This is a genomic window from Candidatus Methylobacter favarea (assembly GCF_902806695.1).
Lineage (GTDB): Bacteria > Pseudomonadota > Gammaproteobacteria > Methylococcales > Methylomonadaceae > Methylobacter_B > Methylobacter_B favarea.
This window is the reverse complement of sequence record NZ_CADCXN010000113.1, coordinates 56,958-101,843: the sequence shown is the minus strand read 5'-3', so window position 1 is coordinate 101,843 and position 44,886 is coordinate 56,958. Positions and strand designations below refer to the sequence as shown.

Annotated in this window: 40 protein-coding genes and 2 pseudogenes (1 of these 42 cut by a window edge); 32 read left to right on the top strand and 10 right to left on the bottom strand. The window is 49.1% G+C overall.

The window, feature by feature from the left end; all coding sequences use genetic code 11:
* From HUX64_RS17660 to HUX64_RS17640, 5 genes are all read right to left on the bottom strand, one after another.
* Positions 1 to 289: sensory rhodopsin transducer (locus HUX64_RS17660; RefSeq protein ID WP_174627518.1), on the bottom strand; the 289-nt coding region annotated here is incomplete at its 3' end.
* Positions 290 to 520: 231 nt separating this feature from the next.
* Positions 521 to 1,567, bottom strand: coding sequence for an SDR family oxidoreductase (locus HUX64_RS17655; RefSeq protein ID WP_174627517.1), 1,047 nt, complete (start codon positions 1,565 to 1,567; stop codon positions 521 to 523).
* 140 nt (positions 1,568 to 1,707) lie between these two features.
* A complete protein-coding gene (locus tag HUX64_RS17650) occupies positions 1,708 to 4,596 on the bottom strand; it encodes an FAD-binding and (Fe-S)-binding domain-containing protein (RefSeq protein ID WP_174627516.1) in 2,889 nt (962 codons plus the stop codon).
* Between the two features lie 51 nt (positions 4,597 to 4,647).
* Entirely contained in the window at positions 4,648 to 5,763 is a 1,116-nt protein-coding gene (locus HUX64_RS17645) for an enolase C-terminal domain-like protein (protein WP_174627515.1), read from the bottom strand.
* 9 nt (positions 5,764 to 5,772) lie between these two features.
* The gene (locus tag HUX64_RS17640) at positions 5,773 to 7,536 is read right to left on the bottom strand and encodes a thiamine pyrophosphate-requiring protein (protein WP_174627514.1); all 1,764 of its coding nucleotides are present in this window, start codon (positions 7,534 to 7,536) and stop codon (positions 5,773 to 5,775) included.
* A gap of 32 nt (positions 7,537 to 7,568) precedes the next feature.
* Between HUX64_RS17640 and HUX64_RS17635 the strand changes: the two genes are divergently transcribed.
* From HUX64_RS17635 to rlmD, 14 genes are all read left to right on the top strand, one after another.
* Positions 7,569 to 7,748, top strand: coding sequence for a hypothetical protein (locus HUX64_RS17635; RefSeq protein WP_174627513.1), 180 nt, complete (start codon positions 7,569 to 7,571; stop codon positions 7,746 to 7,748).
* Between the two features lie 745 nt (positions 7,749 to 8,493).
* Positions 8,494 to 9,126 (top strand): hypothetical protein, encoded by a 633-nt coding sequence (locus tag HUX64_RS17630; protein ID WP_246247110.1) that lies wholly within the window; start codon positions 8,494 to 8,496, stop codon positions 9,124 to 9,126.
* A 6-nt stretch (positions 9,127 to 9,132) separates the two neighbouring features.
* Positions 9,133 to 10,251 (top strand): helix-turn-helix domain-containing protein, encoded by a 1,119-nt coding sequence (locus HUX64_RS17625; protein WP_174627512.1) that lies wholly within the window; start codon positions 9,133 to 9,135, stop codon positions 10,249 to 10,251.
* Between the two features lie 342 nt (positions 10,252 to 10,593).
* Positions 10,594 to 11,517 (top strand): malate dehydrogenase, encoded by a 924-nt coding sequence (locus tag HUX64_RS17620; protein WP_174627511.1) that lies wholly within the window; start codon positions 10,594 to 10,596, stop codon positions 11,515 to 11,517.
* Positions 11,518 to 11,894: 377 nt separating this feature from the next.
* Positions 11,895 to 12,554: a peroxiredoxin gene (locus HUX64_RS17615; protein WP_174627510.1), complete on the top strand. Its 660-nt coding sequence runs from the start codon at positions 11,895 to 11,897 to the stop codon at positions 12,552 to 12,554.
* A 517-nt stretch (positions 12,555 to 13,071) separates the two neighbouring features.
* The gene (locus HUX64_RS17610) at positions 13,072 to 15,282 is read left to right on the top strand and encodes an AAA family ATPase (protein WP_174627509.1); all 2,211 of its coding nucleotides are present in this window, start codon (positions 13,072 to 13,074) and stop codon (positions 15,280 to 15,282) included.
* Positions 15,283 to 15,446: 164 nt separating this feature from the next.
* Positions 15,447 to 16,172 carry an endonuclease NucS domain-containing protein gene (locus tag HUX64_RS17605; RefSeq protein WP_174627508.1) on the top strand — a complete coding sequence of 242 codons (726 nt, stop codon included), beginning with the start codon at positions 15,447 to 15,449 and terminating at the stop codon, positions 16,170 to 16,172.
* Positions 16,173 to 16,592: 420 nt separating this feature from the next.
* Positions 16,593 to 17,219: a hypothetical protein gene (locus tag HUX64_RS17600; RefSeq protein ID WP_174627507.1), complete on the top strand. Its 627-nt coding sequence runs from the start codon at positions 16,593 to 16,595 to the stop codon at positions 17,217 to 17,219.
* A 106-nt stretch (positions 17,220 to 17,325) separates the two neighbouring features.
* Complete coding sequence (locus HUX64_RS17595) at positions 17,326 to 17,736, top strand: nucleotidyltransferase substrate binding protein (protein ID WP_174627506.1); 411 nt, start codon at positions 17,326 to 17,328, stop codon at positions 17,734 to 17,736.
* Positions 17,723 to 18,073: a nucleotidyltransferase domain-containing protein gene (locus tag HUX64_RS17590; RefSeq protein ID WP_246247109.1), complete on the top strand. Its 351-nt coding sequence runs from the start codon at positions 17,723 to 17,725 to the stop codon at positions 18,071 to 18,073. Before HUX64_RS17595 ends, HUX64_RS17590 begins: the two co-directional genes overlap by 14 nt.
* Positions 18,074 to 18,100: 27 nt before the next feature.
* Positions 18,101 to 19,093, top strand: coding sequence for a helix-turn-helix transcriptional regulator (locus tag HUX64_RS17585; protein ID WP_174627505.1), 993 nt, complete (start codon positions 18,101 to 18,103; stop codon positions 19,091 to 19,093).
* A gap of 594 nt (positions 19,094 to 19,687) precedes the next feature.
* Positions 19,688 to 21,670, top strand: coding sequence for a YdbH domain-containing protein (locus HUX64_RS17580; RefSeq protein WP_246247108.1), 1,983 nt, complete (start codon positions 19,688 to 19,690; stop codon positions 21,668 to 21,670).
* A 12-nt stretch (positions 21,671 to 21,682) separates the two neighbouring features.
* Positions 21,683 to 22,282 carry a YdbL family probable chaperone protein gene (locus tag HUX64_RS17575; protein ID WP_174627503.1) on the top strand — a complete coding sequence of 200 codons (600 nt, stop codon included), beginning with the start codon at positions 21,683 to 21,685 and terminating at the stop codon, positions 22,280 to 22,282.
* A 2-nt stretch (positions 22,283 to 22,284) separates the two neighbouring features.
* Complete coding sequence (gene rlmD / locus HUX64_RS17570) at positions 22,285 to 23,619, top strand: 23S rRNA (uracil(1939)-C(5))-methyltransferase RlmD (RefSeq protein ID WP_174627522.1); 1,335 nt, start codon at positions 22,285 to 22,287, stop codon at positions 23,617 to 23,619.
* Between the two features lie 246 nt (positions 23,620 to 23,865).
* Here rlmD and HUX64_RS17565 read toward each other — a convergent pair.
* The 4 genes and pseudogenes from HUX64_RS17565 to HUX64_RS17550 all read right to left on the bottom strand — a co-directional run bounded on the left by HUX64_RS17565 (position 23,866) and on the right by HUX64_RS17550 (position 25,713).
* A pseudogene (locus tag HUX64_RS17565) lies at positions 23,866 to 24,395 on the bottom strand (REP-associated tyrosine transposase).
* A gap of 258 nt (positions 24,396 to 24,653) precedes the next feature.
* On the bottom strand, positions 24,654 to 24,896 hold the full coding sequence (locus HUX64_RS17560) for a BrnA antitoxin family protein (protein ID WP_174627502.1): 243 nt from the start codon (positions 24,894 to 24,896) through the stop codon (positions 24,654 to 24,656).
* A complete protein-coding gene (locus HUX64_RS17555) occupies positions 24,893 to 25,180 on the bottom strand; it encodes a BrnT family toxin (RefSeq protein WP_174627501.1) in 288 nt (95 codons plus the stop codon). The genes HUX64_RS17560 and HUX64_RS17555 overlap by 4 nt, the downstream gene beginning before the upstream one ends.
* 122 nt (positions 25,181 to 25,302) lie before the next feature.
* Positions 25,303 to 25,713, bottom strand: a complete 411-nt coding sequence (locus HUX64_RS17550) for a DUF6157 family protein (protein ID WP_174627500.1) — start codon at positions 25,711 to 25,713, stop codon at positions 25,303 to 25,305.
* A 157-nt stretch (positions 25,714 to 25,870) separates the two neighbouring features.
* Between HUX64_RS17550 and HUX64_RS17545 the strand changes: the two are divergent.
* The 14 genes and pseudogenes from HUX64_RS17545 to HUX64_RS17480 all read left to right on the top strand — a co-directional run bounded on the left by HUX64_RS17545 (position 25,871) and on the right by HUX64_RS17480 (position 39,995).
* Positions 25,871 to 26,863: pseudogene (locus HUX64_RS17545) on the top strand (integron integrase).
* 381 nt (positions 26,864 to 27,244) lie between these two features.
* Complete coding sequence (locus HUX64_RS17540; RefSeq protein ID WP_174627499.1) at positions 27,245 to 27,751, top strand: L,D-transpeptidase; 507 nt, start codon at positions 27,245 to 27,247, stop codon at positions 27,749 to 27,751.
* An 8-nt stretch (positions 27,752 to 27,759) separates the two neighbouring features.
* A complete protein-coding gene (truA, locus tag HUX64_RS17535; RefSeq protein WP_174627498.1) occupies positions 27,760 to 28,563 on the top strand; it encodes a tRNA pseudouridine(38-40) synthase TruA in 804 nt (267 codons plus the stop codon).
* Positions 28,544 to 29,302, top strand: coding sequence for a DUF2231 domain-containing protein (locus tag HUX64_RS17530; protein WP_246247107.1), 759 nt, complete (start codon positions 28,544 to 28,546; stop codon positions 29,300 to 29,302). Before truA ends, HUX64_RS17530 begins: the two co-directional genes overlap by 20 nt.
* Before the next feature lie 156 nt (positions 29,303 to 29,458).
* Positions 29,459 to 30,577: a peptide-methionine (R)-S-oxide reductase MsrB gene (gene msrB / locus HUX64_RS20560; protein WP_174627497.1), complete on the top strand. Its 1,119-nt coding sequence runs from the start codon at positions 29,459 to 29,461 to the stop codon at positions 30,575 to 30,577.
* Between the two features lie 222 nt (positions 30,578 to 30,799).
* Positions 30,800 to 31,432, top strand: coding sequence for a phosphoribosylanthranilate isomerase (locus HUX64_RS17520; RefSeq protein WP_174627496.1), 633 nt, complete (start codon positions 30,800 to 30,802; stop codon positions 31,430 to 31,432).
* Positions 31,429 to 32,631: a tryptophan synthase subunit beta gene (trpB, locus tag HUX64_RS17515; RefSeq protein ID WP_174627495.1), complete on the top strand. Its 1,203-nt coding sequence runs from the start codon at positions 31,429 to 31,431 to the stop codon at positions 32,629 to 32,631. The genes HUX64_RS17520 and trpB overlap by 4 nt, the downstream gene beginning before the upstream one ends.
* A complete protein-coding gene (gene trpA, locus HUX64_RS17510; RefSeq protein WP_174627494.1) occupies positions 32,628 to 33,431 on the top strand; it encodes a tryptophan synthase subunit alpha in 804 nt (267 codons plus the stop codon). Before trpB ends, trpA begins: the two co-directional genes overlap by 4 nt.
* 54 nt (positions 33,432 to 33,485) lie before the next feature.
* Positions 33,486 to 34,481 (top strand): acetyl-CoA carboxylase, carboxyltransferase subunit beta, encoded by a 996-nt coding sequence (accD, locus tag HUX64_RS17505; protein WP_174627493.1) that lies wholly within the window; start codon positions 33,486 to 33,488, stop codon positions 34,479 to 34,481.
* Positions 34,482 to 34,514: 33 nt separating this feature from the next.
* The gene (gene folC, locus HUX64_RS17500) at positions 34,515 to 35,795 is read left to right on the top strand and encodes a bifunctional tetrahydrofolate synthase/dihydrofolate synthase (RefSeq protein ID WP_174627492.1); all 1,281 of its coding nucleotides are present in this window, start codon (positions 34,515 to 34,517) and stop codon (positions 35,793 to 35,795) included.
* A 1-nt stretch (position 35,796) separates the two neighbouring features.
* Complete coding sequence (locus tag HUX64_RS17495) at positions 35,797 to 36,681, top strand: SPOR domain-containing protein (protein WP_174627491.1); 885 nt, start codon at positions 35,797 to 35,799, stop codon at positions 36,679 to 36,681.
* Between the two features lie 48 nt (positions 36,682 to 36,729).
* Entirely contained in the window at positions 36,730 to 37,221 is a 492-nt protein-coding gene (locus HUX64_RS17490) for a CvpA family protein (protein ID WP_174627490.1), read from the top strand.
* Between the two features lie 22 nt (positions 37,222 to 37,243).
* Positions 37,244 to 38,752, top strand: coding sequence for an amidophosphoribosyltransferase (purF, locus tag HUX64_RS17485; protein ID WP_174627489.1), 1,509 nt, complete (start codon positions 37,244 to 37,246; stop codon positions 38,750 to 38,752).
* Positions 38,753 to 38,813: 61 nt separating this feature from the next.
* Complete coding sequence (locus HUX64_RS17480) at positions 38,814 to 39,995, top strand: O-succinylhomoserine sulfhydrylase (RefSeq protein ID WP_174627488.1); 1,182 nt, start codon at positions 38,814 to 38,816, stop codon at positions 39,993 to 39,995.
* A 91-nt stretch (positions 39,996 to 40,086) separates the two neighbouring features.
* Here the strand turns inward: HUX64_RS17480 and HUX64_RS17475 are convergent, their stop codons facing one another.
* On the bottom strand, positions 40,087 to 40,470 hold the full coding sequence (locus HUX64_RS17475) for a 4a-hydroxytetrahydrobiopterin dehydratase (protein WP_174627487.1): 384 nt from the start codon (positions 40,468 to 40,470) through the stop codon (positions 40,087 to 40,089).
* Positions 40,471 to 40,743: 273 nt separating this feature from the next.
* On the opposite strand from HUX64_RS17475, the gene HUX64_RS17470 reads away from it, so the two are divergent.
* The 4 genes in view from HUX64_RS17470 to def are tightly spaced (at most 21 nt apart) and all read left to right on the top strand, a layout consistent with a single transcriptional unit that may run on beyond the window.
* Positions 40,744 to 41,640, top strand: a complete 897-nt coding sequence (locus tag HUX64_RS17470; RefSeq protein WP_174627486.1) for a 1-aminocyclopropane-1-carboxylate deaminase/D-cysteine desulfhydrase — start codon at positions 40,744 to 40,746, stop codon at positions 41,638 to 41,640.
* Positions 41,637 to 42,296 (top strand): class I SAM-dependent methyltransferase, encoded by a 660-nt coding sequence (locus HUX64_RS17465; RefSeq protein ID WP_174627485.1) that lies wholly within the window; start codon positions 41,637 to 41,639, stop codon positions 42,294 to 42,296. The genes HUX64_RS17470 and HUX64_RS17465 overlap by 4 nt, the downstream gene beginning before the upstream one ends.
* 21 nt (positions 42,297 to 42,317) lie before the next feature.
* Positions 42,318 to 44,417, top strand: coding sequence for a polyphosphate kinase 1 (ppk1, locus tag HUX64_RS17460; RefSeq protein ID WP_174627484.1), 2,100 nt, complete (start codon positions 42,318 to 42,320; stop codon positions 44,415 to 44,417).
* Positions 44,418 to 44,423: 6 nt separating this feature from the next.
* Positions 44,424 to 44,886, top strand: the 5' portion of a protein-coding gene (def, locus tag HUX64_RS17455; RefSeq protein ID WP_174627483.1) for a peptide deformylase. 71 nt of this gene lie beyond the right edge of the window; only the first 463 of its 534 coding nucleotides appear in the window; the start codon lies at positions 44,424 to 44,426; the stop codon falls past the right edge of the window.

Genomic DNA, 44,886 nt, shown 5'->3' with positions numbered 1-44,886 from the left:
GTATATCCGACTCGATGACGCTGGCATAATCGGTATTATGCGGAACCGGCTCCGGATCTGTGAATTCGTTGAAGCGGACGTGTAGGGTGCGCAATGCTTTAACGCTAAAGCGGTACGGTCCTACGGGGTCCCGGTCGGAGAAATAGAGCGTGACCTCGACATGGGCATTTTGAGCATTGCAATTCAGGATGCACATCGCTTCGTGGCTGACTAATTCCCGGCTGCTGCCGGTGCTGTCCGGCGGAATATATCCGTCGGCAATAACCCAGCGTTTGTGACCGATATTCATATTTATCACTCCTGTGTTTAAGCTATTAACTTACTTTGAACTCGCTCCTGCGTAGCGCACCACTGCCATTAAGTTAAGCCAAAACGGTTTATGGTGGAGTGCAGGCTTCGCCTGCCAAAACCCTAGGCTTCATGCCTTCACAGTAGAGCAAGCAAAGCTTGCGCTCCAATATGCCTACTTTAAGTTCATGGCAGTGATTTAGGGGTAAAAAGTAACCGTTCAAAGTATTTGCTACCTCTCGGTATTTTTTAACCTGATGCTATTGCTACGCAATCGCCAGCAAGCCCATAGCCCGGCAGCCAGCAAAGCTAATGTGACTGGCTCCCGGTACAGCGTAAGCCACAGTTGCGCCGTGCCGGGCTTGGCGCATTTATCGAAGCGCCCATGAGCAGCAAAATCGCCTTCTACAGGTTCCCACAGATTATTTGGCTTTGACGGATCGGCCGGCAGCTTGCTTTGTTGGCCTTCATAACCGGTGCGTGCCAAGTAGCGATCAATCAAACCGGGAACGAATTTGTTCGCCCATATCGCTTTCCAGGTCGGCCAGCCGACATAGACTTCGCGGCGCTTGTGACGACTTGCCCAGTAAATGGCCTTGGCCGCCATCTCCGGTTCGAAAATGGGCGGCACCGGCTGCGGCCGCGTCGGCATGTGGTTCTTGCCCCAATCGAACTGCGGCGTATTCAGGGCCGGCATATGCACCATCGTCAGCCTGACTTTGCTGCGGTCGTGCAATAGCTCACTACGCAACGCATCGGTAAAGCCGCGAATCGCGAACTTCGCGCCGCAATAAGGCGACTGTAGCGGAATGGCCCGATAAGCCAGCGCCGACCCGACCTGGATGATGATGCCGTGATTCCTGGCTGTCATGCGCTTGAGCGCGGCCATCGTGCCGTAGACAGTGCCCAGATAAGTGACTTCGGTGGCGCGCTTATAATCTTCTGCAGAAATCTTATGAAATGGCGAATAGATCGTCGCCATCGCGTTATTGATCCAAATATCGATCGGGCCGAATACCGCTTCTATACGCACGGCCGCCGCTTCGACCTGATCCGCATCGGCGACATCCGTTGCCGCTATAACTGCTTCACCGCCTAAATGGCGCACTTCATTTGCGGCTTGTTCTAAGCGAGACTGATCACGGCCGATCAATCCGAGGCGGGCGCCGTTCCTGGCGAATTGTTGCACGGTCGCGCGACCGACGCCGGCACCGGCACCGGTGATAACGACAACCGGCGGTTCCGTGGAACTGGCATTTTTTAAGTTCCGGTAGTTCATGAAGAAACCTCCTGACTTTGTCCACGAAAAGCACGAAAGACACGAAAAATAGCTATTGATCCTTGTTCCCACGGAGTCCGCTCGTTGTTATATATCTCGGCGTAGGCCGGAATAAGCGCGCTGCGTGGAAACGAGGTAAATCAACCCTGCTGATTCTCCTGCAACGCCATCCGGATAACTTCCGCACTATGCAAACTGTGCTGCCCGGTCATTTGCGCGATTTGTTCACGGCAACTGTAACCGTCCGCCACTATCAGGGCATCAGGCGGTGCAGCGCGTACTGCGGGCAGCAAGACCAGCTCGCCTATCTGCTTTGACACTTCATATTTATCTTTTTCGAACCCGAACGAACCGGCCATGCCACAGCAACCTGAATCCAACCATTGGCAATCCAGGCCAAGCTTTCTAAGCACGATTTGTTCATCATCCGTTTTAATAATCGCTTTTTGATGGCAATGCCCGTGCAGTATGGCTTTGCGTTCGAGCTTCGGAAACTTGAAATCCGGCGCTTTCTTTAACAAAAACTCACTGAAGAAATACGTTTGCCGACTCAATTTCTGCGCGGCTTCATCGTTGGGAAACAGATTCACCAGCTCATCGCGAAACACCGCAATACAAGCCGGTTCCAAGCCGACAACCGGAATGCCGCTGTCGATTGCCGGCCGTAAATCGCTAAGAATCTGCTGCAACTGGTGCTTGGCCCGATCCAGCATGCCGAAATCGTATAACGGGCGTCCGCAGCAAATGTGCCGATTGGGGAGGCGCACCTGAAAGCCCGCAGCTTCCAGCACTTCGACCGCAGCTATCGCGGTTTCAGGATGAAAATGGTTGTTGAAAGTGTCCGGCCAAAGAATGACTGGCGGTTTATCTTGATTTTGAGGCGTGCGTTGTCTAAACCAGTGTCGGAATGTTTCCGGCGCAAATTGCGGAATGTTGCGTTGCGGCGCCATGCCGGACACAGACTTCATCAGGTCGCTAAAACCGGGCGTTTTTGCCAGCCAGTTAACCGCTCCCGGCGCATATGAAGCAAGCATGGCCCAGCGGTTAATCCAGCCGAACGCATAAGCCTCGCGAGGACGCCGTTTGCGCTGGTAATAGTGCGACAAAAACTCGGCCTTGTAAGTCGCCATATCGACATTAACCGGGCAATCGCCTTTGCAGCCTTTACAAGCCAGGCACAGATTCAACGCCTCTTTCATTTCCTCGCTTTGCCAGAAATCCTTGATGACTTCGCCGCGCATCGTCTCGAATAATAATCGCGCCCGGCCGCGGGTGGAATGTTGCTCTTCGCGAGTCACCTTGTAACTTGGGCACATGGTCTGGGAATGATGCTGGCGGCAATTGCCGATGCCTACGCAGCGCAGGATGACTCGGCTGAACCGGCCTTTGTCTTTCGGATACTGAAAATGCGTAGCGGGTTGTATCGGTTTGTAATCGGTTCCAAGCCGCAGATTTTCAGTTGGCAGATAAGCATCGACAATCTTGCCGGGATTCATTTTTCCGTCCGGGTCCCAAATCGATTTGAACTCCCGAAACGCCTGCACTAATTCGTCGCCGAACATAAGCGGCAAAAATTCGGCTTTGGATTGGCCGTCGCCATGCTCTCCTGACAACGAGCCGCCGTAACGAACAACCAGATTTGCCGCTTGGTTCAAGAACAAATGAAAGTTGTGGATGCCGTCATTTGTTTCCAGGTCGAAATCGATCCGGGTATGTATACAGCCTTCGCCAAAGTGGCCGTACAGGTCGCAAGCGTAATCAAACTGTTCCAACAGCTTGCGAAAATCGCGCAGATAATCGCCGACTTTATCGGGCGGCACCGCCGCATCTTCCCAACCTTCCCAGGTGATTTTTTTGTTCGGTACATGAGCGGTTGCGCCTAAGCCGGACTCGCGCACTTTCCAGATCATTTTCTCTTGTTTCGGATCGTCGAACAGTTTCATCGTTGGCGGATTGCCTGCTTGCTTTAGCGCTTCCATGCAAGCGGTTGCCAGTGCGTCGGATTCCTTTTTATCCTTGCCGCCGAATTCGGCCAGCAGCCAGCCGCCGCCGTCCGGCAATAGCTGTATATCTTCGGGATGCAGGTTGATGGCTTTCATGTCCGCGACTAAGCGGTCATCGATGCCTTCGAGACCGATAGGCTTATGTTTTAGCACTTCGGGCACATGGTCGCCGGCGCTGAACACATCCGGATAACCGAGCACCAGCAATGAGCGTGACGGCGGGCTGTCGACCAGCCGCAACGTGGCTTCCAGGATCACGACGCAAGTGCCTTCGGTGCCGACCAAAGCGCGGGCGACATTAAAGCCGTTTTCCGGCAACAGTTCATCAAGGTTATAGCCGGATACGCGCCGGGGAATTCTCGGGTAACTGCTTCGGATCCGGTCGGCTTGTTGGTCGCATAATGCTTTCAACCGGGCGTATATTTCGCCGCGCCGTCCGCCTTCGGCGACAATCCGTTCAAACTCTTTTATATCGGTCTGGCCGACTTTCAGGCGGGCGCCGTCGTAGAGCAGTACATCGAGCTCGATGACGTTATCGACGGTTTTACCGCCCATGACCGAATGCACGCCGCAGGAGTTATTACCGATCATGCCGCCGAGGGTGTTATGCGTATGCGTCGACGGATCGGGCGCGAAGGTTAAATGATGTTTTTCCGCGGCATCGCGAAGGTCATCCAGTACGCAGCCGGGCTCGACCCTGGCGGTTTTTTTATCGGGGTCGAGTGCAAGGATGCGATTCAGGTATTTGGACATATCCATGACCACGGCGACATTACAGCACTGCCCCGCTAAACTGGTGCCGCCGCCGCGCGACACAATGGGCGCGCCGTACCGGTTACAGGCGGCGACTGCCGCTATCACATCGTCGACTGTTTTCGGAATGACTACGCCGATAGGCACTTGGCGATAATTGGACGCGTCGGTTGCATAAAGGGCGCGGCTGCCGTTATCGAAACGCACTTCGCCTTGAATATTCCGGCTTAGTTCATTGGCGAGCGCGGCGTCGTCAAGAATGGAGATCGGCATGAACTAAGCCTCCCAAAAATCATGATATTTAAAAGGCCTGAAGCTCATACTTCATACCGCATAACGCAACGCGTCCGCATGCTTGAACTCCAGTCCTAAACCCGGACGGGAAAGATCAGGCTTCAATTCGCCATTTACCGGTTCGAGCGCGCCGTCGAATAGCATTTTCTCTATGCGCATATGGTCGTAAAAATACTCCAGATGACGTACCGGTTGGGCAGCGCAGCAGGGATGAACATGTATCGATGGCGCACAGTGACTGGAAAGCGGCAAATTAAAGGCTTGGCAAAGAGCGGCCGCCTGCATGAAACCGGTAATTCCCGCGCAACGGGTAGCATCGGCTTGCAACACATCGACTGCCCCGGCCTGCAGCATGCGGCGAAAATAAACGCTGTCGTAGCCGTATTCACCGGCGCTGATGTCCATGCCCGGCGGCGCCCGGTCGCGAATCAGCCTTAAACCTTCCAGATCATCGCTGGATACAGGCTCCTCGAACCAGGACACGTCCATTTCGGCAAAGGCCTGCGCCATCGCCAGAGCCTGTTTGCGCGAATAGGCGCCATTGGCATCGACAAAAAGCTCGTTGGCCGGCCCGATCGCTGCGCGCGCGGCGGCGACGCGGGACACATCCTGTTCCGGCTCGCGGCCGATCTTCATTTTGACTCGCGCGATGCCTTGGTCTGTCCAGCCGGCCAGCTGTTCCTGCAAATCCGCAATCGCATAGGAGGTGAAGCCGCCGCTGCCATAAACGGGAACCGAGGTTCGTACCTGCCCCAGCAAGGAAACCAGTGACAAGTCGAGAAGACGGGCCTTCAAATCCCACAACGCGTTGTCAACGGCGGCAATTGCCATCGAACAGATACCCGGCCGACCCAGATTACGAATTTCGGTAACCATGGCCTCCCAGCAGTAGCCCACTGACAGCGCATCGCAACCTACCACAATATCGGCCAGCCTGTCATTGATCAGCCTTGCCGTGGCTGCATCTGCATAGCTGAAGCCTATGCCGGTCGTGCCGGCGGCGCGGGCCTCGACCAGCGCCAGCGTGGTCGCCGTCCACTCCAGCGTGCCGTCGGATTCCGGCGTGGCCGTAGGAATACGAAAGGCTGAACCTTGCAGCTTGTCAATAGGCGGACCGTTGAAGCGGTGACTGTGCGTTCGCCACATTGTCTTCTTTTAAAAGATTTGTTTCATGGAGGCCTTGATAATATCAATGGAGTCAGAATCGCCCTGCAGAACCGCCGAAGCATAGGCCTTCGCCTGCTTGAAAGTGATGTGCGGCGGCAGCGGCGGCACATCAGGGTCGGTATAGGTTTCCAGCACCACCGGCCGTTTGGCGCCAAGCGCCTGATCCCAGGCCTCAGCGAGTTGTTCCGGCTGATCGATGCGTATGCCTTGTAAGCCGATCAGCTCGGCGAGGCGGGCATAGGGGAAATCCGGCAGATCCTGCGAGGCTTTAAACTTCGGATCGCCTTCCATTGCGCGTTGCTCCCATGTCACCTGATTTAAATCCCGATTATTAAGAACCATAATGACCAGACGCGGATCGCTCCAGCGCTGCCAGTATTTGCTGATTGTAATGAGCTCATTGATGCCATTCATTTGCATGGCGCCATCGCCGACCAGCGCAATCGCCACGCGGCCAGGATGCGCGAATTTTGCCGCAATCGCGTAAGGTACGCCCGGTCCCATCGTGGCCAATCCTCCAGACAGCGACGCCATCATGCCTTGGCGGATTTTCAGATCCCGCGCATACCAGTTGGCGGCCGAACCGGAATCGCAAGTAATAATGCAATTATCGGGAAGACGCGCGGACAATTCCCAGAAAACGCGTTGCGGGTTAATAGGGTTGGCTGACTCCATGGCCCGCTCCTCCATTGTTTCCCACCATTTATGGACATTTTTTTCGATGCGGTCGCGCCAGCTGCGATCTTCTTTTTTAGTCAACAACGGCATCAGCAATCTCAGCGTTTCGGCGCTGTCGCCGACCAGATTCACTTCCATTGGATAGCGGATGCTGATCATGCGGCTGTTAATGTCGATTTGCACGCCGCGGGCCTGACCCTCCTGGGGTAAAAATTCGGAATAGGGAAAGCTCGATCCGACCATCAGCAGCGTATCGCAATCCATCATCATGTCATAGCTGGGCTTGGTGCCCAGCAGGCCGATGGAGCCCGTTACAAATGGAATATCATCGGGCACGGCGGCTTTACCCAGCAGTGCCTTGGCAATGCCGGCTCCGAGCAATTCGGCCGCTGCCACTACCTCGTCTGTGGCATGCAGCGCTCCGGCGCCGACCAGCATGGCCACTTTTTCACCTGCGTTAAGCACTTCAGCGGCGCGTCCCAATTCTTCAGCATGGGGTACAGCGCGCGGCATCGCGTACCCGAGCCCTGAAAAAACACTGCCATGCTCGCGAGGCGGTTTTTCGGCCTCCATTTCCTGAATATCGTTAGGAATGATGATGCAGCAGACATTGCGTTCAGCTTGTGCAATGCGCATGGCCCGATCAACCAAATGGCGCATTTGCGCCGGTGTCGAAGCCATCTGTACATATTCATGCGCGACATCTTTAAATAACGAAACAAGGTCGACTTCCTGCTGGTAATTGCCGCCCAGCGAGGCCCGCTTCTGCTGCCCGACGATGGCGACGACCGGCTGATGGTCGAGCTTGGCATCATACAGGCCATTCAGCAAATGAATCGCACCGGGCCCCGAAGTGGCGAGGCATACGCCGACTTCGCCGGTGAATTTGGCGTGCGCGCACGCCATAAAAGCCGCCATCTCCTCATGCCGCACCTGAATGAAGTCGATCTTGCCGTTGGCGCGGTTCAATGCCCCCATAATGCCGTTTATGCCATCGCCCGGATAGCCGAAAATGCGTTTGACGCCCCATTCCGATAAACGCTGCACTAAAAAATCACTGACATTTTTACTCATGACGACTCCTCTTGCTCGAGTTGGCAGTCTGAATGTCCACAGAAGCATATGTCGCCGTCCACCTGCTCCTCGCCATCAACGCTGCAGTATTCATTGCCAGACTGCACTTTGCAGCGGCAGCCCGGCTGAGCACAATAAGTTTCATGTCCCTGATGACGGCATTGCTTGCTGTTGATGACATATTAGCCTCCCAAAAAATTCCCGGTAATTAAAAGCAGATATCCTGATTGCAAAGCCGCCGAGGCATATCCTGGGCGATGATGGGCTTGCCAGGCCAGAAGTGAGCCAAAAAATGAAAAATGACGCCTGAAATCACGACTTGCTCTTTAAATCAACTCTTATGATTCTCAGGCCAAGTTCGGGGTATTGCAGGCAATAATTATTTTTTAACTTCTTATAGTGGAAAGTTCTTTTAAGTTATGTACGCCAGCTAACTTAATTGACTATTTTTCAGTTGCTGGAAGAAGAAAGTAATTGAGCACGCGTCTATTATAGGGAGATGGGGGGTCAAGAAAGTCGGCTTTATCCTGAAGAATAAAAAGCCTGTTACTCCATGAGCCAGGCGCGGCGCCCTGATTAAAAGGCACAGGATAGGGTCGATTGAAGTGATGAGGCGCCGGTGAAAACTCTGGTTGAAAAGAACGCGGGGCCGCACAAGCCCAGGCATTTACGCTGCCGGCTTTGGAAAAATATAAAAATATGCGGCTGCTCAACAAGGCTATTGCAGACTATCGCCAGCCGGATTTAGCCGCTGCCGGAAGGTCAAGTCTGCTGAGATTGTCTTGAGGGAAAGCAGACTTAAGCAGGCATGAAGCTGCTAAACAATGGGCATACTTAATCAAAAGGCGCTGTTCAAAATATATAATTACAGAGCCAAGCTGCAGCTGTCTTTTTAACTCCACTTATGCTATAAAACGGGGAAGTTTAATATATCCGCCACTGCAAGGAACTGTAATAATGTCTGCCGTTTATGCTGAAGCCCTGGCCGTTAATCAACGTCTTGCTCTACTCGGACTAAAGGAAAGTCTGCTGCAGGAAGCAATGACGCAGGGTTATCTGGCCCGGGCCCGGCTGACGGCAAATCATCCGCGTATTTTCCATGGCACGTCAACCTGGGCGGAAACAGTCGCTTCTCTCCGCGAGCTATTGAAGCCCGAGGGCTGGCAGAAATCGGACCTGGGCAACTACGAGCTCACTATTAACGCCACCCATGAAATAGCCATACAAGTAGTGACCGGCGATGAGGGCACCGGCCTTGCCCAGGCCCTGCCGTCGAATAAATGTCCAAAAGGCAGGAATACCATCGAAGCGATCATCAATAACCATCAGCTTGATATGTTTGAAGAGTTAATCCCGCTGCCTTGCCGCGGAATAAAAAATCTTTCCACCTGGATTCTGCTTTACCGCATTACCGCAGAAGAAATTCGCTGCGAGCTGTCTTTGCCGTCCGTGGTCAGTGAAGAGGGCAAGATAAGAGGCTGGAAGGAGCGCATCTTATTGCGGCCCTTGTATCGGGGTGACAAACCCTTCGAAGTGCGCATCTCTCAAAATCCGGAAATTGATATTCCGATCCAACGCAAAGTCCGGTAAGTCCTCATGTTCAACGCCACACGTTTTGCCCTGGCCCGGAAGCGGCGCGGCTTTACCAGGAAAGCGCTGGCCCAAATAATAGCAGTGAGCGAAAAATCGGTTGCCGCTTATGAAAAAGGCGTCCAGGCCCCGGACCGGCAGACCCTGAACCGCATCGCCGCAGCGCTTAACTTTCCGGCCGGCTTTTTTTCAGGTGATGATATCGAGGAGTTGTCGCCCGACAGCGCCAGTTTCAGGGCCCTTGGCAAAATGACAGCAAAGCAGCGGAATATGGCGCTTGCTGTTGGCAATATCGCGCTGATGCTGAATGAATGGATTGAACAGCGTTTTGATTTGCCCCAGCCGGATCTGCCTGATCTTGGCCGTGAACAGGAATGTTCAGGCTCAGGATCGGAGCGGAGTCCGGAAGCGGCTGCCGAAGCCCTGCGTTATCATTGGCGCATGGGCGAGCTGCCGGTCAAGAACATGATCTATTTGCTCGAATCCAGAGGCGTCCGGGTGTTTTCGCTGGCGATTGAGGCTAAAGAAGTGGATGCCTTTTCGCTGTGGCAGGGCGGCAAGCCTTTGGTATTCCTGAACACGCTAAAATCGGCTGAACACTGCCGGTTTGATGCCGCCCACGAACTGGGGCATCTGGTGCTTCACCGCCATGGCGAACCGCAAGGACAACATATCGAGCGCGAAGCCAATGCATTCGCCTCGGCCTTTCTGATGCCAAGGCGCAGCATTCTCGCTCATGCGCCGAAACTGCCGACTCTGCCCCACCTGATTGCGCATAAAAGCTATTGGACCGTTTCGGTAGCGGCCCTTAATTACCGGCTGCATGCCCTGGGTCTGACTACCGACTGGATGTATCGCACGCTGTGTATTCAGCTTTCCGAGGCCGGCTACCGGAGCAGGGAGCCTGAAAGCGCTCCTCACGAAATGTCGCAGGTGCTGGCCAAGGTATTTTCAGCACTTCGCGAGGACGGCCTCAGCAAACATGACGTTGCCAGGGAGTTGCAGGTAGATCCGGCCGAGATTGAACAGGTGACCTTCGGCCTGATGCTGAGCGCGGTCAGCAGCACACAGCCGCTTATCAGTCTTAACCGCAGCAAGCCTGTCCATCTGCATGTGGTCAAATAGCCGCGCCATAAAAGCGCTGTCCCCTAAAGGTTCAGGCCGGCTTCCAGTTATTAGCCGCCTTGAATAAGGAACGAGTTATTATCGTATCCTCGGGATCTTCGAAAAGCTCGATCTGAAAAGACTTGATGCACCACAGGCTCAAAAGATTTCTGAACAGCTCGGGTAAGCCTGGGAAGGCATGAACAGGCCTTTTTATCGATGAGGTCTGGCTTGATCGCCTGTTTTATCTTTCCAGGATCCAAAAGACATCATACATTTAACTTCAGGACATGTTATCAATACCGGGTTAAATAACGTGTATTTTCATGTATCCCAAAATAAAACTGACACGGTTATTCATTTATGAAAATTGCCATTATCGGAACCGGGCGCGTGGGCTCCAGTATTGCTTACGCCCTCGTTCTCAAACAGTCTTGCGGCCATCTTATTATCGCCGGCCGCAGCCTGGAAAAAGCCAGGGGTGACGCCCTGGATCTGCAACACACCATGTCTTTTTGCTCGCGGCCCATGCGCATCGAAGCCTGCGCCAATCAGCAAGTAAGCGATGCCGATATTATTGTGATTACGGCATCGGTTGCTACCGAAGGTCAGATTTTTACCTCGCGTCTGCAATTGGGCGATAAAAATATAGCCATGTTCAGGGAATTGATTCCCATGCTGGCCGCCAGCAACCCGAATGCCATTCTGGTTATTGTTACCAATCCCGTGGATGTAATGACTTATGCCGCCGCCAAATTATCCGGCTTCTTACCGTCTCGGGTAATGGGTGTCGGAACCTTGGTCGATTCCGCCCGGTTTCGCGCCTTGCTGTCGCATGAAGAACATATTCATCCGGATGATTTGCGCACTTACATTCTCGGCGAGCACGGTCCCAACCAGCTTCCAATACTGAGCAGCGCCGAAGCGGGCGGAGAACTTATTCGCGATACGCCCCGTCACCGGGAGCTATTCACTCAGGTTATCGAAGCCGGATTTGAGGTTTACCGGCTCAAGGGCTATACCAATCATGCTATCGCCACAGCCGCGAGCATGGTCATTGAAGCCGTGATTTTCGACGAATACCGCACCATGCCGCTGGCGACCCGGTTCGATGACTGGATGGGTATTCGGGACAACTGCTTCAGTATTCCCGTAGTGGTAGGCCGAAGCGGCATTATTCGTCATTTGCATCCTGAAATGAATGCCGATGAGCTGCAAAGCCTGCAAACGGCTGCGGCGGCCGTTAAACGCGGGATTGTATCGCTCATACCCGATCTGGTGGGTTAATTCTTGAGCAAAATCAATTAATAATCGAAAAATACCTCATCCGGACCGTGCCGACCTGTTATTTCCTTGGGATAAGCTGGCTACATTTACCGGCATTCCTCAATCTGTGCTCCCGGCGATTGAGCGTGAGCACATAAACTCGGCTGCAAAACGTGCAAAATTCTAGCAAAAGCGCTTAAATATTTTTTTGCGTTCTTAATTTTTTTCTGGATGGAAAATTGAAATTGTCGTCTAATAGGATTTGAAACGGTGGGCTGACATGAAGCTGTTATTTTCGGTTTTTCATAGGCGGCCTGGGTAGCAGGATGTTGGCAATAACATTCCAGCGACACCTCTTTATTACAATCGAAATTTATAAATATTACAGGAGAATCAACATGGCACTCCGAATCAATGACGAAGCACCAAATTTCACGGCCAATACAACTCAAGGCGTAATAAATTTTCATGAGTGGATCGGCGATGGCTGGGCGATACTGTTTTCCCACCCCAAAGACTTTACGCCGGTATGCACAACAGAATTGGGCTACATGGCAAAACTGGAGCCTGAATTTAAAAAACGAAACTGCAAAATTATCGGCTTAAGCGTAGACCCGGTCGACAATCACTCAAAATGGGCCAAGGATATTGAAGAAACACAAGGGTGTGCGGTTAACTATCCCATAATTGGCGATAGCGACTTGGCCGTAGCAAAGCTGTACAACATGCTGCCCGCTGAAGAAGCCGGCACCTCGGATGGCCGAACAGCGGCCACTAATGCAACCGTGCGTTCTGTGTTTATTATCGGCCCGGACAAAAAAATCAAGCTGATGCTTACCTATCCGATGACCACAGGCCGCAACTTTGATGAAATCCTGCGGGTGCTGGATTCAATGCAGTTAACTGCCAAACACAAGGTCGCAACGCCGGTCAACTGGAAAGAAGGCGAGGACGTCATCATCGTGCCCTCGGTAACCGATGAGGAGGCCAAAGGAATATATCCGGAAGGCTGGAAAACGCTTAAGCCTTATCTGCGCCTGGTAAAGCAGCCTCGTTGAAAAGGGAATGCCAACGGTGATTGCTAAATTATGTGCGGCGCCTTGCGCGTAGCTCTGACCTCGCATGCCAATTCAAGCGGGGTAGGTTTGGCTTGAGATATAAACAGCAACGTTTAAAAGCCTTGCCTACCCCATACCCTTGCGCTGCCCAACAGACAGGGGTTGCATCCTTTCCATAGTCCGGTTTGGGCATTACGAAAGGCAGAATATTCAGCTTTCCGCGGATACGGGGCGTCCGATGCCCGTAAAGCAGAGCTTCCAATCCTCACTATTATTCTAATGCTGACCTTCTGAAACTACTTGATGAGGCTTGTCGATTTTAGAGTAACCCCTGTGTGTCAGATCAAATTGCGTTATGATCGGTAAAAATCAATTCTGCCAGCAACCCTTTTGAGGAAAAAACAACACTTAAAAATATAGATAAAATTGTTCTAGTTTCTCCTAGTAGCGACCAGAAATGTCGCTTGTCTCTATATACTGATTTCTGTCATCAACCACAATCATTCCGGAATCAGTCATGACTCACAACTACCTCCCCGATTTTATGCGCCTTGTACATACCACACGGCAAAGCAGCGAAGAGCGCAATCAATATGCAGCCTATCAGCGTCTGGCGGCTGTTTACCTGTTGCGGCTTGCTTTGGGTTTACAAAAAAGCTTGAAACTAGGCCATATACGCAATTTTTTTGATGATGATCTTGGCAGAATTACCGGATTGGATGAATTTAATAGTCTTGGCGATCACGAGTTTAACCCCCATGATTTGAGCAGCTACGAAAATTTGCCGTTAATAGATAGAGCCAGCAGGCCAGCGTTATTGAGATACATGCGGCGCCAGTTGACCAAGCTGCTGAGTGAAGGTATAGCGGCGTCGGAAGCGCTGTTCGGAAATATACGCTTGCTGAGCACGGCCTTAAAACTCAGTATGGCCGAAAACGAGATATTGGTGCTGCGTTTGCTGATGCCCTTGCTGGAAGTGTTCCGGGATACAGTGACTGATTATTGCGTCACCTGCAGCATGCCATCCACCGTCGATTACTTGCGCTTGATGACAACCCGACCTGCCAGGGAAATCCGGAAAGCCCTGCAACCTGGCAGCCAATTGCTGCAAATGGGCTGGTTAAAAATCCATCCCGGCCTGGTCGACCTGGAGAATAAACTGATACTTGACGATGGTTTGCTGGACATTCTGCTACGCGAACACGACAGTGCAGAAGCGTTGTGCGCTAATTTTTTTAAACCCGCCGGCCGCACCCAACTGGTCATTGAGGATTATGCCCATTTGCAAAATGACCTGGAGGTATTGCAGCCTTACCTGCGCACAGCGCTTGATGAAAAACAGAGGGGCGTCAATATACTGATCTACGGGCCTCCCGGCGTCGGCAAAACCCAGTTTGCCAAGCTGTTGGCGCAAACCCTGAATACTCCTCTTTACGAAGTATTATGCGCCGATCAGGAAGGTAATGTTTTGCGCGGCAGCGCCCGCTTTGCCGCCTGCAATCTCAGCCAGAAAATGCTGAGCAAAAGACAAGCAAGTCTGCTGCTGTTCGATGAGGCGGAAGACGTCTTTCCGCCCCGTTACAGCTTCTTTTTCGACGATGACGAAGATGATGAGCCATCCAGCGGACAAGGCGATAAAGCCTGGATCAATCAGCAGCTGGAAAATAATCCGGTGCCGGTGATCTGGATCAGCAACCGTACCCAGGGTATGGATAAAGCCTATTTGCGCCGATTTAGCTACTCGGTCGAAATCGACAAAATGCCTGCTTCGATTAGACGGCGTATCGTGAATAAATACAGCAAAGGCTTGAAGGTGGATGACGTCTGGCGCGAAAAGCTGATCAGCCAAGCGCAGCTGACACCGGCGCAAATCGAACAAGCCTGTTCAATCGCTAAAGCCGCGCAAAAACGGGCGACCATTAAAACCGAGCAGATTGCCGAGCGGGTGCTGGAAGCCAGCATGCGCTTGCTCAAGCAAAAAAGCAGCCTGTCAAAAACCCCGGCCTGGACCCGATACGACCGAACCTTTACCAATACCGATATGGATTTGGAACTGCTGTTAACCGGCCTTCAACAAAACCCGCGCGGCAGCTTCTGTTTTTACGGAGCCCCCGGCACCGGCAAAACCGCCTTAGCCCGGCATATCGCTGAAACTCTCGGCGTGCAGTTGCATGTCAACCGCGCCTCCGACCTGCTCGACAAGTATGTGGGCGGCAGCGAAAAAAACATTGCCCGCCTGTTTGCCGATGCGCAAAAACAGGGCGGCATTCTGTTGCTGGACGAAGCCGACAGCCTATTGTGCGAGCGCAGTCGTGCCGGTCACTCCTGGGAAATTACCCAGGTCAACGAAATGCTCACCCAGATGGAAATCTTCTCCGGCATTTTCATCTGCACCACCAACCTGATGGACAAGCTGGATGCGGCTTCCTTGCGCCGTTTCGATTTCAAGGTGAAATTCGATTACCTGAGGCCCGAGCAGCGCTGGGCCTTGTTCCAGCAGGAAAGCCAACGCCTGGGCGGCAGACTGCCGGTAAATTCGGAGGCGTTGGCTATGCTAAAACAACAGCTTCATCGCCTGACCAAACTCACGCCCGGCGACTTTGCCGTGGTCAGCCGGCAAGCAGCGGTGCTGGGCAAAACGCCGGAACCGGAAAGGATAATTGCCGTGCTGGAGCAGGAGTGTAAAGCCAAGGGCGAAACGTTATCGCAGATTGGTTTTGTAATCTAGTTGCAGTTGACTACGCTTTATTAAAAGCAAATTTAGATTTAGAGGATAAGGCGGGGCTTAATGTCGATCAAGTCCCGCCCGTCCCTCCTACCTTAATCTTATCAACTTATCGGACAGACTTTATCTGATAATTAATTATTCAACTATCAAAGGAAAATAAAGACATGCTTACATTTCCAGTTAAACCTGCGTATAAATTCGCCAAAGAAAAAAACCTTGAAGCTGAGGCAACAAAAATTCACAAAATGCCAATTACATGGGATAGGTCAATTAAGACTAGTGTTAAAAGAGGGAACCTTGCGTATCTATTTCGAAAAAATAACCTTCTTGATGAGTTCATTGAAAAACATTGGCAAGAAGGACGTGAAGAGAGCGGAATAAAAAATCTTAAATTTATTGAAAAGATCAGGGAAGATTACGAAGATTTTTTGGTTAATGGGGAAGACGATCCGGATGAAGATGAGCAAAACGATCAAAGCGGCCAAGCTATTGAAATAATGGATAAAATAATGGAGAATCATCTAAGGGATTTTCTTAGCAATAATAATCTGGATAAAATTGAGCCAGGTTTAAAGCTTTATAATCGCGATGGAATTAGTGGGCGAGAGTTTCAAATCGATGGTGGAAGAATAGACATATTGGCAATTGATAGGAACAATAAACCGGTAGTGATTGAATTGAAAGTTTCTCGTGGAAAGGAGAGAGTCCTTGGTCAAATTGTTTGTTACATGGGTTGGGTCGACAGTAACCTAAAAATGGGTCGATGCAGAGGAATCGTTATTGCAAATGAAATATCCCCTGCATTGCAGCGCGGAGCATCCAGGGTGCCTGAGCTACAGCTTATGCAGTACAAAATGTCGTTTTCAGTTGAGCCAGTGGCAATTATATAAACTCATAGTAAGAGTTCGTTTGCATGCTTAACTTAACTCATAAGGTGGTTCCGCCTCAGCAGCCTAGGGAGGCAACGCTTTACCCCTAGATTGATGATGAACCTATGGGCAAGCGATAAAGCTGTTTGTACCTCATGTCTTTTCCAATTCCAATACCTGATTCAATTTACAGTGGACAAATTATGGCGAATAAAGCAATACTAATTTTAGAAGCTGTTTGGAAACTCCGAAGCCAGGCCAGATGGGGCAAGGCTTTGGGGTTTTCTAATTGCTAAATTGATGTTTATGGTCAGATGCCACGCCAGACGTGGTCTGGTTTAATAATTTCCAAACAGTCTCTTAGAAAATATTTGGTGGAATTTAGATGAGCAAAACGGAAATCAGGCATCTGTATTACCTTTCTTTGAAGGGCTGTCACGCTTGAATGAAGAAGTTCAGGTTTACTACATGAACTTTAACGATGCAAAAAGTTTTGAAAAATCCTTAGATCACTTGCTGACAGCTCAACAAGATCGATTATTTATTTACGTTGCATCTCATGGCTATGGAAAGCGTTTAGGAAATATAAACTTCTCGAGGATAAGCGATATTATAGGTAATGCCGTGGAACAGAATAAAGGCAGAAGGGTTGAGGGAGTAATTTTTGGCGCGTGTGAGATTGGCGGAACTTGCAATGACCGATCTCTTGAGATGCTCCACTGGAGGACCAATATAGTTTGGGTACTGGCGTATAGAAATATTATGGACTGGATGCCCAGTACGCTGATAGATCTTAACTTTATGAATAGTATGATGCAACTGGATGTGGAAAGCTTATGCAAACGCGATGAGCTTATTGTTTGTGCAGCCTCTGCTTTAACACTATTTAATCCTGTTAATAAAATAGGTTCGAGCAGAGTCGCGTATGGAAACAATACTTCCTCCGACATTGATGTTAAGGATGCGATTCGTTTTTTGGTAAAACCTCATGGTAGAGGTCAAGTTTTTCAGGACAACAGTCCAAAATTAATTAGCAAGGCGTATTTACCAATAGAATTCGATGAGTAAGTAGATTAGAACTTATAGGATGGTTACTCATCCACGAACCACCATTTAATAATGTATTAAAAACCAATCTATTCTTAGCCACTGCATTCTAAACACCTTATCATCCATGATCCAAGACTCCCGCTGGAAACAACGCTTTGCCAATTATCAAAACGCGCTTGCGCAGTTAACAAAATTTATCGATAAAGGCGAGCTTAACGAGCTGGAAGAGCAGGGCTTGATTCAGGCGTTTGAGTATACGCATGAGTTGGCATGGAATGTCTTGCGCGATTATTTGCTGGAAAAGGGTCATCAAAATATTCACGGCTCGAAGGATGCAACCCGGGCGGCGTTCAAGCTGGAATTAATCCGGGACGGCGATAGCTGGATGGATATGATTCGCGATCGCAACCGCACCAGCCATACCTATAATCAGGAAACAGCGGATTCGATCGCCGCTAACATAAAGCAGCGCTTTTTCGGATTGTTTGTCGAGCTGCGAGACACCCTGCGGAATTTGCCGAATGATGACGATTGACACAGCTTCAGCGAATGACCGGTTCGGATTAAAACCGCACACAATCAGCGCCATTCAGAAGGTGTTTGCCCGGCACCCGGAGATCAGGCAAGCCGTTTTGTATGGCTCGCGGGCAAAGGGTACATACCGCCCCGGCTCTGATATTGATCTGACGCTGTTCGGCGATGCCTTAACCTATACCCGGCTTGACCGGATTGAAACAGAAATAGACGATTTACTGCTGCCTTACACGGTGGATTTATCACTGCACGCGCAAATTGATAATACCGATTTATTGGATCATATCCAGCGTGTCGGGCAGGTGTTTTATCAACGTGATGAGTTCGAGGCAACTTAAATACCAACCCTGGCGCTTATCTCATCAATGAACACCCTCCTCCGCTACTTCCAAATGCTGCTCTTAATCCCGAGAGCGCCGGGCAGCATTTCCACGCCCGATTTGCTGAAAAAGCTGCGGGATAAAGGCTACCAAATGGATATCCGAACAGTGCAGCGGGATTTGAATAAACTGTCCGCCTCCGGTTTGTTTCCATTTACCAGTTCCGAAGGTTCCAAACCCTTATGCTGGTTCTGGCCGAAGCATGCGCCGCGCTTGCAATTACCCTTGATGACGGCGGATGAGGCGCTGACTTTCAAGCTGGTTGAGCAGTTTTTAAAGCATTTATTGCCGCACTCCGTTAAAGACCAGTTGGCCGCTTACTTCACTTTGGCCGACCGTACTTTAAAAGCCACGCCTTTGGCGAACTGGGCTGATAAGGTGCGCATTATTTCCAACACCCAAACCTTATTACCGGCCAGGATTGATGACGCCGTACTGACGGTGGTTTACGAGGCGCTTTTGAAAAGCCGCCGCTTCACAGCTACCTATCGGCCCCGCAAGGATGAACTCAAAACCTACGAAGTTAATCCTTTGGGCCTGATATTTAAAGGAAGCTCCGTATATTTGGCGGCCACGCTGCGGGATTATCACGATATTAAACAGCTGGCCATGCACCGGTTTTCGGAAGCCGCGTTAATCGATAAGGCAACCACTGTACCCAGCGGTTTTTCATTAGATCGTTATATTGCCGAAGGTGAGTTCGACTATCCACTCATTCCCGGGCAATCAATGCAACTCACCCTTAAAATCAATGACCGGGTAAAAAAGCATTTGTCCGAAACGCCGTTGAGCGTTGATCAGCAGGTTACCCGGATTGACGAGTCATCTTTTCAACTGCAAGCCACGGTAAAAGACACGTTGCAACTGCGCTGGTGGCTGCGCAGTTTTGCCGCTGATGTTGAGGTTCTGGAACCCCTGTCTTTGCGTGAGGAATTTGTCGCGGCAGCGCGCGCCTTAAATTTATTGTATTGCTCGTGATGTGAAGGCTTGGCTTTTGGAGTCCAGCCGATTATCTCATCAGAGTATGAAGCCGTGTTTACGGGTTCTCAATCATTCGCCTGAGTCTTATCTTTCTTGATAAAGGCCTATCAAGCCTTCAGCATTAGTCAATTGCCGATCTTTTGTTCCGCTTTAAGCGCCAAAGTAAATAAGCCGGGATCACCAGGCCTGGGTAAATTATCTGTCCAGAAAGTTGCTTATGGAATAGGCTGATAATTTAATTAAATTCCATAATAGCCAAGTCACCGCTAAGGGCATGCGTCATGGAAACGGTAAGTTGGGAGTTTGTTAAATGCAGCTTTCTTGCTGTAAATACCGCTTTTTTCTCGTTGTAGACTTTGGCTGGTTGCCTTTCCTTACAGTTGCCGTTATCGTAGGTGCACGGGCTTTAATTACGTTTTCTGTTGCAGTTTTAGCGCTGTTTGTTTCAAGAATAATTAAGGTCTTCATGAGTCAACCCTATCATAACTTTGCGAAAGATCTCAGTTAAATCAAAAAGGCTTAAACTCATAATTAATGATCAGGATTTTCATAAGCCTTGTTTTTATTTTATTACTCCCCGTTGCAAATGCCTTGGATGCTGTATCAATTAATGCCGGAGTAATAAATTTCAAAAACTGGAAACTGGCAGGCGTGAACATAGCCTTGACCGATTTAACCCAAAGCCCGCAAAAACTGGCTTTAACCATCGATCAACTCAGTTTGCCGAAACCTTTTAATGATCTGAAGCTGGTCAATATCCGCTGTACTGCCTTTAGCTGGCGCAACGAGGAATTATTGTGCAGACAGGGCAGGGCGAAGATTCATTCAAAGCGCTGGCAGTCGCCATCGTTTAATTTCTCATTTTTAATAAGCCAGAACCGCACTTCACTCAAGCTGACCGGTTTGCAACTGGCCGGCGGTACATTTGCCGTTGACGGCGATGAGCAGGGCAATCAGTGGCGGTTGCAGGTTAATGCCAAGGCTGTGGACGGCAGGTTAATCCGGAAACTGTTGCAGCTAAAATCCTTTGACCCTACAGGGGGCAAAATCAGTTTTAAGCTGGATGCGTCCGGCAGTCAGACATTCTTAAAGACATTTTCACTGAATGCCCGGCTTGACGGCCTGACCGTGCAGACAAAAGACGGCCGCTTTGCTACGGAGTCATTAACGCTGAAAACACATGTGAATGCTCAAAACCATAAAAATGGATGGCGCTGGCAAAATCAGTCCAGCCTGATCGAGGGCGCGCTTTATATCGAGCCGCTTTATCTTGACGCCGGCAAACAAAGTATAAGTTGGGATGCGCAGGGCAGGTGGGATGAAGCCAGCAAACGAATTGAAATCCAGTCGGCAAATTATAGCCATTCTCTGGCTGCTGATTTAAGCGGCAATGGGATTGTCAGTTATAAGGATGGCGTAAACATAGAAAAAGCCGATTTGTCGCTGCGCAGCGAAGATCTGCAGCTATTGTCTTCAGTTTATCTGAAGCCGTTCTTTGAGCAGACTGCCTGGGAAGGTGTTTCACTGGCGGGTAATTTGCAAGCTGATTTTTCTATTGTCCAACAATCGCTAACCGCTTTGTCGGCGGCAGTCAGTAACCTTGAAATTAAAGATGCCGCAGGCCGCGCCGGAGTCAGGGGCGGTGTGGGCACGATTAACTGGTCTGTCGATGAGTCATTTGATAAACCGTCAGATTTGTCCTGGCAGCAACTGAATGTCCGCAATTTGCCTATAGGGCCGGCCAGACTTTTATTTCTGAGCAAGGCAAACAGTTTCAAGGTTCTTGAAAAAACCAGGCTGCCTTTTCTGGGCGGGACAATCGCCATTAATCAATTTAGTTTGCAGGCAAAAAAACAGCAAGAGCCCGAGATTTACTTCGACGGCAATATGAGCAATGTGTCGCTGGAGCAGTTGTCCAGGGCTTTAAACTGGACGCCGCTGTCGGGAACCATTAGCGGCGCTATTCCCGGCGTGACTTACCGGGACAAAACCTTGCGTCTGGGCGGGGAGCTGATCATAAAAGTTTTTGATGGTGCAGTTAAGATCAGCAATCTTGCTGCATCAGGATTATTTACTGATATTTCAAGATTTCACAGCGATGTGGAAATTGACAATCTGGATCTCGAGCAATTAACCGGCAAGTTTAAATTTGGCAGCATTACCGGCAAGCTGTCAGGATTTGTCAGGGAATTAACCTTGGAAAACTGGCGGCCGCTCAGTTTTTTCGCCTGGCTGGGAACGCCGGATGACGATGATTCGACTCACAGGATCAGCCAAAAAGCGGTAAAAAGCATTGCCAGCATCGGCGGCGGAGGCGCTGCCGGCGTATTGTCCCGAAGTTTCTTAAGCCTGTTTGAAACCTTCGGCTACGGCAAACTCGGCCTGGGCTGTTATTTGCATGACGGTGTCTGTCAATTAATGGGTGTAGAAGCAACCGGTTCGGGTTATGCCATTATTACCGGCGGCGGTCTGCCGAGAATTAATGTAATCGGCTATAATCCCCAGGTCGACTGGGACGTATTGATGGAGCGCTTAAGCCGCATTACGGCATCAGACGAAGTAATCATAGAATAATTGAGAAAGATTATGAAAAGACTATCCGCATTTGGCTTATTAGTGTTGACGGCCTGCGTCACGATTAATATTTACTTTCCTGCCGCCGCTGCTGAAAAAGCGGCCGATGAAATCATCAAAGACATCCAGAGCGTTACACCGCCGCAGTCCGAGCCTGAAAAAACTGTGCCCAAGCCGGAGTCAAGTTTGCCTGACTGGCAGGCGGCTGCTTTTCACTGGCTGGATATTGCCGCCAATGCCGTTATTTCGCCTGCCCAGGCTGCGGCTGATTTAGCTATCGACAGTGCAGAAATCAGGCAGATACGCGCGGCAATGGAAAGCCGTTTTTCAGCGCTGCAACCTTTGTACGCCAGCGGTGTAATCGGCATCCAGGCCGACGGCTTTTTAGCGGTCAGAGATCCTTCCAGCGTACCGCTTCAGGACAGAAACAAGATCAATAAACTGGTGGCCGCAGAAAATGCAGACCGGCAAAAGCTTTATCAGGCCATTGCCAATGCTAACGGGCATCCTGAATGGGCCGCACAAATCAAAGCCACTTTCGCGGCCCGCTGGATAAGCAATGCCAAGCCGGGCTGGTGGTATCAGGCGGCTGGAAGCTGGAAGCAAAAATAGGCATGACGCGCAAACGATCAAGAAAGAAACAGCTGCCTGAAACGCCGGTTAAAGCCACGATAGAATCCTTGGCCCATGACGGGCGCGGTGTGGCTCATGTAGACGGCAAAGCGGTATTTATAGATGCGGCGCTGCCCGGCGAAGACGTGGAATTTATTTATACCGAAAGCCGCCGCGATTATGCCGAAGGCAAAGTCGTCAAGCTGCTAAGCCGGGCCGATGACAGGGCCGATGCCCAATGCGCGCATTACGGCGTATGCGGGGGCTGCAGTTTTCAGCATGTCGAGTCATCTGCGCAAATCAGAATCAAGCAGGACTTGCTTAAAGAGCAATTCAGGCGCATCGGCAAGGTTGAAATTCCTGAGCTTTGGCAGCCGCTGGAAGGCCCGCACTGGGGTTATCGCCGCAAGGCCCGGATGGGCGTTAAATATGTCGCTAAAAAAAACCGGGTGCTGGTGGGTTTCCGGGAACGGCGGCATCCTTATTTAGCTGAAATAGACAGTTGTATCGTGATGCACCCGATCGTGGGCGCCAAGCTGACGGCGTTATCAGAAATGATCGGCCACTTAAGCATCCGCGATAAAATTCCGCAGATAGAAGCGGCGATCGGGGATGAGCAGTGCGTGCTGGCTATTCGTGTGCTGGAGCCGCCGACCGCTGCCGACCAGGAACGCATGAAAAATTTTGCCAAAGACCATAACATTACCCTGTGCCTGCAAGCCAAAGGGCCGGATTCCATCGTGCCGCTGGAGGGCGAGCCGGAAGTTATACCGACCTATGCGCTGCCGGATCAAAACATAGAATTCAAATTCAGGCCCGCCATGTTTACGCAGGTTAATTATGAAATCAACCGGCAAATGATCAACCGGGTTTTGAATGCCTTCAACCTGAATAAAAACGATACTGTGCTGGATCTGTTTTGCGGTCTGGGCAATTTTACTTTGCCAATGGCGAAATTTGCCGGTCGCGTGGTGGGCGTCGAAGGCGATCAGCCGCTGATCAATCATGCCAAGGAAAATGCGCGCCATAACAGCATAACCAATGTTGAATTTTATGCCGCGGATTTGAGCAAGGATATCAGCGACCAGACCTGGGCAAAGCAAAAATATAACAAAATCATGCTGGATCCTTCCAGGGCAGGGGCCTCGGAAGTTTTGCATTATTTTAAAAAATGGAATCCAGGGCAGATTCTCTATGTGTCCTGCAATCCCTCAACGCTCGCCCGCGATGCCGGTATTCTGGTCAATGAACTGGGCTATAAATTGATCAAAGCCGGCGTGATGGATATGTTTCCGCAAACGGGGCATGTAGAGTCGATTGCTTTGTTTGAAAAATAAAAATGTGATTTATTGCTTAGGGCGGTTTCGCGACAGCAAACCGCCAATCAACGCACAATATCAAAAACAATCGGAAATTGGACATAAGAACCGCTTGGAAAAGTCTGAGTGGGGAATCAGGATCAAGACTCCGATTATGGCGGATTGCCTAACGGTGAATCCACCCTACAGCTTTACAGCCCTCCGGTTCATAGTATTTTGTTCAACCCGCGTAGGTCCGATTAGCGCAGCGTAATCGGACGCATATCATTCATAGCCATCCACCACGGAATTGACATCACCGCACCAATCAAGTGGGTAAACACCTTTGGCGACATAGCGATGAAAAGTCGAATAAGGCCAATCCGCCACACGTTTGACGCGTCCATGTTTCAAGGGATTTACATGAACATAATCGACATGACGTTGATAATTGGAGTCGTCGCGGATGAAATGCTCCCAGTAATGCCGCTGCCATATGCCTCGTTCTCCGGCTGCTTTTCGTACGTCAGACCGTCGCTCGGTTTAGGTAACGCACGTGAAAACCCGCTTTTAATCAATCGCCATCGCATGCTGAAATCGCTATCGCCGGGTGGCAAGGTTAACACGCAATGCAAATGTTCCGGCAAAACGACCCAAGCGTCGATTTGAAAAGGGTGGCGTTCGCGGACCCGTCTCACTATTTCGCGCAGCAAACTGATCTCGCGAATAAGCAGACCGTTGTGATGTCGCCGTAGCAGGTTTACCGTAAAGAACCAAGTTCCTCCTGGGATGAATGCGCGTCTATAGTTTGGCATACCCCTTTCCTGTTTTGGAAAACCGCGATGATAACGCTTGTCTCAACAACATGCGTCCGATTACGCTGCGCTAATCGGACCTACGCGGGCTTAAACGAAGCCGCCAAACCTTGATAAAAAACTGAATTTCAAAACCGCCAACGGGCGGCGCGTCCCTTTGACCGACTTGTTAGGCTCCGCGATTTAACCAATGCCTAATTACCAGCAACCAAAAAGATTTGTTGTGCCCGAATGCGGGATAAGAATCACAACGTCTTTTTATTGGCTCGAAATTGTTTTTGAATTTGACTGCCAAGAAATATCAATTGTCCGATGCTGGCGCATACAGTCCCGAAGATATAAATTGATGAGACTTTGATAAGGTACACCAGTCCCTTCAGCCATTTCTTTGAAATAATCGACCACATCCTCGCCCAACCGGATAGTAACCGATTTCTTAAGTTTGGAAGCATAGGGGTTTTTTCGCGATTTCATTTGGGAGAGATCATATTCTGCTTTCATGGTACGTTACCTTTGTAATGGCTACATTCGCGTTTAGTTGCTTTGCGGGCCGATATTATCCTGATTGTATTACCTGATTCGCGCTCGCAGTGGCAGACAAGAAGTATTCTGGATTCACAACTAAAGCCAAGCATCAAAAAGCGGTGTTCCTCTTCCGAATGCCCATCATCATAAAATTGCACTGCAAATTCGTCATAGAAAACAGACTTGGCTTCTTCGAAAGAAACGCCGTGTTTTTTCTGATTGCTGGCAGCCTTTGTTGTCTCCCATTCAAACTTAATCATGGCTACATTGTATGTACAAAGGCTAGTATGTCAAGCAATGCCTAACGACCAAGCTCACCGGCGGCAATGGAGCGCAGCGGAATTGCCGTCCGGTGCAGCGCCTTGTTATGCCGACCCCTAAGTCAAGCATGCTTAGAACGCATCGCCTTCAGATGCTTGAAGTTCTTGTCTTTCGCTAGCGTGGCGTACTCCTTGGATTCGATAGAGAAGATGGCAATGCGCCCTTCAGCGTCACTGTGGACACCCCAACCGTAGCGCTTAGCCAGAGGAGATGAGCGAAAGCATGGTTGGCCCTTGGCAAAGAACTCCTCCCGGATACGAGCATAATTCTTCCTGGCAATATTGTTTCGGATTGCGTGAACCTGGAACAACACGTCGTCTGAGGTGTACTTGTAAGGATTGCCATTGAGTAACTCGAACTGCATACTCGCGACAGTTGGCGCCTCGCCTTTGCGAGGAGGAACCTCGGCAACCTTGACGGGGCAGTCCTCCGCCACTTCGATGAACGTGTTGTAGTAGTTGGTCGTTTTCATTATCGATGCATCCTCCCGACCATACTTGCGGCATAACTATAATTAGCCATCCTAATAGACGCAAAATATTGCGTCACTCGTTTGTCTAAATATTTAAAAAAACGCGAAATGAACTATATTTCATACCCCTGTCATCTTTTATCACATCCTAAATCAAATGCAATACCCATCAGCAAATTTACCTAACCAAGAACCTAAGTTGCTCGATCAAGTCAGGGCAAAAATCCGCTTGAAGCATTACAGCATCCGTACCGAGCAGGCGTATACAGACTGGATAAAGCGCTTCATTCTATATTTTGGCAAGAAACATCCGCGTGACATGGGGGCAGCTGAAGTGGAACAGTATTTAACTCATTTGGCCGTTAACGGCAAAGTCGCTGCATCCACGCAAAATCAGGCCAGGTGCGCCTTGCTATTTCTCTATAAGGAGGTGTTGGCAATAGAGTTGCCGTGGCTGGATAACGTGGAACAGGCCAAGACGCCCAAGCGTTTGCCGGTAGTGTTAAATCGCGATGAGATACAAGCGATTTTATCGCGGCTGTCCGGTACGCATTGGCTGATTGTGAGTTTGCTGTATGGAACAGGGATGCGAATTATGGAAGGTTTACGCTTGCGGGTGCAGGATGTCGATATTAAACGGCGTGAGATTTTAATTCGTGACGGCAAAGGTTTTAAGGATCGGCTGACGATGTTGCCGATGTCGTTGGTAGCGCCTTTACAGGCGCATTTGGTTAAAGTGCGGGAGTTGCATGAAAATGATTTGGCGCAGGGTTTGGGGACGGTGTATAGGCCTTATGCGTTGGAGCGTAAATAGCCGAATGCGGCAAAAGCATGGATTTGGCAGTACCTGTTTCCTGCGGCAAAATTATCGGCTGATCCGCGTAGTGGAGCGGTACGCCGTCATCATGTGCAGGAACAGGCCATGCCGCGGGCGGTCAAACAGGCCGTGCGCGATGCGGATTTGACAAAAGCGGCGACGCCGCATACCTTTCGGCATTCGTTCGCGACACACTTACTGGAAAGCGGTTACGATATTCGCACGGTTCAGGAGTTGCTCGGTCCTGCGGATGTTAGCACGACAATGATTTATACCCATGTATTGAATAAGGGCTGTAAAGGTGTGACCAGTCCATTGGATCAGTTGGTATGATTTTTGTTTACCACGATAGTGTGCGGTACGCATCGGTTACCACAATAAAACGTTTCGGCTAATTAAACCCCAAAAAGTTCGAAGTGCGTACCCAACCAAGCTTTATAATATGCATTTAGGGGATTGTGCCTGAAACACCGAGTTCATATCCAATGCCGTTAAGTTAAGCGCTTCTTCGCAGGATTTGCCCGCTGGCTGGGCGGAGTCGAAGCCAAAAAATCGCTTCGACACCGCTCAGCGAACGGCTTAACTTAACGGCATTGGTATTTTATCCCCTCTCCCCAATCCTCTCCCGGAGGGAGAGGGAGTAAGATGTTAAAGTTATTTTATGCATGATCCTGGATCTTTTGAGTTCTGATTAGGATGGTGTCTGGGTGTTAAATGAAAAATAAAGCGGCGGGCGATGTACAGAATTATCTGGATATTGCTATCTCCAGTCAGCAGTTGACGATTTATGAGAATGGAAACCGGGTACGGTGTTACCCGGTTTCCACGGCCAAAAAAGGCGCTGGCGAGCTGATGGGCAGTCAATGTACGCCTCGCGGCTGGCATAAAATCAGGGCGAAAATTGGCGCCGGCCAGCCGCTGCAGTCGGTTTTCAGAGGCAGACGCCCCACGAATGAGATTTACAATGCCGAGCTGGGCAGGCAATATCCGCAACGGGATTGGATATTAACGCGAATTCTCTGGCTGGGCGGGCTTGAGCCCGGTAAAAATCGCTACGGTACGGTCGATTCAACATGGCGTTATATTTATATCCACGGTTGCCCCGATGAATTAATGAATGGTAATCCAGCCTCGCATGGCTGCATTCGCATGAAAAATGCCGATGTGCTGGATTTGTTTAATCGCGTCGAGGCCGGGATCACCGTTTATATTCATGACTAAGGAATGACATGACGCGGATTATTCTGGGCGTGGAATACGACGGCAGCGGGTTTTCAGGATGGCAGTGGCAGGCCAGCCGGCGCACTGTGCAGCAGGTGCTTGAACGGGCGTTATCAAAAGTTGCCGATCAGAAGGTGAGCGTGATTTGCGCCGGAAGAACCGATGCCGGCGTCCATGCCTTTGAACAGATCGCGCATTTTGATGTCAATGTAGAACGCGACCTGCATAGCTGGATGCTGGGCGGCAATAGTAATTTGCCCGATGATGTCAGAATTATCTGGGCAAAAGAGGCAGTAGCCGACTTTCATGCAAGATACAGTGCGATTGCGCGGTTTTACCGCTATATCATTGTTAACCGGCCGGTAAAATCGGCCCTATTGCGTAAACAGGCGACCTGGTGCTATGTGCCCCTGGATGCAGAGAGGATGCATCAAGCCGGCCAATATCTGATCGGAAATCATGATTTTTCCTCGTTCCGCGCCCAAGGCTGCCAATCCAAAAGCCCTTTTCGTGTCATGTATTTTATCGATGTTTACCGCAATGACGAGAAGGTGATCATTGATATTGCGGCTAACGCATTTTTACATCATATGGTCAGGAATATTGCCGGAGTATTGATGGATATAGGGACCGGAAAACGGCCGGTGGACTGGGCCCAACACTTGCTTGAGGTTAAAAACCGTGAGCTGGGCGGCGCCACGGCGGCGCCCGACGGTTTATATCTGGGCGCGGTTTATTATCCTGAACAATATGGCATTCAGAAACATCCAGTATTCAACAAGCTGCCTGCCGATGCCAAACGCTTTGATTAGTCTGCCAGGGCTGGTCAGTTTATTGGCTTTTGCCTGGATATCGGGTAAATTGTTCTTTTTTAAAAAATTAAAAATGATGGGCATGAATAATTTTTTATCTTTCCAGGTTCATGGTGGAAGCGATCACGACGGCATTGCTGAGAGTGTCAGTCATCTTTTGGCGTTTCTTGAAAACCTTGCATCCAAGGCGCCGCAGGATATTTTTGCATTGATACTTCCGGGTATGGCGGGTATGGATAATCTTCATCCCTTGCTGGTGCATTTTACCATTGCATTTATATGGGCATTTTTTGTTCTGGATTTAATCGCTACGCTGGCAAAAAAACCGCAATGGCGCAGTGTTGCCAGCTGGTTTCTTTATATGGGTACCGTAGCTACCGTGTTTACGGTGATTTCCGGGTTTATGGCCGCCGATTCTGTAGCGCATGGGCAAAATGTACATGATCTTATGGAGCGTCTTGAACAGCTTGGCATAGTGGTCCTTGCTTTGGCAATAGTGTTGTCGATCTGGCGGATGAAAAGCGGTAGTTTAATCCGGGGCGGGGCTAACGGCTTTTTTCTTGTACTTTCAGCTTTGCTGTGCTTACTGATAATGGTGAGCTCCGATTTGGGCGGTACACTGGTTTATAAATATGGCATTGGCGTGGAAGCTGTTCCGGTTCCTGAAGGCGGGTTTAGCCATGAACATAATCATGACCATTCCCATGCCCCCGAACAGCTGCATGAACACTCGCATTGATTAAGGAATAAGCAAATAAACCTGCTGCTACTGCTTTGTTCTTTATAATTGATGAGTAATAGGCGGCGACAATGTAGGGCTTGTTTTATGTTAAATCCGGTAATGTAAAACTACTGACAATTACAGAAATTTCTCAAGCTCTTGAGAGAAGAGGTTATGAAAACAAGTATTTCTTTATTAATGGCAGGTGTCATCGCTGTACTGGCAATGCTCACTCATGCCGAAAAAAACCTGCAGGCGGCTTCTTCTGTTGCCGAGCCTGACAGCCTGTCAGTGGCCACTTTTGCCGGGGGCTGTTTCTGGAGCCTTGAATCGGGTCTTGAAAAATTTACCGGCGTCCATAAGGTGATTTCAGGCTTTAGCGGCGGACACATCGTTAATCCCAGTTATGATCAAGTATCCAAAGGCGGTACAGGCCACGTTGAGAGTGTTCAGGTTTATTATGACCCGGCCGTAATCAGCTATAAAACGCTGCTTGATGCTTACTGGAGGCAGGTCGATCCCACCGATGACGCTGGCCAGTTTGTAGACAGGGGCAGGCAATACCGGACGGTGATTTTTTATAATAGCCAGGAGCAAAAGGAGCATGCTGAAAAGTCGCGCCAGTTATTGAGCCAATCAGGACGCTATTCGGCGCCGATCGTTACAGAAATAAAAAAATTTGAGAGTTTTTATCCGGCTGCGGATTATCATCAGAATTACTCTAAAATTAATCCGCTCCGTTATAAATATTATCGTTTTAGATCAGGCCGGGACAATTATCTAAAAAAAATCTGGGGGCCCGAGCTAATTTTAAAAACAGGCCAGGATACAGCAATGAATCACTATACAAAACCATCCGATGAAGTATTACGTAACACATTAACGCCTCTGCAATACCAGGTTACCCAGGAGGAAGATACGGAACCGCCGTTTAAAAATACCTACTGGAATGAAAAGCGTGAAGGTATTTATGTCGATGTCGTGAGCGGTGAGCCCTTGTTTTCGTCCCGGGATAAATTCGATTCGGGTACCGGGTGGCCCAGCTTTACGCGCCCTTTAGTAGCAGACAATATCCTTAAAAAGAAAGATTTTCTGCTGGTTTTTCCCCGCACGGAAGTGCGAAGCCGCCATGCAGATTCGCATCTTGGTCATGTTTTCGAGGACGGACCTCAACCTACCGGACTGCGCTATTGCCTTAATTCAGCTTCACTACGATTTATTCCGGTTGAAGAAATGGAAGCAGCGGGGTATGGGGAATTTTTATCCCGCTTTCAAACTGAAAACACCCGGTAATACTTGTCATCAGGCGGGTTCGGCGACTATTTAAAATGGCTTGCTCCGCTATAGTGCAGTCTTCAGATAAGATTATGGAAGGCGCGCGGGCAGAAGTATTTTCCCGAACTGACCGCTTAATTATGAGCCGTGCTGAACAGCAATGATAACAAGCAAATTACAATGTTATTTATGCTATTCTGGGCAACTTGATTTTTTTTCGATAAATTCCCGTATCTCTTTATGCGAACTCGCGTTAAAATTTGCGGATTTACCCGTGTTGAAGATGCTGTTTGTGCGGCGCTGTCTGGTGTGGATGCGATCGGTCTGGTTTTTTATCCGCCCAGTCCAAGAAATATCGATATTGATCAGGCGGTTAAGATTGTCAATGCCTTGCCTGCCTTTGCCACGGTAGTAGCATTGTTCGTCGATGAACAGGAATCACGGATACGTGAAGTGCTTGAAAAGGTAGCAATTGATTGCCTTCAGTTTCATGGTAATGAATCTGCCGAAGCCTGCCGGATGTATGGCAAACGTTACATTAAAGCGTTAAGAATGCAGCCCGGCATTGAGATTGATGATGTGGCCAGGCACTATCATGATGCGTCGGCGTTATTACTGGATGCTTATCATCCGGCCGCTAAAGGGGGAACGGGCAGCCGCTTTGATTGGGATTTAATTCCCGGACACCGCGAATTACCGGTAATTCTGGCGGGTGGTTTGGCAATTGATAATGCCAGGCAAGCTGTACAGAAGGTGCGGCCTTATGCGCTGGATGTCAGCAGCGGCGTGGAAGTTGAAAAGGGTATCAAGGATGCAGCTAAAATGGCGGCATTTTTAAACGAAGTTTATGAGAGTGACAGATTAAGCAGATGACAGAAAAATATAATATGCCCGACGAGCGCGGTCATTTTGGCCCTTACGGGGGAATGTTTGTGGCTGACACGTTAATGCCGCCTATCCAGGAGTTAAATGCAGCCTATCAGCGATATTTAAAAGACCCGGACTTCATAGCGGAACTGGATGCCGATTTAAAACATTATGTGGGCAGGCCTTCGCCCTTATACCATGCGGAACGCTGGAGCCGCGAACTGGGCGGCGCCCAAATTTATTTAAAACGCGAAGACCTTAATCATACCGGCGCCCATAAAATTAACAATACGGTTGGGCAGGCTTTACTGGCAAAGCGTATGGGCAAAACACGCATAATCGCCGAAACCGGGGCCGGCCAGCATGGCGTAGCGACAGCAACCGTGGCTGCAAGACTGGGGCTGGAGTGCGTCGTTTATATGGGTTCTGTCGATGTTGCGCGCCAGGCTTTAAATGTTTACCGCATGAAGCTGCTGGGCGCAAAAGTCGTCGCCGTTCAGTCAGGGTCTAAGACTTTGAAAGATGCGTTGAATGAAGCGCTCCGGGACTGGGTGACCAATGTCGATAATACGTTTTATATTATTGGCACCGCTGCCGGTCCGCATCCTTATCCTGCCATGGTCAGGGATTTTCAGGCCATTATCGGTCGCGAGGCAAGGCAGCAATGCCAGGAAATCAGCGGACGTTTGCCTGATGCCCTGGTTGCCTGTGTGGGCGGCGGATCGAATGCAATCGGTTTGTTTTATCCGTTTATTGATGACAAGTCGGTAAAAATGTTCGGCGTTGAAGCGGCGGGAGACGGTATTGAAACCGGTCGCCATTCAGCCCCGTTATGTGCGGGCCGCCTCGGCGTGCTTCACGGCAACCGCACGTATTTGATGGAAGATGAAGACGGCGAGATTATCGAAACGCATTCTATTTCGGCAGGTCTGGATTATCCGGGGGTAGGCCCTGAACATGCCTGGTTAAAAGACATAGGCAGGGTTGAGTATGTCAATATCACGGATAATCAGGCACTGGAGGGATTTCATGCCTTGACCAGAATGGAGGGCATTATCCCTGCGTTGGAGTCCAGCCATGCCATGGCCTACGCCATGAAGCTGGCTCCCGCCATGAAAGCCGATGAAATCATTATCGTAAACCTGTCCGGCCGTGGCGATAAAGATATGCATACAATGGCTCAACGCGAAGGCATAGAACTGTGAGCCGATTAACTGCCAGATTTGAAGCCTTTTCCAAAACCGGACGCAAGGCGCTGATTCCCTTTATTACCGCTGGCGATCCAAACCCGGACTTTACCGTGCCGATGATGCATGCGATGGTTAACGCCGGCGCCGATATTATCGAGCTGGGCGTGCCTTTTTCTGACCCTATGGCTGAAGGGCCGGTTATACAGCGGGCCTGCGAACGCGCCCTTGCGCATAATATGAGTTTGAGTCGCGTGTTAACAATTGCCTCCCAATTCCGGGAAAAAGATCGGCAAACTCCTCTTGTGCTTATGGGCTATGTAAACCCCATTGAAGCAATGGGCTATGAAGAATTTGCCAATGCCGCGCAGCGCGCCGATATTGACGGGGTTATAACGGTCGATTTGCCGCCGGAAGAAGGGCAAGAGTATATCGCCTTGTTAAAGGCGTGCGAAATTGATCCTGTTTTTTTATTGGCGCCCAATATCAGCGATGAGCGTATTAAAAAAGTGGCCGCTGCAGGCAGCGGTTATCTTTATTATGTGTCTCTTAAAGGCGTCACCGGGGCAGGACACTTGAATACAGCCGATGTCGAAATCAAGCTCAAACAAATCAGAGCAAACACCTCCTTGCCTGTAACGATCGGCTTCGGTGTCAAGGATGCTGTTACAGCAAGGACAATTGCCGGCCTGGGCGACGGTGTGGTAGTGGGCAGTGCTCTGGTCAGTAAAATTGAAGCAAATCTCGCTGATCTGGAAATTGCCAGAAATGAAATAGTCGAATTGTTGACATCCATGCGTCAGGCAATAGATGCTTAAAAAACGGAACCTAATGCCCAATCGCGTGATGATGAAGTCTTTCGGAGCAAATGCATGAGTTGGTTTGAGAAATTAGTTCCTTCAACAATCAGGACAAATTCGTCCAATAAAAAAAGTACCGTACCGGAAGGATTGTGGAATAAATGCCCCAACTGTAATGCGATTCTTTACAATACCGAGCTGGAGAGAAATTTCAGCGTCTGCCCTAAATGCGATCATCATATGCGCATTGCGGCAAGAGCCCGGCTGAATATGTTCCTGGACGAAGGAGCGCGCGTGGAAATCGGCAAAAATATCAAGCCTGTCGATCCTTTAAGATTCAAAGACAGCAAAAGATATAAAGACCGGCTTATTCAGGCACAAAAACAAACCCGGGAAAATGATGCGCTGGTAGTCATGCGAGGACAACTGAAAGGCCAGGATATTGTGGCAGCGGCTTTTGATTTCAATTTTATGGGCGGGTCAATGGGGTCGGTGGTAGGGGAACGTTTTGTCCGCGGCGTCAACCAGAGTTTTGAATTAGCTATCCCGTTCATAGTATTTACTGCAAGCGGCGGCGCAAGAATGCAGGAATCGCTGTTTTCGTTGTTCCAGATGGCGAAAACCAGCGCCGCATTAACGAGACTGTCAGCGGCAGGCATTCCTTATATTTCCTTCATGACCGACCCGACGATGGGCGGCGTTTCAGCCAGTCTGGCCATGCTCGGCGATATTAATATTGCCGAGCCCAATGCCCTGATCGGTTTTGCAGGTCCCCGCGTCATAGAACAAACCGTGCATGAAAAATTACCGGAAGGCTTTCAGCGCAGTGAGTTCTTGCAGGAACATGGCGCTATCGATTTAATTGTCGACCGGCGTGAAATGCGCGATAAAATTTCGAGCATATTGGCTATGCTGATGGCGGGCAGGACAGTTACGCTTGGATTAACCGAACCGGAAGCAGAGCTGGAACCTAAACCGGATACGGAACCAAAGCCAGACCTGGAAACAGAAACAGAAACAGAACCTGAGTCCATGACTGCCGAGGCTGACGATAATATTAATGCATGACTCTGCCCGGTGCAGTAAATGCGATATTAAGCAATGATGCATTTTGAATCGCTGCAGGGCTGGCTGAATTGGCAAGAAAGCTTACATCCCCTGGTGATAGATTTAGGACTGGAGCGCGCCGCCACGGTATTTGCTGAATTGAATCCGGATTGCCTCAAACCCCCGACCATTACCGTAGGCGGAACCAACGGCAAAGGCTCATGTATTGCTTATCTTGAAACAATTTACAAGGCCCAGGGTTATCATGTAGGCGCCTATACCTCTCCAAATATACTTAAATATAACGAGCGGATAAAAATAGACGGTAAACCGGTATCGGATGAACTGATTTGCGCGGCATTTGCCCGAATTGAGGCGGTTCGAAATAATATGTCCTTAAGCTATTTTGAATTTGGCACCCTGGCCGCGCTGGATATATTCTGCCGAGCTGGATTGGACGTGCAATTACTTGAAGTCGGACTGGGAGGGCGGCTTGACGCCGTGAATATTATAGATCCCGATGTGGCCGTGATTGCCAGTATCGGCATTGATCATGTTGACTGGCTGGGTGAAACACGGGAAGCCATAGGGCGGGAAAAGGCGGGGATTTTCCGGCCCGCAACACCGGCCATTGTGGGCGACCCTGAGCCTCCTGAATCCGTGCGGCAGAGTGCTATTGACAAGCATGCCTTGCTGTATTGTATTGGCAGGGACTTTGGTTATGAAAAGCAGTCTAGTGGCTGGAGTTGGTTTGGTAATGGCAGGCAGATCAACCACTTGCCAGAACCTGGATTGAAAGGCGAGCATCAGTACCGCAATGCTTCATCGGTTATTTTGGCGGTGACTCAATTGGCTGAAACCTTGCCTGTGAGCGATGCTTCTATCCGTCAAGGTATTGAAAATGTCCACTTGGCCGGCCGGTTTCAATTGATTGAGGGTAAAATTCCGGTACTTTTGGATGTAGGCCATAATCCCCAGGCAGTCGAAACGCTGGTCGAATACCTAAGCGAAACTTTCCCCGATAAGCGCGTACATGCGATTTTTTCGATGATGAGAGACAAGGATATAGCCGGTGTTATCGAGATCATGCATCCGGTCGTTTACGACTGGTTTTTTGCGCCTTTGGCAAATCCTCGTGCGGCTACAGCATCATTTATGCGGGAAATTTTTTTACAAAGCTCAGCCGATAATGTTTCCTTTGGCTTTGCCAATTTTTCTGAAGCCTTTGATGCTGCAAAAAAACAGTCGCAAGAAGGCGATCTGTTGCTGGTTTTTGGCTCTTTTTTTTTGGTATCTGATTGCTTGGCTGAATTTGAAAAAAGGAGAATTGATTAAAATGAATCAAGAATTAAAACAACGGTTGATCGGTGCATTAGTTATTACAGCGCTGGCGGCTATTTTTGTGCCTATGCTGTTTGATGATCCTGTTGACAATAGCGGCCGGATGGTCAGTGAAATGACTATTCCTGAAGCACCCGTTAACTCTGCCGAAGATACGGCTGCTAAATTGCCCGCTGATGCTGATGAGGTTTTAAAAAACTCTGATGACCAGAATCTGGCGCCGCCTGAAGAAGCGGCGGATATTTCAGTCAATAAAAATTCAGGCGCAGAAGAAGTTGAACAGGAAGGAGAGAGGGCTGAAAGTGAAGAAAAATCAGTTTCCAGCCAGGCTGCAACAGCCGAGCCTGCAGACAGTGAAATTTCCAGCGATACTGCCGGGAATGCAAATGCAGAGGAAGAGGCTGAGCCGCCCGTAACTCCCCATAGACACAATATCCCGAAGCAGGCAGAGTCATCAGAGCCTCTGGAAAATGAGAGCATCGAAGAAATTAAAAAGCCGGTAAAAGTTAAAAAAACAGTAATTCCATCCAGTAAATCGAAACCGAAACAGTCAGCTTCCCTGAAACCTGTAGAGCCTGGCCCGATAGCTGCAGTTAAAAAAACTGTCAGTGCCCCGAAAGTCACTTCTCCCAAACCGGTTCCCGAGCTGGTACGCTGGTATTTGCAAGCAGGTAGTTTTGCTAAAAAGGAAAATGCCCTGGCGCTTTGGGAATCGATACGCAAACAAGGCTTGCCGGTTATGCTGGAAACTATTCAGGTAGCAGAAAAAGGAGCTTTGTACCGTCTTAAGCTCGGCCCGGAGCTTGACAAGGATCGGGCAATAGCAATGCAAGCCAGGTTGAATAAGCAGAATATAAAAACTATTCTGGTATCGGAGTAATTTGATACAAGCTGATTCAAATCTTATAATCCAGTAAATCAGGAAACTATGATCTGGGTAGACTTCGCCATAATCGGTTTGATTTTTATTTCCTTTATCAGAGGAATGTTGCGAGGCGTCAGCCATGAAGTTTTTTCATTAGGATTCTGGATACTCGCAATTTGGGTGGGTTTAAGTTTTAGTCATGAGTTTTCAGGTTTTCTGGTATCGGCAATTTCCGGTTCGGTCGCCAGAATCGCCGCTGCCTTTTTGATCCTGGTCATGATAACCTTGGTTATGGGCGGTTTGATCAGCATGTTATTGGGTGAACTGATTAGCAATACCGAATTAACCTTTACTGATCGTTTTGCCGGTATGTTTTTTGGTGCCGCACGTGGGCTGATTATTGTTTTTGTCATCATAATGCTGGGCGGATTAACTTCATTGCCGGCCGATTCGTGGTGGAAAGAATCGCAATTAATTCCACCGTTTCAAGCCTCCGCCATTTGGCTGCGGGATCATATTCCATCAGGAATGGCGGGATATTTAAATTATCATTAACTAGTTCAGGCTCGGGTTAAAAATGTGTGGTATTGCTGCTATTGTTTCTCATCAAGCTGTTAATCAGGAGTTATATGATGCCTTGATGGTTTTGCAACATCGCGGTCAGGATGCAGCAGGGATTGTAACCTGTGAAGGGGGGCGTCTGCATTTGCGTAAGGAAAACGGCCTGGCGCGGGATGTTTTTAGCAATGCCCAGATGCTGAAGCTGAGAGGCAATATGGGCATTGCCCATGTCCGCTATCCAACGGCGGGTTGTACCAGTTCGGAAGAAGCGCAGCCGTTTTATGTAAATTCGCCTTTTGGCCTGACGCTTGCCCATAATGGCAATTTGACTAATACCGAAGAATTGAAAAAAGTCCTGTTCGTGGAAGATCAACGGCATATTAATACTGATTCCGACTCCGAAGTGCTGTTGAATATTTTTGCTCAAGAGCTGCAAAATTTAGGTAAATTGCACTTGACCGTTGATGATGTTTTTCAGGCGGTAGCGGGTGTTCACGGGCGCTGCCGCGGGGCTTATGCTGTAGTAATTATGATTGCGGGTTTTGGAATTTTGGGGTTTAGAGATCCGCACGGCATCAGGCCGGTAGTGTTCGGCCAAAGAAAGACCGATCAAGGGCCTGAATTTATGATTGCATCAGAAAGCGTTGCTCTCGATGTGCTCGGTTTTGACCTTATCAGAGACATTGAACCTGGAGAAGCCGTATTTATTGAAGAAGCCGGCATATTGCACACCAGGCAGTGCTCGAAAGTGAAAGATCATTGTCCCTGTATTTTTGAATACGTCTATTTTGCCCGTCCGGATTCAATTATTGATAATATTTCGGTTTACAAAGCGCGTCTGCGCATGGGCGAAAAACTGGCCAAAAAAGTGCTTCGCATATGGCCCGATCATGATATTGATGTCATTATTCCTATCCCGGATACCAGCAGGACCGCGGCTTTGCAGATGGCCAACAGGCTAGGGGTAAAGTATCGGGAAGGTTTTATTAAGAATCGTTATATTGGCCGGACTTTTATCATGCCGGGCCAGAAAATGAGGGAAAAATCGGTCAGGCAAAAATTAAACGCTATTGGCCTTGAATTTGAAGGCAAAAAGGTATTGCTGGTTGATGACTCAGTCGTAAGAGGAACAACTTCGGCGCAAATTATCCAGATGGCCCGCGAGGCAGGCGCCAGAAAAGTTTACTTTGCTTCTGCTGCGCCGCCTGTCCGCTATCCGAATGTTTACGGCATTGACATGCCGGCCGCGCATGAATTGATCGCCCATAATCTTACGGAAAATGAAATATGCGCGGCAATAGGCGCTGACCGGATGATTTATCAGGATCTGGATGATTTAATCGATGCTGTCCGCAAAGGTAATCCTGATATTAAACATTTCGATACTTCCTGTTTTAGTAATAAATACATTACCGGCGATATTGATAATGCGTATCTGAAGTATACGGAAGCCTTGCGCAATGACACTGCACAGACAGAGCGTAATTCGGGAAAATTCATTATTGAAATGCAGAATTCCGACTAATTAAGCAGCTTGTTGCTCTTATTTAATGTCAGAACCTTTAGCAAATACAGGCCTGTAGCCAATGAAAGATATTAACTGGAACAACTATTCTCTTGAAACCCAGGCGATAAGGGCAGGGCACAAGCGCACTCATGAAGATGAGCACAGCATGCCTATTTTTACGACCTCCAGTTATGTTTTCAAAAGTGCTGAACAGGCGGCTTTACGATTTACCGGACAGGCAGCCGGCAATATCTATTCCCGTTTCACCAATCCAACGGTTAGCGCCTTTCAGGAAAGGCTTGCGCTTATGGAAAAAGGCGAGCGTTGTCTGGCGTTTTCATCCGGCATGGCGGCAATTATGGCCGTCGGCATGGGCTTTCTTAAAACAGGCGATCACGTGGTCTGTTCGCGCAGTGTATTCGGCAATACCGTGTTGCTGTTGCAGAATTATTTTGGCAAATTCGGGGTTAAAACAGATTTTGTCGATTTGACCGATCCCGCCGCATGGGAGTCGGCAATTACTTCGAATACGCGCTTTTTATTTCTGGAAACGCCATCCAATCCCCTGATTGAAATCGCCGATATTGAATTATTGGCGGCTATTGCCCACAAGCATAACTGCTTGTTAATTGTTGATAATGTCTTTTGCACACCGGCGCTGCAAAAGCCTTTTGAGCTTGGCGCGGATATTGTGGTGCATTCAGCGACCAAATATATTGATGGCCAAGGCCGCTGCATTGGTGGCGCCGTCATCGCCTGCAATGAGATAATAGAAAAGTTTATTTACCCTTATCTTCGCACAGGCGGAGCCACAATGAGCCCGTTTAACGCCTGGGTATTTTTGTCAGGGCTCGAAACCCTGGCAATAAGAATGAAAGCGCATTGCGATAATGCCCTTGAGCTGGCTAAATGGCTGGAACAGCAAGCCGGTATTGCAAAGGTCCACTATCCCGGTTTGCAATCGCATGCGCAACATGAACTGGCGAAGCGTCAGCAGAGCCACTTTGGCGGCGTGCTCAGTTTTGAGCTCAACGGCGGCAAGGAGCAAGCATGGAAATTGATCGATGCCACAGAAATGATCTCGATTACGGCAAACCTCGGGGATGTTAAAACCACCATCACGCACCCGGCAACGACCACTCACGGTCGACTGGCGCCTGAAGCCAGGGCGGCAGCCGGGATTAAGGATAGTTTGATACGGATTTCAGTGGGCCTTGAAAATATTGAAGATATTAAAAAGGATCTGTTAAAAGGATTATAAAACAGGGCGACGCGCGTCATCGCGCGTCATCTCCACCGTTTCTCTTTTAGAAGAAGACACAGCATGGCTTCAAAGGTGCACAGCCTGATGCTTAATCATATTTGATATATTTGAACCTGGGGTCGTCAGGCGTTCCCTCCAGCGCACCGCCTTGCTTGCCGGGCTGCCACATAATCACTTCTTCGATTTTGTGCGCCAATTCAAAATCCTTGTTGGTGATGCCTTTTGCTGCATGATTCACCAGTTTAACGATTACAAAGGCGTAAGAAACTGTAAGATCAGGATGGTGAAACGCCGCTTCAGCCAAATGTCCGATCGTATTAACAACCATCAGCGTGCTTTTCCAGCCGCTGGTTTTGTATTTACGCCGAATCCAGCCGTTTTCCAGATACCAGTGGGGCAATTCTTCTTTCAAGCGTTCCTCTGCCTCTGCATCGGTGTAGGTGTCTTCGTGTTTGTGTTCTCTCCATGCCATAATTTACCTCTTGTTTGATTTTAAACAGTAGCAAAAATTGTATTTCAAATATCTAATAGAAACTGATTATATATACAATTTAAGTTACATACCAAAAGCTGGAAATCAAGCAAATACTTATGAAGTTTTCATATTAAGAAAATGCGTCAGTGATTAGTGGGGCTTATGGATTCAGTTTTCCGCAATGGAAATGTATGCTTGTGTCTTGCCCTATTGCAATTCGATCAGCCTGTGTTCATAGTTCTCGTTGGATAATTAATTAATGCAACTAAAATGCATCCGAAACTCATAAAGTTGGAAACAACCTTCAATAAATCGGTTTTGGCGAAAATTAATAATGCTATGCTTGATTATTATGGAATCGAACTGTGGATGAAGCGTGACGATTTATTGCATCCGGTTATTTCCGGAAATAAATGGCGCAAGTTGAAATATAGTCTCGATCATGCATTGTCTTTGGATGTAGATACTGTAATCAGCATGGGCGGCGCTTATTCCAATCATCTGCATGCGCTGGCTTATGCAGGCAATGCTATAGGTTTAAAAACCATTGGATTGATTCGGGGCGAACAGCCGGAAACCTTGACGCCGACTTTAATGGACATGAAAAACTGGGGCATGAAGCTGAAGTTTGTCTCTCGTTCCGAATATAGAACTCTCAGGCAATATCAAGGCAGTTTTGATCTGCCCGGCTTAAAGCCAAATCAATACTGGCTGCCGGAAGGCGGCGCTCAGGCGTTAGCCTTAAAAGGCCTGGCGGAACTGATTGCCGAGATTGAAGTCCCTCATGACGTAGTTTGTGTATCGTGCGGAACGGGAGCGACACTAGCCGGCATTATAGATGCTGTCCCAGAAGATATATCAGTAGTAGGCTTTGCAGCCTTTAAAAATGCCGGATTTTTAACGGATGACATCACCCGGCTGCTTTCACGCAATTGTAACAACTGGCGGATAAACTTGGATTACCACTTCGGCGGCTTCGCCAAAACCACTACTGAATTGATTTCATTTATAAATGAGTTTGAGTTAAACACGTCCATTCCGCTTGAACCGGTTTATACCGGGAAAATGATGTACGGGCTCTACGATTTACTCCATAGACAGTATTTTAAGCGCGGTCAGCGTATTATTGCTGTACATACCGGAGGTTTACAAGGGAAAAGAAAATGAAAAGACTGCCAGAACCGGAGCTGATGGAAGATCATGCGCAAGTAAAAGCGTATGCCAAAGCAGACTTTGAAATACCGCATTATCAATTTATTGAACGGCTGAAGCTATTTATAAATAAGCCGCAGTTTAGCGGCACGGCCCTGGATTTAGGCTGCGGGCCGGGTGACATAAGCTGCCGTTTCGCCAAAGCTTTTCCGTTAAGTAAAGTGCATGCGGTTGACGGTTCCGAAGCAATGATAGATTATTGTAAGCTATCGACTTCCAGGGAGTTGAAAACGCGCATAAGATTCATTCTCGGCATGCTGCCTGATGTGATCCTGCCGCAATCCGGTTATGAGATTATTTTCTGCAATAGCCTGCTGCATCATTTGCATGATCCGCAGGGGCTTTGGCAGGTAATAAAAAAATACTCCCGGCAGGGCACGCGCGTCGTCGTCATGGATTTATTACGTCCAGACTGCCTGGAAAGCGCTCAAAAGCTGGTGAAGACTTACGCCCTTGATGAACCCGAGATTTTGAAGCGGGACTTTTATTATTCCTTATTGGCCGCTTATACACTGCCGGAAATTAAAAAACAGTTGACGCAGGCCGGGTTGAACTTCTTCGTCGAACAAATAAGCGACCGGCATGTCTTTATTACCGGTATCGCACCCTAAGAGTTACGCTACAGGCACAGCATGGAAACCGAAGAAATAGAGCAAATAGACGATAAAGTAAATCTTCAAAGAACTGATCTGTATATTAATCGCGAACTGAGCCTGCTTGAATTTAACAAGCGAGTGCTGGCGCAGGCAAAAGATGAAAATGTTCCCCTGCTTGAACGGCTTCATTACCTGTGCATTTCCTGCTCGAATCTTGATGAATTCTTTGAAGTCAGGGTGGCCAGCGTCATTCAAATGGCGACCATTGATCCGAAAGCCATCGGCCCGGACGGTTTAACGCCTGCGGAACAGTTGGATCTGATTGCTGTTAATGCCCATCAACTGGTGGACGAACAATATAAAGTCCTGAATGAGATACTGATTCCTGAATTAGCCAGGGAAAATATCCGCTTTATTCGCCGCAACGAATGGACTGAAGCGCAGCAAGAATGGCTGGAAAAATATTTTAATGATGAGTTACTGCCGATTTTAACGCCGGTCGGCCTGGATTCGGCTCATCCTTTTCCGCGCATACTCAATAAAAGTTTAAACTTTATAATTTCCCTGACCGGTAAGGACGCGTTCGGCCGAAACAGCGGTCGGGCTATTTTACAGGCGCCAAGAGCATTGCCTCGCATTATTCAGCTGCCTGCCGAGGAAACCCGGAGCGGGCGCAGCGATTTTGTTTTTTTATCATCGATTATTCATGCCTTCATTAATGAGCTGTTCAATGGCATGAATGTCAAAGGCTGCTATCAATTCCGGGTGACCCGGAACAGTGACTTTTTTGTTGATGATGACGCCATCGACGACTTGTTGCTTGCCGTCCAGGGCGAGTTGGCCATGCGCAATTACGGCGATGAAGTCAGGCTGGAGATCGATGCCAAATGTCCCGAGGAAACAGTGGATTTCTTGCTGGCGCGCTTTGAAATGACGTCCGATCGTCTGTTTCTGGTTGACGGTCCGGTTAACCTGAACAGGATTCAGGAGATTATCCAGCTGGTTGACAGGCCGGATCTTAAATTTACTTCATTTAAGCCTTCCATTCCGCCGCAACTGGCGCGTAACAAGGATATATTCGCCGCTATCAAGCGCCATGATTTTTTACTGCATCAGCCTTTTGAGTCGTTTTCACCGGTTGTGGAGTTTTTACGCCAGGCGGCTGTCGCTCCCGATGTACTGGCAATCAAGCAAACGCTCTATCGCACCGGCGCCGATTCGCCTATCGTAAATGCATTAATTAACGCAGCACGGGCAGGCAAGGTGGTAACGGTGGTGATAGAACTCAGGGCCAGGTTCGATGAAAAAGAGAATATCAGCCTGGCCTCTAAACTTCAGGAAGCCGCGGTTCATGTGGTTTATGGGGTGGTAGGCTATAAAACCCATGCAAAAATGTGTCTGGTGCTAAAAAGAGAAGGCAAGGAGTTGCACAATTATGTGCATCTGAGCACGGGGAATTATCATCGTAAAACCGCGGAACTCTATACGGACTACGGCTTGTTTTCCTGCGACAAGGAATTGGGCGAAGATGTCCGGCGCGTATTTGCCCAGCTTACCAGTTTGGGAAAAGTCACGAAGTTGAATAAACTGCTGCAATCACCCTTCACATTGCATAGCGGCCTGATAGGAAAAATAGAACGGGAAATAACGCACGCCAGAAATGGCAAACCGGCAAAAATCATCATTCAGGTGAATGCCATTGTCGAAGAGCAGTCCATCCAGGCTCTTTACCGGGCATCGCAGGCCGGGGTCGAAGTCAAGCTGATTGTCCGCGGCGTATGTTGTTTAAGGCCAGGTATCCCCGGCGTATCCGAAAATATTGAAGTGCGCTCGATTATCGGACGCTTTCTCGAACATGCCCGCATTTATGCTTTTGCCAATGACGGCAATCAGGAAGTCTATGCTTCCAGCGCCGATTTAATGAATCGCAATATGTTCCGGCGGGTTGAAATCTGTTTCCCGATTGAAAGCAAGCGTTTATATAACCGGATTATGCACGCTCTGGATTTGTATTTAAAAGATAACACCCAAGCCTGGCTGCTGCAGCCGGACGGCAGCTACCGGCGGGCATTGCAAGCCAAGGGTGAAGAGCCGATACAAGCCCAGACCCTGCTTTTACATGAATTACAGGCTTAAAAAAAAATGAATACGATACGTGAGATTGAGCAGTTAGGCGCCCCTATTCTTAGAAAAAAAGCGGCAGTGGTTAATGATATTGACAGTATTGAAATTCGGCAGATAGTTGAGGCCATGCAGAGTACTTTGGCAACCACTCAGGGTGTCGGTCTTGCTGCGCCCCAGATTAGCGAGTCAAAGCGGATAATTATAGTAGCCTCACGCCCCACTTCTCGTTACCCTTCCGCCCCGCAGATGGAGCCCACCATTATGTTTAACCCATCCTTTCAAGCCTTATCGAATGATAAGGAAAAGGACTGGGAAGGCTGTTTAAGTATCCCCGGCATTCGCGCCCTGGTACCGCGATATAAAGATATAATGATCCACTATAGCGATCAACAGGGACAGCCGGTGGAATTAAAACTGAACGAATTTGTGGCCAGGGTTTTTCAACATGAATATGACCATCTGGAAGGAAAAGTGTATCTGG

Coding starts and splice junctions, on each gene's coding strand:
- HUX64_RS17655 (WP_174627517.1), bottom strand. CDS start 1,567: ATGAACTACCGGAACTTAAAAAATGCCAGTTCCACGGAACCGCCGGTT.
- HUX64_RS17650 (WP_174627516.1), bottom strand. CDS start 4,596: ATGCCGATCTCCATTCTTGACGACGCCGCGCTCGCCAATGAACTAAGC.
- HUX64_RS17645 (WP_174627515.1), bottom strand. CDS start 5,763: ATGTGGCGAACGCACAGTCACCGCTTCAACGGTCCGCCTATTGACAAG.
- HUX64_RS17640 (WP_174627514.1), bottom strand. CDS start 7,536: ATGAGTAAAAATGTCAGTGATTTTTTAGTGCAGCGTTTATCGGAATGG.
- HUX64_RS17635 (WP_174627513.1), top strand. CDS start 7,569: ATGTCCACAGAAGCATATGTCGCCGTCCACCTGCTCCTCGCCATCAAC.
- HUX64_RS17630 (WP_246247110.1), top strand. CDS start 8,494: ATGTCTGCCGTTTATGCTGAAGCCCTGGCCGTTAATCAACGTCTTGCT.
- HUX64_RS17625 (WP_174627512.1), top strand. CDS start 9,133: ATGTTCAACGCCACACGTTTTGCCCTGGCCCGGAAGCGGCGCGGCTTT.
- HUX64_RS17620 (WP_174627511.1), top strand. CDS start 10,594: ATGAAAATTGCCATTATCGGAACCGGGCGCGTGGGCTCCAGTATTGCT.
- HUX64_RS17615 (WP_174627510.1), top strand. CDS start 11,895: ATGGCACTCCGAATCAATGACGAAGCACCAAATTTCACGGCCAATACA.
- HUX64_RS17610 (WP_174627509.1), top strand. CDS start 13,072: ATGACTCACAACTACCTCCCCGATTTTATGCGCCTTGTACATACCACA.
- HUX64_RS17605 (WP_174627508.1), top strand. CDS start 15,447: ATGCTTACATTTCCAGTTAAACCTGCGTATAAATTCGCCAAAGAAAAA.
- HUX64_RS17595 (WP_174627506.1), top strand. CDS start 17,326: ATGATCCAAGACTCCCGCTGGAAACAACGCTTTGCCAATTATCAAAAC.
- HUX64_RS17590 (WP_246247109.1), top strand. CDS start 17,723: ATGATGACGATTGACACAGCTTCAGCGAATGACCGGTTCGGATTAAAA.
- HUX64_RS17585 (WP_174627505.1), top strand. CDS start 18,101: ATGAACACCCTCCTCCGCTACTTCCAAATGCTGCTCTTAATCCCGAGA.
- HUX64_RS17575 (WP_174627503.1), top strand. CDS start 21,683: ATGAAAAGACTATCCGCATTTGGCTTATTAGTGTTGACGGCCTGCGTC.
- rlmD (WP_174627522.1), top strand. CDS start 22,285: ATGACGCGCAAACGATCAAGAAAGAAACAGCTGCCTGAAACGCCGGTT.
- HUX64_RS17560 (WP_174627502.1), bottom strand. CDS start 24,896: ATGAAAGCAGAATATGATCTCTCCCAAATGAAATCGCGAAAAAACCCC.
- HUX64_RS17555 (WP_174627501.1), bottom strand. CDS start 25,180: ATGATTAAGTTTGAATGGGAGACAACAAAGGCTGCCAGCAATCAGAAA.
- HUX64_RS17550 (WP_174627500.1), bottom strand. CDS start 25,713: ATGAAAACGACCAACTACTACAACACGTTCATCGAAGTGGCGGAGGAC.
- HUX64_RS17540 (WP_174627499.1), top strand. CDS start 27,245: ATGAAAAATAAAGCGGCGGGCGATGTACAGAATTATCTGGATATTGCT.
- truA (WP_174627498.1), top strand. CDS start 27,760: ATGACGCGGATTATTCTGGGCGTGGAATACGACGGCAGCGGGTTTTCA.
- HUX64_RS17530 (WP_246247107.1), top strand. CDS start 28,544: ATGCCAAACGCTTTGATTAGTCTGCCAGGGCTGGTCAGTTTATTGGCT.
- msrB (WP_174627497.1), top strand. CDS start 29,459: ATGAAAACAAGTATTTCTTTATTAATGGCAGGTGTCATCGCTGTACTG.
- HUX64_RS17520 (WP_174627496.1), top strand. CDS start 30,800: ATGCGAACTCGCGTTAAAATTTGCGGATTTACCCGTGTTGAAGATGCT.
- trpB (WP_174627495.1), top strand. CDS start 31,429: ATGACAGAAAAATATAATATGCCCGACGAGCGCGGTCATTTTGGCCCT.
- accD (WP_174627493.1), top strand. CDS start 33,486: ATGAGTTGGTTTGAGAAATTAGTTCCTTCAACAATCAGGACAAATTCG.
- folC (WP_174627492.1), top strand. CDS start 34,515: ATGATGCATTTTGAATCGCTGCAGGGCTGGCTGAATTGGCAAGAAAGC.
- HUX64_RS17495 (WP_174627491.1), top strand. CDS start 35,797: ATGAATCAAGAATTAAAACAACGGTTGATCGGTGCATTAGTTATTACA.
- HUX64_RS17490 (WP_174627490.1), top strand. CDS start 36,730: ATGATCTGGGTAGACTTCGCCATAATCGGTTTGATTTTTATTTCCTTT.
- purF (WP_174627489.1), top strand. CDS start 37,244: ATGTGTGGTATTGCTGCTATTGTTTCTCATCAAGCTGTTAATCAGGAG.
- HUX64_RS17480 (WP_174627488.1), top strand. CDS start 38,814: ATGAAAGATATTAACTGGAACAACTATTCTCTTGAAACCCAGGCGATA.
- HUX64_RS17475 (WP_174627487.1), bottom strand. CDS start 40,470: ATGGCATGGAGAGAACACAAACACGAAGACACCTACACCGATGCAGAG.
- HUX64_RS17470 (WP_174627486.1), top strand. CDS start 40,744: ATGCATCCGAAACTCATAAAGTTGGAAACAACCTTCAATAAATCGGTT.
- HUX64_RS17465 (WP_174627485.1), top strand. CDS start 41,637: ATGAAAAGACTGCCAGAACCGGAGCTGATGGAAGATCATGCGCAAGTA.
- ppk1 (WP_174627484.1), top strand. CDS start 42,318: ATGGAAACCGAAGAAATAGAGCAAATAGACGATAAAGTAAATCTTCAA.